Origin of the sequence: Sphingomonas sp. GC_Shp_6, from assembly GCF_026540835.1 — a bacterium.
In the GTDB taxonomy this organism is placed as follows: Bacteria; Pseudomonadota; Alphaproteobacteria; order Sphingomonadales; family Sphingomonadaceae; genus Sphingomonas.
Window position 1 is genome coordinate 1 of sequence record NZ_JALNUO010000012.1, and the last position, 57,671, is coordinate 57,671.

The 57,671-nt window shown below is 68.4% G+C and carries 46 protein-coding genes and 1 pseudogene (1 of these 47 running past the window's edge); 24 read left to right on the plus strand and 23 right to left on the minus strand.

Going from position 1 to position 57,671, the window contains the following annotated elements:
* A pseudogene (locus tag OXQ95_RS13460) lies at positions 1-695 on the plus strand (hypothetical protein); the annotation flags it as partial.
* 25 nt (positions 696-720) lie between these two features.
* On the opposite strand, the gene OXQ95_RS13465 reads toward OXQ95_RS13460, so the two are convergent.
* A complete protein-coding gene (locus OXQ95_RS13465; protein WP_267381967.1) occupies positions 721-1,029 on the minus strand; it encodes a hypothetical protein in 309 nt (102 codons plus the stop codon).
* A gap of 15 nt (positions 1,030-1,044) precedes the next feature.
* On the opposite strand from OXQ95_RS13465, the gene OXQ95_RS13470 reads away from it, so the two are divergent.
* On the plus strand, positions 1,045-1,248 hold the full coding sequence (locus OXQ95_RS13470) for a DDE-type integrase/transposase/recombinase (RefSeq protein WP_267381968.1): 204 nt from the start codon (positions 1,045-1,047) through the stop codon (positions 1,246-1,248).
* A gap of 313 nt (positions 1,249-1,561) precedes the next feature.
* Here the strand turns inward: OXQ95_RS13470 and OXQ95_RS13475 are convergent, their stop codons facing one another.
* Entirely contained in the window at positions 1,562-2,488 is a 927-nt protein-coding gene (locus OXQ95_RS13475; RefSeq protein WP_267381969.1) for a tetratricopeptide repeat protein, read from the minus strand.
* Positions 2,489-2,596: 108 nt separating this feature from the next.
* Here OXQ95_RS13475 and OXQ95_RS13480 point away from each other — a divergent pair, with 108 nt between their 5' ends.
* The 3 genes from OXQ95_RS13480 to OXQ95_RS13490 are packed head-to-tail and all read left to right on the plus strand — an operon-like array spanning position 2,597 to position 7,753.
* Positions 2,597-5,077 (plus strand): cyclic nucleotide-binding domain-containing protein, encoded by a 2,481-nt coding sequence (locus OXQ95_RS13480; protein WP_267382034.1) that lies wholly within the window; start codon positions 2,597-2,599, stop codon positions 5,075-5,077.
* Positions 5,077-5,934, plus strand: a complete 858-nt coding sequence (locus tag OXQ95_RS13485) for a hypothetical protein (protein ID WP_267381970.1) — start codon at positions 5,077-5,079, stop codon at positions 5,932-5,934. Before OXQ95_RS13480 ends, OXQ95_RS13485 begins: the two co-directional genes overlap by 1 nt.
* A gap of 7 nt (positions 5,935-5,941) precedes the next feature.
* Positions 5,942-7,753 carry a cytochrome c3 family protein gene (locus OXQ95_RS13490; RefSeq protein ID WP_267381971.1) on the plus strand — a complete coding sequence of 604 codons (1,812 nt, stop codon included), beginning with the start codon at positions 5,942-5,944 and terminating at the stop codon, positions 7,751-7,753.
* 54 nt (positions 7,754-7,807) lie between these two features.
* Here OXQ95_RS13490 and OXQ95_RS13495 read toward each other — a convergent pair whose 3' ends face one another.
* From OXQ95_RS13495 to OXQ95_RS13510, 4 genes are read right to left on the minus strand one after another with little or no spacing between them, the layout of a single operon-like run.
* Positions 7,808-11,794: a multiheme c-type cytochrome gene (locus OXQ95_RS13495; RefSeq protein WP_267381972.1), complete on the minus strand. Its 3,987-nt coding sequence runs from the start codon at positions 11,792-11,794 to the stop codon at positions 7,808-7,810.
* Positions 11,794-13,800, minus strand: a complete 2,007-nt coding sequence (locus OXQ95_RS13500) for a hypothetical protein (RefSeq protein ID WP_267381973.1) — start codon at positions 13,798-13,800, stop codon at positions 11,794-11,796. Before OXQ95_RS13500 ends, OXQ95_RS13495 begins: the two co-directional genes overlap by 1 nt.
* On the minus strand, positions 13,781-15,736 hold the full coding sequence (locus OXQ95_RS13505; protein WP_267381974.1) for a heme-binding protein: 1,956 nt from the start codon (positions 15,734-15,736) through the stop codon (positions 13,781-13,783). Before OXQ95_RS13505 ends, OXQ95_RS13500 begins: the two co-directional genes overlap by 20 nt.
* Positions 15,733-17,100 carry a multiheme c-type cytochrome gene (locus OXQ95_RS13510; RefSeq protein ID WP_267381975.1) on the minus strand — a complete coding sequence of 456 codons (1,368 nt, stop codon included), beginning with the start codon at positions 17,098-17,100 and terminating at the stop codon, positions 15,733-15,735. The genes OXQ95_RS13505 and OXQ95_RS13510 overlap by 4 nt, the downstream gene beginning before the upstream one ends.
* A gap of 316 nt (positions 17,101-17,416) precedes the next feature.
* Here OXQ95_RS13510 and OXQ95_RS13515 point away from each other — a divergent pair, with 316 nt between their 5' ends.
* Both OXQ95_RS13515 and OXQ95_RS13520 read left to right on the plus strand, forming a co-directional pair.
* Entirely contained in the window at positions 17,417-18,139 is a 723-nt protein-coding gene (locus OXQ95_RS13515; RefSeq protein WP_267381976.1) for an IS6 family transposase, read from the plus strand.
* Positions 18,140-18,206: 67 nt separating this feature from the next.
* Positions 18,207-18,584, plus strand: coding sequence for a TolC family protein (locus OXQ95_RS13520; RefSeq protein WP_267381977.1), 378 nt, complete (start codon positions 18,207-18,209; stop codon positions 18,582-18,584).
* Positions 18,585-18,768: 184 nt separating this feature from the next.
* Here the strand turns inward: OXQ95_RS13520 and OXQ95_RS13525 are convergent, their stop codons facing one another.
* Positions 18,769-20,031, minus strand: a complete 1,263-nt coding sequence (locus tag OXQ95_RS13525; RefSeq protein ID WP_242098838.1) for an ROK family transcriptional regulator — start codon at positions 20,029-20,031, stop codon at positions 18,769-18,771.
* A gap of 138 nt (positions 20,032-20,169) precedes the next feature.
* Here OXQ95_RS13525 and OXQ95_RS13530 point away from each other — a divergent pair, with 138 nt between their 5' ends.
* Positions 20,170-21,531: a sugar porter family MFS transporter gene (locus OXQ95_RS13530; protein WP_267381978.1), complete on the plus strand. Its 1,362-nt coding sequence runs from the start codon at positions 20,170-20,172 to the stop codon at positions 21,529-21,531.
* A 9-nt stretch (positions 21,532-21,540) separates the two neighbouring features.
* Here OXQ95_RS13530 and OXQ95_RS13535 read toward each other — a convergent pair whose 3' ends face one another.
* The 5 genes from OXQ95_RS13535 to OXQ95_RS13555 form a co-directional block, all read right to left on the minus strand.
* The gene (locus OXQ95_RS13535) at positions 21,541-22,842 is read right to left on the minus strand and encodes a sugar MFS transporter (RefSeq protein ID WP_267381979.1); all 1,302 of its coding nucleotides are present in this window, start codon (positions 22,840-22,842) and stop codon (positions 21,541-21,543) included.
* A 70-nt stretch (positions 22,843-22,912) separates the two neighbouring features.
* Positions 22,913-25,171, minus strand: coding sequence for a glycoside hydrolase family 3 C-terminal domain-containing protein (locus tag OXQ95_RS13540; RefSeq protein WP_267381980.1), 2,259 nt, complete (start codon positions 25,169-25,171; stop codon positions 22,913-22,915).
* A gap of 313 nt (positions 25,172-25,484) precedes the next feature.
* On the minus strand, positions 25,485-26,951 hold the full coding sequence (locus tag OXQ95_RS13545) for a carboxylesterase family protein (protein WP_267381981.1): 1,467 nt from the start codon (positions 26,949-26,951) through the stop codon (positions 25,485-25,487).
* A complete protein-coding gene (locus tag OXQ95_RS13550) occupies positions 26,951-27,694 on the minus strand; it encodes an SGNH/GDSL hydrolase family protein (protein WP_267381982.1) in 744 nt (247 codons plus the stop codon). The genes OXQ95_RS13545 and OXQ95_RS13550 overlap by 1 nt, the downstream gene beginning before the upstream one ends.
* 47 nt (positions 27,695-27,741) lie before the next feature.
* Positions 27,742-31,137, minus strand: coding sequence for a sugar-binding domain-containing protein (locus OXQ95_RS13555; RefSeq protein ID WP_267381983.1), 3,396 nt, complete (start codon positions 31,135-31,137; stop codon positions 27,742-27,744).
* Between the two features lie 265 nt (positions 31,138-31,402).
* Here OXQ95_RS13555 and OXQ95_RS13560 point away from each other — a divergent pair, with 265 nt between their 5' ends.
* The 4 genes from OXQ95_RS13560 (at position 31,403) to OXQ95_RS13575 (ending at position 34,030) form a co-directional block, all read left to right on the plus strand.
* The gene (locus OXQ95_RS13560) at positions 31,403-31,711 is read left to right on the plus strand and encodes a hypothetical protein (protein WP_242097889.1); all 309 of its coding nucleotides are present in this window, start codon (positions 31,403-31,405) and stop codon (positions 31,709-31,711) included.
* 38 nt (positions 31,712-31,749) lie between these two features.
* Positions 31,750-32,814 carry a spore photoproduct lyase family protein gene (locus OXQ95_RS13565; protein WP_267381984.1) on the plus strand — a complete coding sequence of 355 codons (1,065 nt, stop codon included), beginning with the start codon at positions 31,750-31,752 and terminating at the stop codon, positions 32,812-32,814.
* Between the two features lie 65 nt (positions 32,815-32,879).
* Positions 32,880-33,209, plus strand: coding sequence for a hypothetical protein (locus OXQ95_RS13570; RefSeq protein WP_267381985.1), 330 nt, complete (start codon positions 32,880-32,882; stop codon positions 33,207-33,209).
* The gene (locus OXQ95_RS13575) at positions 33,206-34,030 is read left to right on the plus strand and encodes a D-alanyl-D-alanine carboxypeptidase family protein (protein ID WP_267381986.1); all 825 of its coding nucleotides are present in this window, start codon (positions 33,206-33,208) and stop codon (positions 34,028-34,030) included. Before OXQ95_RS13570 ends, OXQ95_RS13575 begins: the two co-directional genes overlap by 4 nt.
* A 2-nt stretch (positions 34,031-34,032) precedes the next feature.
* On the opposite strand, the gene OXQ95_RS13580 is transcribed toward OXQ95_RS13575, so the two are convergent.
* The 3 genes from OXQ95_RS13580 to OXQ95_RS13590 all read right to left on the minus strand — a co-directional run bounded on the left by OXQ95_RS13580 (position 34,033) and on the right by OXQ95_RS13590 (position 37,369).
* Positions 34,033-35,166 (minus strand): Gfo/Idh/MocA family oxidoreductase, encoded by a 1,134-nt coding sequence (locus OXQ95_RS13580; RefSeq protein WP_267381987.1) that lies wholly within the window; start codon positions 35,164-35,166, stop codon positions 34,033-34,035.
* A 61-nt stretch (positions 35,167-35,227) separates the two neighbouring features.
* Positions 35,228-37,060 carry a DUF885 family protein gene (locus OXQ95_RS13585; protein ID WP_267381988.1) on the minus strand — a complete coding sequence of 611 codons (1,833 nt, stop codon included), beginning with the start codon at positions 37,058-37,060 and terminating at the stop codon, positions 35,228-35,230.
* 126 nt (positions 37,061-37,186) lie between these two features.
* Positions 37,187-37,369, minus strand: a complete 183-nt coding sequence (locus tag OXQ95_RS13590; protein ID WP_267381989.1) for a CsbD family protein — start codon at positions 37,367-37,369, stop codon at positions 37,187-37,189.
* Between the two features lie 125 nt (positions 37,370-37,494).
* On the opposite strand from OXQ95_RS13590, the gene OXQ95_RS13595 reads away from it, so the two are divergent.
* Positions 37,495-39,162, plus strand: coding sequence for a formate--tetrahydrofolate ligase (locus tag OXQ95_RS13595; RefSeq protein ID WP_267381990.1), 1,668 nt, complete (start codon positions 37,495-37,497; stop codon positions 39,160-39,162).
* A gap of 19 nt (positions 39,163-39,181) precedes the next feature.
* On the opposite strand, the gene OXQ95_RS13600 is transcribed toward OXQ95_RS13595, so the two are convergent.
* Complete coding sequence (locus OXQ95_RS13600) at positions 39,182-40,810, minus strand: OFA family MFS transporter (protein WP_267381991.1); 1,629 nt, start codon at positions 40,808-40,810, stop codon at positions 39,182-39,184.
* 118 nt (positions 40,811-40,928) lie between these two features.
* On the opposite strand from OXQ95_RS13600, the gene OXQ95_RS13605 reads away from it, so the two are divergent.
* Complete coding sequence (locus OXQ95_RS13605) at positions 40,929-41,360, plus strand: DUF1810 domain-containing protein (protein ID WP_267381992.1); 432 nt, start codon at positions 40,929-40,931, stop codon at positions 41,358-41,360.
* 302 nt (positions 41,361-41,662) lie between these two features.
* A complete protein-coding gene (locus OXQ95_RS13610; RefSeq protein WP_242097879.1) occupies positions 41,663-42,043 on the plus strand; it encodes a hypothetical protein in 381 nt (126 codons plus the stop codon).
* Between the two features lie 47 nt (positions 42,044-42,090).
* On the opposite strand, the gene OXQ95_RS13615 is transcribed toward OXQ95_RS13610, so the two are convergent.
* Together OXQ95_RS13615 and OXQ95_RS13620 are read right to left on the minus strand one after the other, a co-directional pair.
* Positions 42,091-42,606 carry a MucR family transcriptional regulator gene (locus tag OXQ95_RS13615; RefSeq protein ID WP_242097878.1) on the minus strand — a complete coding sequence of 172 codons (516 nt, stop codon included), beginning with the start codon at positions 42,604-42,606 and terminating at the stop codon, positions 42,091-42,093.
* A 169-nt stretch (positions 42,607-42,775) separates the two neighbouring features.
* Positions 42,776-45,160, minus strand: a complete 2,385-nt coding sequence (locus OXQ95_RS13620; protein WP_267381993.1) for a DUF3772 domain-containing protein — start codon at positions 45,158-45,160, stop codon at positions 42,776-42,778.
* Between the two features lie 168 nt (positions 45,161-45,328).
* Between OXQ95_RS13620 and OXQ95_RS13625 the strand changes: the two genes are divergently transcribed.
* Positions 45,329-45,877 (plus strand): fasciclin domain-containing protein, encoded by a 549-nt coding sequence (locus OXQ95_RS13625; RefSeq protein WP_242097876.1) that lies wholly within the window; start codon positions 45,329-45,331, stop codon positions 45,875-45,877.
* A 43-nt stretch (positions 45,878-45,920) separates the two neighbouring features.
* Here OXQ95_RS13625 and OXQ95_RS13630 read toward each other — a convergent pair whose 3' ends face one another.
* Both OXQ95_RS13630 and OXQ95_RS13635 read right to left on the minus strand, forming a co-directional pair.
* A complete protein-coding gene (locus tag OXQ95_RS13630) occupies positions 45,921-46,685 on the minus strand; it encodes a MerR family transcriptional regulator (protein ID WP_267381994.1) in 765 nt (254 codons plus the stop codon).
* 49 nt (positions 46,686-46,734) lie between these two features.
* The gene (locus tag OXQ95_RS13635; protein ID WP_267381995.1) at positions 46,735-48,003 is read right to left on the minus strand and encodes a NupC/NupG family nucleoside CNT transporter; all 1,269 of its coding nucleotides are present in this window, start codon (positions 48,001-48,003) and stop codon (positions 46,735-46,737) included.
* Between the two features lie 163 nt (positions 48,004-48,166).
* Here OXQ95_RS13635 and OXQ95_RS13640 point away from each other — a divergent pair, with 163 nt between their 5' ends.
* The 6 genes from OXQ95_RS13640 to OXQ95_RS13665 all read left to right on the plus strand — a co-directional run bounded on the left by OXQ95_RS13640 (position 48,167) and on the right by OXQ95_RS13665 (position 52,286).
* Positions 48,167-48,841: a queuosine precursor transporter gene (locus OXQ95_RS13640; protein WP_267381996.1), complete on the plus strand. Its 675-nt coding sequence runs from the start codon at positions 48,167-48,169 to the stop codon at positions 48,839-48,841.
* A gap of 60 nt (positions 48,842-48,901) precedes the next feature.
* Positions 48,902-49,801 carry an acetylglutamate kinase gene (argB, locus tag OXQ95_RS13645; protein ID WP_242097872.1) on the plus strand — a complete coding sequence of 300 codons (900 nt, stop codon included), beginning with the start codon at positions 48,902-48,904 and terminating at the stop codon, positions 49,799-49,801.
* 377 nt (positions 49,802-50,178) lie between these two features.
* A complete protein-coding gene (locus tag OXQ95_RS13650; RefSeq protein WP_242097871.1) occupies positions 50,179-50,490 on the plus strand; it encodes a YggT family protein in 312 nt (103 codons plus the stop codon).
* A 4-nt stretch (positions 50,491-50,494) separates the two neighbouring features.
* Positions 50,495-50,797 (plus strand): DUF167 family protein, encoded by a 303-nt coding sequence (locus tag OXQ95_RS13655; protein WP_267381997.1) that lies wholly within the window; start codon positions 50,495-50,497, stop codon positions 50,795-50,797.
* Positions 50,794-51,669, plus strand: coding sequence for a bifunctional methylenetetrahydrofolate dehydrogenase/methenyltetrahydrofolate cyclohydrolase FolD (folD, locus tag OXQ95_RS13660; protein WP_267381998.1), 876 nt, complete (start codon positions 50,794-50,796; stop codon positions 51,667-51,669). The genes OXQ95_RS13655 and folD overlap by 4 nt, the downstream gene beginning before the upstream one ends.
* On the plus strand, positions 51,666-52,286 hold the full coding sequence (locus OXQ95_RS13665) for a MarC family protein (protein WP_242097868.1): 621 nt from the start codon (positions 51,666-51,668) through the stop codon (positions 52,284-52,286). Before folD ends, OXQ95_RS13665 begins: the two co-directional genes overlap by 4 nt.
* On the opposite strand, the gene OXQ95_RS13670 is transcribed toward OXQ95_RS13665, so the two are convergent.
* The gene (locus tag OXQ95_RS13670) at positions 52,283-54,031 is read right to left on the minus strand and encodes an AcrB/AcrD/AcrF family protein (protein WP_267382035.1); all 1,749 of its coding nucleotides are present in this window, start codon (positions 54,029-54,031) and stop codon (positions 52,283-52,285) included. The two genes, OXQ95_RS13665 and OXQ95_RS13670, sit on opposite strands and share 4 nt — an antisense overlap.
* A 117-nt stretch (positions 54,032-54,148) precedes the next feature.
* On the opposite strand from OXQ95_RS13670, the gene OXQ95_RS13675 reads away from it, so the two are divergent.
* Both OXQ95_RS13675 and OXQ95_RS13680 read left to right on the plus strand, forming a co-directional pair.
* Complete coding sequence (locus OXQ95_RS13675; RefSeq protein ID WP_242097866.1) at positions 54,149-54,598, plus strand: GtrA family protein; 450 nt, start codon at positions 54,149-54,151, stop codon at positions 54,596-54,598.
* A gap of 1 nt (position 54,599) precedes the next feature.
* Entirely contained in the window at positions 54,600-55,328 is a 729-nt protein-coding gene (locus tag OXQ95_RS13680) for a class I SAM-dependent methyltransferase (protein WP_242097865.1), read from the plus strand.
* Positions 55,329-55,363: 35 nt separating this feature from the next.
* Here the strand turns inward: OXQ95_RS13680 and OXQ95_RS13685 are convergent, their stop codons facing one another.
* Positions 55,364-56,392, minus strand: a complete 1,029-nt coding sequence (locus tag OXQ95_RS13685) for a glycosyltransferase family 2 protein (protein WP_267381999.1) — start codon at positions 56,390-56,392, stop codon at positions 55,364-55,366.
* Between the two features lie 249 nt (positions 56,393-56,641).
* Positions 56,642-57,671, minus strand: the 3' end of a protein-coding gene (locus OXQ95_RS13690) for a bifunctional (p)ppGpp synthetase/guanosine-3',5'-bis(diphosphate) 3'-pyrophosphohydrolase (RefSeq protein WP_242097863.1). Its footprint extends 1,100 nt past the window's final position; only the last 1,030 of its 2,130 coding nucleotides appear in the window; the start codon falls outside the window, past its right edge; it ends in the stop codon at positions 56,642-56,644.

Sequence of the window (57,671 nt, forward strand, 5' to 3'; positions counted from 1 at the left end):
AAACGACGCTCCGCCGCGCTGGCGGAGTGGCAGGTCTTCGCAAGCTAGGCAGATGCGTACAAAGCGTGACGTGCATCGTGTGGAGACGGGTTCGCGTTAGACTGACAGCACCGTTCCGCTACCCCTATCTGGAGACTGGTCAGACGCGGGCCAGCCACGACCGGGTCGTAAATTGGCTTGCGGTGCATCATTACCGCGTTGCGCCGGTGACGATGGAGAACAGCGACTGGCAGTTCTCGGCACCCTATGACGACGCCGTCGCACGCGGCGCCGCTGCTGAGGCGACCCACATACGCGAACAGTACCTGGCCTTCACGCGGGCGATCGTTGCCTGGTATGTCCGCACCGGTACGACGCTGTTCGGACGCGAACCGGCTTTCGTCTTCCTGCTCCACGCCAGCCGCCTGAATGCGGCGAGCATCGATGGGCTTGCCACGATCCTGCGCCGAGCGAGGCTGCAGGTGGTGCCGCTACGCGTCGCGATGCGTGACCCGGCCTACCGCACGGCTGATCGCTACATTGGCCCTGACGGCAACGAGTGGCTCGAACGCTGGGCATCGACGCTGCATCGCGACTTGCCGTTCGATGCCATGCCGACGGTGCCGCCTGAAATCGTGCAGAGCGATGCTCGTCTCGAAGCCGCTGCTGATTTGCATGACGCAGGGCCTGCCCCCAAAAGGCCTGAGGCGAATTAATGTCATACTCTACGCTACGGCTTTGTCAGACCAAGGTGGCAGTCAGGGCAGGGGGCTGGTAGCGGCGGCTGATGCCCCGCCGTTCACGTGTTCTCCCGCCATCGCCGTTTCGCCACTTCAACTCGTCACCCGAGGTGATCCGCCTTGTGGTGCTGATATACGTGCGGTTTCCTCTGAGCTTGAGGAACGTCAAGACCTGCTGTTTGAGCGCGGGATCGATGTCTGCCACGAGACGGTGCGGATGTGGTGAAAAAGGTTCGGGCCCCTGTTTGCAGGCGACATTCGCCGTCAGCGGGTGAACCACATGCGCGGCTTTCGCCAGTGGCGGTGGCATCTGGACGAGATGTACGTGAAGCTGAACGGCGAGATGGTGTACCTCTGGCGAGCAGTCGATGAAGAGGGCGAGATCCTCGAGAGCTACGTCACGAAGACGAGGGACAAGGACGCAGCGCTAACCTTCATGAAGAAAGCGCTGAAGCGCCACGGCACAAATCGAGTGGCAATCTTCATGTCGTCTCTCCTTCGAAGGGACGTCATAGGGCGGGGAGGCTGAACGCGCCGGGAACGCGGCTTGCAGCATCGGTTCACGCATCGGGCGTCTTTGCGCTTACGGCGTCCACCATGTTTGATGCTGGTCGGACCGCGGGGGGCGGAGGGGCCGGTCGCCAAGCGGTCGAGCGCCGCTTCCGCTTCGCTTCCTGACCACCGGGAGCAGGATGGTCGCAGCGATCCACGAACCTTCTCCAGCGACCGTCCAGATAGTAGCCATGGCTGTGTGTCCGCGAAGAAACGAAGCCCGATACGTAGATCGATGGAATGAACCATTGGTTATGCCGGCTTTGACACTCCATTCACCATACATGGGCTCAGCCGGGTTCCAAACCGAGTGTGTGTGCCGCGATGTCGATCTGCTTTAAGATCCCGGATCTGCCCGCGAATACGGCCTTTGCGCGTTCCAGCGTCTGCTTGGCGCCCGCTGCATCGCCATAGGTGGAGCGTGCGCGCATCAGGCGGATCCATCCGGCGGCATCGTCCGGGTTCGTGTCCAGGCGGGCTGCAAGCCGCTCGATCATGCCGCGCACGAGCCTGTCCTGATCGCTCGGCGTCAAGCGCGCGGCGGCGGTGATCTGCTGATCGTCCGGCCCCGGAATGGCGGCCGCGGCCACGGCCTGACCGTCGAATGGTGCTGCGGCATGCGCGGCTTCGCTCACCGGATGCAGCCGTTCGGCGACATCGATCCTGTAGCGTGCGGCGACCTGCCTGACGAGCGCGCGGACGGAGTCGACCCAGGGCGCGTCGGGCGGGGAGTCGTTCAGGACGTCGATCCATGCCGCCACCGCGCCACGGTGATCGCCCGACAGATCCTGTCGCACGCCGAGAAAATAGCGCGCGCGCGCATCATGCGGATCGGCGTCCAGCGCGCGACGAAAGGCATGGGCCGCATCGTCGGTCACCGCCTTGTTCGCCAGGACCATCGCCTCGCCAAGCGCCGACCAGTCCGCCGCGTCTCCCGGATCGATCGCCGTCGCGTGGGCATAGGCCTGCGTCGCATCGGTGTAGCGCGACGCCGCGAAATATCGCCGCCCCAACGCCACCCATGCCGGCGCATCCCGAGGTTGCGCGGCGACCTTCGCCTCGAGAGTCGCGACGCTGTCCTGCGATCCGCCGTTCGCGCTCTCGGTAGAAGGCGCGTTCGGCAGATGGCCGGTCGGACGATACTGAACCACGAGAATGGCGACGAGCAGCACAGTTGCCCCGGCTAGCGTGTACCGCCCGAACCGTTCCAACTCCATCGTCGCTCCACCGTTGTGCCACCTATCCCGCGCGGCACTTAGCAGCTAGGAAGATTTGCGACCACCTGTCAGACGGTCAGCTATACGCAAGCAAGCAGGAGCTTCGAAATCCGGCACCGGATCATCATCATCGGATCGGGTCCCGCTGGTTTGAGCGCCGCAGCGCATGCGGCAGCGCTGGGGCTCGACCATGTTCTGCTCGAAAAGACGGATCATCTGTCGGACACCATCTATCGGTACCAGAAAGGCAAGCACGTCATGGCGACGCCTGGCCAACTGGTCTTGCGCGCGGATTTGCCCTTCGATGCGGGCGAGCGCGAGGCGGTGCTCGACGCGTGGACGACGGGCGCCGCGGTCTGCGGAATCAACGTCCTGTACAAGGCCAACGTCACGGCCGTGACCGGCTCGCAAGGCGCGTTCGTCGTTGCGCTGGCGGACGGTGGCAAGATCGAGGGCGACACGGTGATCCTGGCGATTGGGACGCAGGGCAACCCCAATGTCGTGCGCTGCGGCGTGGAGGCCGACGCGGTCGTGCAGTACACACTCGACGACCCTGCCGATTGCATCGACGAACATATCACCGTGATCGGCGGCGGGGATGCGGGGATCGAGAACGCCCTGGGTCTCGCCGCCGACCCCGAACAGCGTAACACGGTCACCCTGGTCAATCGCGGCCCCGAATTCGTGACAGCGAAAAGCGCGAACGTGAAGGCGCTGCTGGAGGCCGAAGCCGAAGGCCGCATCATGGTGATGCGCGAAACGACGCCGGCGGCGATCGATCGCGGCACGATCCGCCTCGATACGCGCGATGGCGAGGTGACGAACCGGTGCGACCGGGTGATCGCGCGGCTGGGATCCGCGCCGCCGCGGGCGTTCGTGGAATCCTGCTGCGCCACGTTCCAGGATCGCGACGGACGACGCAGCATCGTGGCCGGCACCGGCGTGGCCTTTACGAGCGCGGATCGGAGTGCGTATCCGGGGCTGACGCCGACGTTCGAATCGTCGGTGCCGGGCCTCTACGTTATCGGCGCCCTGGCCGGCTATCCGCTCATCAAGCATTGCATGAACCAGGGCCATGATGTCGTGGAGTTCATCGCGGGCAACCGGACGCTGAAACCGGCGGACGAAGCGTTGCTGGAGGCACGGTTTGCGGATCTTCCGCAGCGTCGATCGGTCGACGAGTGGCTCGATCTGCTCCGCGGCGGCATCTCGATCCTGAACGAGGTGTCGCTGCTGCAGATGCGCGAGTTCATGCTAGATTCCAAAGTGCGTGCCTATCCGGCGAACGCGATCGTGTTCGAACGCAACGCGCCGGGATCGTCGCTGTTCGCGATCGCCGAAGGCGGCGTCGTGGTCGATGTGGGCGGCGATCGGACGGTGCCGATCGGCCAGGGATCGATCGTCGGCGAAGTCGGGCTGATCTCCGGCCGCCCGCGTGGTGCGACGGTGCGCACCACGACCGAGTCGATCCTGATCGAGATCCCGCGCACCGCCGCGTTGAAGCTGATGGCCTCGGTGCCGACCGCGGCCCGCGCGGTCACGCGCATCTCCATCGAGCGCCAATTGCTTCAGATCTTCGGTTCCGGCCTGACGCCGGCCGATCTGGTCGGCGTGCTCGAAACCGCCGAAGTCCGGTCGATCAAGGCCGGCGAGACGGTGGTGGCGGAAGGCGACGAGGGGCGCGACATCTTCGTGGTGCGCACCGGATCGATGGTCGTCGAGAAGAAGGTGGGGGGCAAGCCGGTGTTCCTCTCCTATCTTCCCGCGGGATCGTATTTCGGTGAGATGGCGCTGATCGACGGCAGCAAGCGGACCGCGAGCGTGCGCGCCGCGATCCGCTCCGAGGTGATCCGCATCGACGGCGACATGTTCGCCCGGCTGCTCGCCCACAAGCCGCAACTCGCCGAACGCGCGCGCGTCGACATGGCCGCGCGGCGCGACGTGAACGCGTTCGTGGAAGCGAAGAAGGAAAGCTTCTCGGGCGTCGTGGACATGTATTCCAGCGTCGCCGGCTTCCTGATCGAAAGCGGGCTGGGCGAGGCGACCGACGTGTTGCTGATCGACGAGAAACTGTGCGTCGGATGCGACAATTGCGAGAAGGCGTGTGCCGACAGTCACGACGGATTGTCCCGGCTCGACCGCGAAGCGGGGCGAACCTACGCGCATCTCCACGTCCCCACCTCGTGCCGTCACTGCGAGCATCCGCATTGCATGGCGGATTGCCCGCCCAACGCCATTCATCGCGGACCGGACGGCGAGGTGTTCATCGATGACACCTGTATCGGATGCGGCAATTGCCAGCGCAATTGCCCGTACGGCGTGATCCGCATGGACAAGGTGCCGCCCAAGAAGCCCGGCTTGTTCGGTTGGATGCTGTTCGATCGCGGCCCGGGGCCCGGCGAACCCGGCAAGGGCTGGGTCACGCGCCGGAGCAAGGGCATTGAGGCGGCCAAGAAGGCGATCAAGTGCGACATGTGCACCGGGATCAAGGGTGGCCCGGCCTGCGTGCGCGCCTGCCCCACGGGCGCCGCGATCCGCGTCGCGCCCGAAGCCTTGCTGTCGGTCTCGCGCCTGGGTGGCAAGCGCTGATGGCGTCGCGCGCCGAGGGTCGGCGGGCGCACGGCGCGGCGTTGCGGCACGAGGGGTTTCTGCGCCACCGGCATTTCCGCTGGGCGAAGATCGCTGCGGGCGGATCGGCGTTCGCCGTCATCGTCTATGCACTGCACGATCCGTCGCCGCGGCCGGGCGGCGGGACGTGGTACGGCTATACGCTCGGAACGATCGGTGCGCTGCTGATCCTGTGGCTTGCCGCGCTCGGCATCCGCAAACGGCGGATGACGCCGGGTGCATGGTCGCTGAAGGCCTGGACGTCGGCGCATGTCTATCTGGGATTGTCGCTGCTGATGATCGGCACGCTGCACACCGGGTTTCAGTTCGGGTACAATGTCCACACGCTGGCCTATGCGTTGATGATCCTGGTGATCGTGTCGGGGCTGTTCGGCGTGCTCGCCTATGCCACGCTGCCGCGCGCGCTGTCCGAGAATCGGGGCGAACTAACCGAAGCGCAGATGCTGGACAATCTCGGCGCGATCGACCGGCAGCTCCATGATGCCGCCCAGCCGCTCGATCAGATCCATGCGAGGCTGATCGATGCGGCACTGCGGGAGGACGCGTTCGCGGGCGGCCTACGCGCGCGGCTCACCGGCCGCGACCGCATCGGCCCGACGCGAAGGGCGCGCGACCGGCTGGGGCAGGCGCATGGCGATGCCGCGGTCGACAAGGTCGAGGCGCTGCTGGACCGCAAGCTGATGATCCTGGATCAGATTCAGCGTCATCTTCGCATCAGGGCGCTGCTCGAGATCTGGCTGTACGTCCATGTGCCGGTGACGATCGCGCTGATCGCGGCGCTTGCCGCGCATATCGTTTCCGTCTTCTTCTACTGGTGACGCGCATATGGCGTTCGTCATCCGCACCGTCTCCCGCTCGGCCGCCGGCCGCGACATCGCGCGCGAACGCCGCATCGAACGCGATGCGATCACTGTGGGACGCGACACCGGCAGCGACATCCATCTGCCCGATCTGGCGATCACGCGGCACCATGCGGTCATCCGCCTCGCGGCCACCGGGCGCGTCCTGGTCGAGGCCGGGGACAATCTGCCGGTCGATGTCGATGGTCTGTTCACGCAGCATGCCACCATCGATCTGGCGCGCGGGGGCGAGATCGTCCTGGGTGCGTTCCGGCTGCTGATCGGCGCCGGCGACACGCCGGGCGACGTCACGATCCTGGTCGAGCGTATGCCGGCGCATGCCACCGAACGACGCGACGGACGCAACCGCTTTTCGCTGGCGGGCGTCGCGCCGGGCAAGCGGCGGATTGCGTGGCTGCTGGCGGTCGCGATCCTTGCGGCTTTTCTCGTCTGGCCGATCTGGTCGTTCTACGGCTCCGCCCATGCGCGGCTGAGCCCTCAGCAGATTGCCGGCGCCTCTGCCGACCCGCATGCGGATGCGGCTTGGTCGCCCGGCAAATTGTCGCGCGCGCATGCCGGGCTGGGAGGCCATTGCGTCGCCTGCCACCGCAAAGCCTTTGTCGCGGTGACGGACGATACGTGCCGATCCTGTCACGCCACGGTTCACGACCATGCGGATTCGGCCCGTCTGGCGGCGGCACGCTCGCCTCCCGATGCCGGCGCGCGCCTGCGCCTGACGATCGCCCGGGTGTTCGGCCGGCCCGACGGACGATGCGCGGATTGCCACCAGGAGCATCTGGGTGCAGTCGCGATGGCGCCGACGCCGCAGCGTTTCTGCAGCGACTGCCACGCCGATCTGAAGGCGAGGCTGCCGGACACGCGGCTAGAAAATGCGGCCGATTTCGGCACCGCGCATCCCGAATTCCGCCCCACGCTTCTGCTGCGGCCAGGCGCCGATGCGCTGCACGCGCGCGTCTCACTCGCCGTCAATCCGAAGCAGGACACCGGGCTGAAATTCACCCATGCGCAGCATCTCGCCACCGGCAACGGCGTCGCGCGGATGGCGCAGACGCTGGGGCAGGCGCCGAAGGGCAGGGGGCTGCAATGCGCGAGCTGCCATGTCCTCGATGCCGAGGGCGGCTTCCGCGCCGTCAGCATGGAAGCCAATTGCCAGTCTTGCCATTCGCTGGCGTTCGGGCGCGCCGACGGCATGGTCCGTCGGTTGCCCCATGGCAATCCGGAGCAGGCGGTCGGTGCCTTGCAGGATTTCTATGCCGCCCATGGCGTCGCCCGGCCAGCCGCCGTGAATGTGGCCAGCCGTCGCATTCCGGGCGACTTCGCGGCAGCGAGCGCGCGTGCGCTCTATGGCGAGGCGGTGGCGGATCGGGGCGGCGCGACCGACCGGGCCGTGCGGGCGCTGTTCGCACCGGGGGGCGCCTGTGCGGATTGCCATCGGATCATCCCGCCGCCCCGTGCCCGAAGCCTGGCCTTCGGGATCGCACCGGTCACGATCCCGATCCGTTACCTCGCGCGCAGCGTCTTCGATCATCGTACCCATGCCGCCGAAAGCTGCGCTAGCTGCCACGCCGCGGCGAGGTCGAACGACGCGCGCGACGTCATCCTGCCGCGCATCGCCGAGTGCCGGGGCTGCCATGCCGGCGAGAAAACCGCGCATCGCGGGCAGGTGCCGTCGTCTTGCGCCTTGTGTCACGGCTTCCACCAAAGCGCACCCGGCCCCGACGACGCGCCGATCCGGCGGCGGAGCGCTGCCATCATCCGCAAACCACGCGACGGTTAGCGCAGGGGTGACGTCGGTGCGCTCGTGCCGAGCACGTGCTGCGTCGTTCGGCCCTTACCGCGCGGGCACCCAATCGGCGATGTCCGCCTTGTCGACCACCTTCCACGGTGCGCCGCCTTTGGTGAGGAAGAACCGTTCCATCTCCGCCCGCGTGAACGGCCGCGAGCCCAGCCGCCCGAACACCGCGATCTGCCCGCCCGTCTCGTCCACCGCGCGGTCGCGGTCGAGCCCGCGCGAAAGCGCCAGCGCGCGCCTGGGCGTGCGCGCCCATGCGATCAGCTCGGGCATCGGCGGTGGCGAGAAGCCGTAGAAATTGGGTTGGCTGGCGGGCGATATCAACTGGACTACCTTCAGCCCTGCCGCGCCGTCCGCGACATAGGCGAACAGCGATGCGTTGGTGGATCCCACCACGACATCGGACGCATCGGTCATCCTGCCGCCGAACGTCTCGCGTTTGTAGACCTTGGGGGCTTCGGGATTGACGACATCGACGATCACGAGGCCGTCGCGACCGGCCGCGACATAGGCATAGGTCCGCGCGACATAGATGCGCCGCGCATCGCCCAGCGGTACGATCGCCGGCAACAGGCGCGGCTGCATCAGATGCGTGACATCGAGGACGCGCAACCCCTCGGCCGTCGTGACCCAGAGATAGCGGAACTGGATCGCCGACGCGCGCGCATCGTGCAGCGCCACGGTCGCCGTCAGCCGGGGGTGGAGCGGATCGGCCAAATCGACGACGACCAACCCCTTCGCCGTGGTGACATAGGCGACATGCCCCGCCAGGATGATGTGGCGTGCCCCGTCCAGCACCCCGTTCGGGTTCCACGTGACCGCGCGCTTCAGGAAGTTGTTGCGCGGTTCGCCGTCCGCCATCGTGTCCACGTTGACGAGGATAAGGCCCTCGACGGAGTCGGTGACGGCGGCATAATGGTAGATCGGATCAAACGCCTGTTCCTGGTTCGCCTGCCGCATCGCCGGCGTGTTGCGCAGGGGGCTGATCGGCTGGTTGGTCGGCAGCGCCATGCACGTCGCGTTGGTGGTGGCGACCGCGGTGCGCTGCCCGAGCGGCGATACCGGCGCGCTGACGATTCGTTCGGAGAACCCCTTGTTGGCGATGGACGCGACGTCATAGGCGCGGAAACCACCTTTTCCTTCCGCCACATACAGATGTTCGCCGCGGAGCTGCACGCAATTGGCCTCGCCGCCGGTCGCATGGGTGATGTTGCGGATCGCCTCGATCGGATCGCGCTCGCCCGACAGCTTGCGGTCGATCGTTCGACCACGGTTCCAGTCGATCAGCGCGCGGCCGTTCCGTTCGACATGCATGCGGTAGTAATCGGGATAGGCGTAGCGCTGAAGATAGGAGCCGAACACAGCCTGCGGCTCCTGCCATTCGGTCACCCGCACCGCCTCGACGCCGCCCGACAGCCCGACCCAGGAGTTCAGCCCGACGAAATTGACGCTGCCGGTGCCGAGCAGCATCAACTGCGTCATGATCGCATTGTTGTCGTTCGCCGCAGACAGATGGCAATCCGAACAGGTCTTGGTCTCCGTGGTGCGAACGGTGTGCGGGAAATGCGGCGCGAACGCCTGGCTGGAAAAGCCGATGGCGGATATCGGCGGTTGCTGCACGTAGATCCGCTCGCGGTTCACGTTCGTGGACGATAATATCAGCGCCGATGTCGATCGCACCGGTGCGATCTCGTTGCCCTTCGTCGTCATGTGGATGCCGAGCTGGAACATGTCGTCGCGCGCCACCTGCGGGTTGTAGGTCGCGAAGTTGCGCGTCTCCTCGCCATTATATTTATGGCTCGTCGTCTTCCAATTGGCTTCGATCGGCAGATGGCAGCCGCCGCACGATGTCGTCCAAGACAGGTGGCAGGTGAAACATGCCATCTTGCCCGGATCATGCGCGCGGTCGCCCATCGCCACGCCCGGGCCGAAGCCAAAATGCCCCGTCTCCGCGCCGGTGCGAGCCATCAGCTTGGCACGCGCCGCCTTGATGTTGAAGTCGGGGCTCGTGCGATCGACCGAGTTCTTGACGAGCGACACCGGCCAGCTCAGCGCGGGATCGACGATCGATCGTTGCCGCAGCGTCCGGTGACCGGTGGCATCGGTGCCCCATTCGAACCGCGGCTGCCCATCGGGGTTGCGCAGCAACGACAGGTCGGTTCCGCCGGGGCGCGCCGCAGGGCCGGAGGTGCGCAGCGTCGGATAGGCGTCGGCGGTGCCGTGGCAATCCTTGCACCCGATCTCGACGGCGTTCGCCACCTCGCCGTAGATCAGGCCGTTGCCATGGCTGTCCTGCGCGAAATGGCAGTCGGCGCACTGCATGCCCTTTTCGGCGTGGATGTCCATCAGATGGACCGCCTTGCCTTTCTGCTCCCCCACGGGGGCGAAGGCGGACATGCCCTTCTTGGCGAATTTATCGGCATCGTCGTTGCGGACGATATGGCCGTCCGCGTCGAGCAGATTGCCTTCCCGATCGCGTTTGTAGACCGCGCGGAAATTCCAGCCATGACCATGATAGTCGGCGAACTGCGTATCCTTGGCCTTGGAGTTCACGTCGTCGGACACGCGGCGGAGGAAATCGACGTCGCTCCACCGGCCCCGTGCTGCGGCCGCCTCGGGATTGCGGTCGTTGACTGCGCGGACTTCCGCTGCGGTCGGGTATTTCTGCTTGCCCGGCCACATCAGCGGCGCGTCGGATTCATAATCCCACATCGTGTAGCCAAGATAGCTGTTCAGGAAGATGTTCGGCTGGTGCATGTGGCACGTCATGCACTGTGCGGTGGGGATTGCGCGGGTGAAGGCGTGCTCCACGGGATGGCCGCTTTCCTTGCCGGGCAGCACGGGATGGCCCGCCGGGATCGGCTTGTCGCTGCCGCTATGGAGGTCGTCCGCGGCACGCTCCATCAGGCCCGCGATGGTGGGATCTGCGGTCGCGGTCTGCCCGTCGCGACCGAACCGCGCCCAGGTCAGGCTGTGCTTCGGATCGCGGTCATTGGCGTACACGACGTGGCAACTGGCGCAGCCGGACTGCCGGTAATCGCCGGGCTGGTCGTTCGTGCCCATCATCGTCGTGAACGGATCGTTGAGCCGGGTCTTGTGGATGTTGAGCACGGGGATCGCGACGCGCAGGCCGGTGCCCGGACCGCGGTTCGACTGTTTCAGGTCGGGCCTGCCGGGCTCCTCCAGTCGCTGGATGCTGCCGCTGGGGTTGGGCAATCCGATTTCGGCGAACTGCGTCCCGATCGTGCGGCCACCCCGTTCGAACACGCGGAAATTGTCGGCCGGCGGTACGACTTGCCAGGTGGGCAGCGGATAGAGTTGCGGTAGCGCACCGCGCGCAGCCTGAGCGGCGGTGACGGTGCCGACCGGGTGGCCAGGCGATTTGAGCAGCGCCGGCTGGCCGTCATGCGTGAACGCCTCCCCGAACTTGTAGGTCTTGTAAGGTGCGACGCCGTTATTGTACGCGGCCCCGCCCCACAGCATCGCGCCCGTCGCCATCAGCGACCGTTCCGCCGCCTCGATGATCTCGACATGGCAGGCCCCGCAACTGGCGCGCGCCACGCGGTAATCGGATGGATTGACGAACCGGATATATTCCGGCGCCTCCTTGTTGAGCAGCGTGTAGCTGCGCTTGGGATTGGCCGATACGGGCCAGTTCCAGCGTTCGGGATATAGGGGCAGGACATGGGCGCGGTCGCGCACCGCGACATAGGCCGTGTCGCTGGGCTTCAGCCCCGCCGCGACCGTGGCTTTGGGGTCGCCGCCATGGCAGTCGGTACAGCCCAGCACCACCGCCTTGCTCTTGTGCATCGACATCGCGTCCGATGCGGTATGGCAGCCGAGGCACCCGGCGCTCTTGCCCTCCGCTTCGGCCCGCGTTTCGCCCGCCGGGGCAGGCGGCGTGACCGCATAGACGCGCGCATGCGGCTTGTCCGCTCCGGCGGCCAGCAGCGAGGAGGCGAGCAGCGCGATGCCGAGCACCGCGACGAGCGCGCACAGCAGGGATCGGAAAGACGCCGTCGCCATCAAAAGCTTCCGATCGCGTTGGCGAGGACAGAATAATAATGCCCGCTGCCGCCTGACTGGGCGAACAGCGCGGTAAAGCCGCCGCCGGGAACGAGCATCGCGGCGGACAGGCGCAGGACGATGTTCTGGGTCATCCGTGGCCGCCAGGTCGCCGCCGCCGACAGGTCCCAGCCGATGTCGCGCGCGACGTTCGCCTGCGAGCGCAGCGCCTGCAGGATCTCGGTCGTCGCGAACCAGAGATGGTTGACGTTGGTCGCCAACCGGACCGTCGTCGTCAGGTCGAAATCGGCACCCGCGCCGGCCAATACCGTGCCGGGATTGTTGAAGTTCGACTGCCCCTCGTCCTTCGACGAGCGCAAATCCGCCAGCACGCCGTTGCGCCCGTTGATCCCGATCGCGCGACCGCCGCCCGCAAACGGGATGGACTGGCGGATCCAGTAGCTCGTGTCCGCTCCGGCGAAGACCGGGTTCTCAAGGATCGCGTCGAACCCCGTCTCGCGATTGTCGTAAGGGTGGCTGTCGCCGCTCGCGTAAAGGCTCGAAACGCGCACGCGCACCCAGTCGATGTCGTAGGATGCCTCGGCGGCCAGAAAGAACGCACGGATCTCGGCCGGGCGGCTCGTGAAGACGCTGTTCCGGTCCTGTCCCAGCGCGAGGTAGCTCGATGCGGTCAGGTTGATCCGTCCGAAATGGCCGTCGCCATTGTAACCCAGATAGGTGACGTCATAGTCGCGCCCGCGCAGATCGCCCAGCAGCGCGGGCCGCACCGGAAAACCGTTGAAGTCGATATGGACGCTGCCCGCCTCGCGGTTGCGGTTGTACGCGACGATCAACTGGCTCGTGAAACCGGGCACGGGAAGATCCTGCCGGTACAGATTGCCGATGACGACATAGTCCCTGCGCGGGCTCTGGGTCACGTCGTTCAGGCCGGAATTGGTGTCCTTTTCCAGGCGCCCGAACAGCGCGAGATTGTACTGGAACCGATTGTCGTCGCGATTGCCGAACAGGCGGATGCCGGGTTCATCGTCGTTGAAGAGAAACCCGCGGAAATCGGCCTGAAACCCCTGAATGCCGAACCGCACCGCGTCGAAATCATAGCGGTCCGACACGTTGCGCAGGTGATAGTCCACGAACGCTTCCTGCACGCCCAGGAACGCGTCGGTCCGCGTCGTTCCCGCGGATGGCAGCACCGACAGAATGCGGCGTTCGTTGACCTGGGCATAGTTGACGTTGAACGCCAGCGTCAGGCGATATTCGATCTCGGGCGGCTTAAACGCGGTCGACCCTTTGATGAGCGCGGCCGACGCGGTGAAGGTCTGCGCCAGGAAAAGGCTGGAGGCGCGCCCGAACACGTCCAGGCTGCCGGGCCGCTCGGTGGTCTGGACGCCGACCGGTGTCGGGAAGGACCGCGGCTCGATCACGGTGTCGCTGATGGCCGACGCGACGAAGAACCAGTCGTCGCCATGGATCGGCAACCACGGCACCTTGGCGCGATCGATCGGCCGATCGCCCTTCAGCACATTCTGATGATAGGGATCGAACGGCGAATGGCAGACCGCCTGCACCGCGACATAGGTCTTGTCGGGGCATAGCGCGCTGACGAGCCGCCAGCGATCGGGAACCGGGAACTCCGCGGTCGGGAAGGCATCGGCCGAGGGCGGACGGATCGCTCCGGGATTGTCCTGCACGGTGCGCGTCGGCAGGACGGGCTGGGCGACGCCGGGGCGGCGCCGGCCAGCGAGCAGCGCTTCGTCGAGCGGGTCGGGCGGTTCGGCCGGTGCCGCCTGCGGAACCAGTGCCGCGTGATCCGCGGGAGAAAGCGGCGGCGCCGGTGCCAGTTGCGCGGACGGATCGGGGTTGGCGACGTCCGATCCCTTCGGCAGCGGTGCGGCCGTCGACACCGCATCGCGCGCGGCGGGCGTCACCTGGGCATTCGCGTGGACGGCGGTGCCGCACAGCGCGGCCGCCGCGATCCAGCGCCCCGTCTTACTTGCCCGAACAGGCATCTTGCACGCTGCTGTCGAGAAATGGAGCGAAGGGGCAGCCGACGAAGCGTAGCCGAACGCCATCGGGGCCGCCGGCGACGATCCGGTCCGATCGGATCGTCGACGGCGCTTCGCCGATGCCGCTCGCGCGCTGGCCTGCATTGTAGAGACCTAGGAACGCGATCATGTCGTCCTGATCGATCCCGTCGCCCGATACGCCGATCGCGCCGACCAGCGTCGCGCCACGGTAGATCGGCACCGAACCGGGAAAGATCTGGATTCCGTTCGCCACCCGGGCCTGCCCCGCCGCGGTAAGAGGCTGGCCGGTGCAGCGGCGTGGCGTGTCCGGCGTTTCGTTCGTGACATAGCCGATATGTTGCGCGAGATTGCCGATAATCAGCGCGGATTGCAGCCCGGTGGAGAAGGGGCTGAACTGCGCGATCGGCCGGGACAGGGGGCCGTTCGCCGTGCCGATCTGGCCATCGGGAAAATAGGGACGGGAGAGATTGCCGATCGCCCGCGCGGTGAACGCGGTCGCGCCGCCGAGCGCCGCGGGATCGGACAGGAAGCCGCGCGTCGCGCCGACGAAGCCGCGCACGTCGCTGCTCGGATCGGCGAGCAGAACGCTCGCCGCACGCCCGCTCGACAGAAAGGCGGCGGTGCGCGCCTTCTGCAACGCGACGTCGATCCCGAAGAGCGGGGCGTCCGCACCGAGCACGAACCCGAGCGATACGCCGCGCGTGTCGACCACGGTGATCGAGACCTGCGCCGCGCTGTTCAAGGGACGGCGGATCTGGCCGCGGGCGCGGCCCATGATCGTGAACGCCTCCTCCAGGGTGGCGCGGACCTCGGCTGCGGTGAGCGGTTGCGCGATCTCCCCGCCGTCGGTGGCGGCGATGATCGGATAGCGGTTGTTGCCGCGCCCGTCGCTCAGCACATAGGCGGTGGCGTCGGAGAATTCGGCCGCGGTCGCCGGACGAATGCCCGACGCTTCGTTGCCGAACGGCTGGCCGGCGGTCAGCGCGGGCGTTCCCGTGTCGGCGAAATAGCCGCGCACCGGCAACAACCGCCCGGCGCTGCCGTTGATCGCGTCGAACCCGGCAGCGGCGCCGGGCACGCTTTTCAGCGTAGCGGCGGTCGCGTCGCTGTAGCGAAGCGACGTGCCGTCGATGGTGATCTTGTCCGCGGTGATTGCGGGCGGCGCCTCGAACCCCGTGACGCCTGCGACCGCGATCGCTTCCTCGGGATCGTCGTCGACGTCGAGGATGTTGGGATCGAAGCCGTAGACTCCATCGCCCATCACCCCGATGCCGCCGACCAGCACGCCGTTCTTGTAGAGCGGCATGCCGCCAGCATCCGCCGCCAATCCCAGCGGCGCGCGTTTGGGGCCGATCGTCGCGCCCGCGCTCCCGCTCGCGTCATAGCGAGCCATCAGGTCCGAACAGGGCAACTGGCTGAACTGCACGCCGAACAGCGGTCCGCTTTCCAGCCCCAGCGTCGATGGTGCGGGCGGGAACCGCTCTTGCACGATCTCGGATGCGGTGCGGGTGGTGAACGCGTTCCCGCCGCTCGACAGATAGGCGCCCGTCAACGCCTTCGAGATCGCACCCAGCGCGGCCGGGAAGGCGACGCCCTGCGCATCCAGGCCGACGCCGTTCGCCGGAAGCGGGATCGTCGCGGTGGTGCGCGCACCCGTCATCTCGAAGACGCCGAGCACGTTGCCCACCCGGTCCGTCACCGCGATCACCGATGGCAGCCCGCGGGCCCGTGCCTCGCCGGCCGCCTGCGCGATGATGCGGCCGACATCGGCGGTGGTCAGGGTCGTCGGCGCCGACGCGGCGACATCGGTCGCGATCGCGGCCGACGTCGTCTCCGGCGTTCCGCCGCCCCCGCAGGACGTCAGCAGCAGCGCGGCACCCGCCAGCGCAAGCTGTACCATCCGGATCGCGCGGATCATGCGATCCCCCGCACGGCGTCGGCGGCATGAGACAAGGCCGCACGGAAATCGAGCGCATGATAGTCGTTGGGATCGTGCACGGCGCGGTACGCGTGGTCGATATCGGCGCGGATCGCCGCTGCCTGCCGCACTTGGATCGCACCCTGTTTCACGAGTGCGGACAGCAATGTGTCGATCGCCATCACCGCCTGCACGCTCGCCTGGTAATCGGTATAACGGGCAGCTGCGCCCACCGCGACCGCATGGAGGATCGCCAGCGTCTCGCCGCGATCGAAGCGGTGCTGCGCGAAGCCGGCGGCCAGCGCCGCAGCCGATGTGCGCAGGCGCGCCGCCGCGCCGATCGCCTGCGGCCGCCCTTGCCCTAGGGCCGCGTGGAACGCGCGCGCATCGCCGTCGAACCGCGCGGCCTGTTCGGGCGCAAGCACCCTGGCCGCCGCCGACAGCATGATGATATTCTCGTCCTGGAACGCGGGCATGCCGATCGCGATGGGCCGGCCGGGATTGGCGAGGGCCGACGGGCGGAAGCCCGCCTCGTCGCCGATCCGACGATGGCAGGTGTGACAATCGAAGAACGCGAATTCGGGGAAGGCGCCTTCGCTGCCGCGCGGCCCGGAATAGACCGTCAGGGCCCGGACCAGCGCATCCGCCTGGCCGATTGCCCAGAAACGCACCGGCGATGGCCGACCCTTGCGCGCGACATAATCGGCATCCTCGTTCCAATGCTGCTCCAGCGTGGAGAACAGGTCGAGTTCGAACGAGAGCCGCGGATGCCCGGCCGCCATGATCCGGTGATCGACGAACTGCCCGGGTGCGTCGCTTCCGAGGTGGCAATCGAGGCAGACGGCGGCGCGCGCCTGTGGATCGTCGAGCGGCACCATCCCGGCGGCCACATTGCGGGCGTGGGTCGCGCTCGTCGCGGCGTGGCTGGCGATCCAGCGCGCGCCGCCGCCATGGCATGCCTCGCAGCCGACCCCATCGGCGATCCGGAAGCCGGCGGCGTGCACCGGTGCGGGATCGGCATGACAGCTAAGGCATTGCGCGGATCGCTGCGGATCGCCGATCCCAAGTCGCTCGGCGATCGCCTGCGCGCGCGCTTGCCCCAGCACGCGCCAGGCGCGGCTGTGTGCGCCCGCCGCGCTCGTCTCGTCCTGCCACCGGGCGACCTCGTCCTGCCGGACGATGGCGCCTGTCGGTTCCTGCCGGCCATGGCACGTCGAGGAGGCGCACGACGCCACACCCAGATGCTCGCCGCGCAGGTCCTCCTCCACGCGCGATGCCGGGGCAGGATGCATCGCGGCATGGCCGTTGCGCGCCGAGAGCGCACACAGGAATGCCAGGATGGCGAGGGCCAGGGCACTGGACACGAACGCCTGGAACGACACGCGCCTTCGTCTGCCGAATACCCCCATGCCGCCCCCCGCCGACATCTTGTCGGCCAACAGTCGCGGAGATACGTGAGCCAAATCAACAACGCACGCGGTTTTTCTAGGTGTGATCCTGCATCTGCGGCCCTTCCCCGTACGCGGGGCTCATACGAGATTGACCGCGGCGTCGATGCTTTGCATCCTGCACGAAGGGAGAGCGCTTCACGGTCGCAATGGCGTTCGTTCTTTCGATGGCGGCGGCTGGCGCTGTCAGACCAACGTGGCAGGCGGGGCAGGGGGCTGGTAGTGGCGGCTGATGCCCCGCCGTTCACGTGCCCTGCCGCCATCGCCGTTCCGGCGCTTCAACTCGGCACCTGAGGTGATCCGCCTGGTTGTCATGATGTATGTGCGCTTTCCGCTATCGCTGCGGAACGTCGCAGACCTGTTGTTCGAGCGCGGGATCGATGTCTGCCACGAAACGGTGCGGATGTGGTGGAACAGGTTTGGACCGATGTTTGCAGGCGACATGCGCCGGCAGCGGGTGAACCACATGCGCGGCTTTCGTCACTGGCGGTGGCACTTGGACGAGATGTACGTGAAGCTGAACGGCGAGATGGTGTACCTCTGGCGAGCGGTCGATCACGAGGGCGAGATCCTCGAGAGCTACGTCACGAAGACGAGAGACAAGGACGCAGCGCTGACCTTCATGAAGAAGGCGCTGAAGCGCCACGGCAGCCCTGACAAGGTCACCACGGACGGGCTTCGCTCCTACGGTGCGGCGATGAGGGAGCTTGGCAACGCCGACAAGCAGGAGGTTGGCCGCTGGGCCAACAACCGGGTGGAGAACAGCCATCTGCCGTCTCGACGACGGGAGCGGGCGATGATGCGCTTCAGGCGGATGAAGACGCTACAGAAGTTCGCCTCGGTCCACGCCAACGTCCACAACCACTTCAGCCTCGAACGCCATCTCGTCGATCGCCAGACTTACAAGGAACGACGCTCCGCCGCACTGGCGGAGTGGCAGGTCCTCGCAAGCTAGGCAGATGCGTACCAAGCGCGACGTGCATCGTGTGGAGACCGGTTCGCGTTAGACTGACAGCACCGCCATGCAGTCGCAGGACGGCACTGTAGCTACCTCCCGCGTCCGTCAGGCGGAGGCGACTTACCGCGCCGATCGCTTCGGGATCGACGCTGCCGAGCGCGATGCGACACGGTTGGCGGAAACGGCATGGGCCAATTTGGCGGCAGCACAATCGCGCGTGCAAGCCAATGCGCGCCGGGTCGAAGCCGCGGAACTGGCGTTGATAGGGATTCGTGCCGAATATGCCTTTTTGCTCAGAACGACGTTGGACATCCTGATCGCTGACGAAAGCCTGCGCGCGACACAGCTGACGCTTGCGCGTAGTCGCAGCGACGCGCTGATCGGGCAGGCGGCATTACTAAGATCGACAGGTCGGCTCGGGCCCGACAGTTACACCAGCTAGTCATGTCGACCGGTCGATCTTTCGAACGCAGCCGCTGAAAGGGCGCGGACGCTGGATCGATCTGTCCTTAGGATCCGTTCATGCGGCGCTTGTCGAAGCCCGCTCCCCACCGTTGGGTATTCGGCTGCGGCACAGGCCCTTCGACACGCTCCAGGCGAACGGCGCAAGATAGCGCCATCAAGTTCTAGTCGCGGCGGCCCGCCTGAATCAGGATCGCGTCGGAGGGTAGAACATGGTCCAGAAAGGGCAGCATCGCGGCGCCGATGACCGCGCCGTCCTGTGCGGCCAGCGCCGCGAGAATGGGCGCGCGCGACGGTAGCGCAAAGGCGTCGAGCGCGGTCTCGAGTGCTGCCGCCAGCCGCGCGATCAGCGGCAGCGGCAGCCGCCCGCCGATCAGGATCGCGGCAGGATTGATGAGGCAGTTCACCGCGACGAGCGGCGAGGCGAGGCTTTGCGCCGCATCATGCACCCAGGCATCGACGATCGCGCGGCACGACGGATCGTCCGAGACGAGGTTGGCGAGATCGTCCGCCTTGCCTGCGGCCTCGAACCGCGCACGAAGCGCCGACAGCGACACCGTATCCTGAACCACGGCATTCGGCCGCGCGGAGGAGGGATCAGGCATCAGCCCGATCTCGCCGCTGCGCAGCGCGGCACCGCGGGCATAATTGCCCTCGATCACCGGGCCTCCGCCCAGTCCGGCGCTGATGAGCAGATAGAAGAAGTTTTGCGCGTCCTGGCCGGGGCGCTGCTGGGCCTCGCCCAACGCGGCGGCGGCGGCATCGTTGTCGACATGGATCGGCCAAGGCAGCGCCTCGTGCACTGCCGCGGCCACGTCGATGTTGTTCCACGCGTCATAGGCAGCGGGCCGGTGCGGGATGGGGATGCGCCCGAGATCGTCCGGCATCGCGACGCCGACACCCAGCACCTTGTCGCGCGACACGCCCTCGACCGTCAGCAGCTTGGTTATCCGCTTGCGTGCGAACGCCACCACATCCTCGGGCAAGGCGAACGCGATCTCCTGCCCCACCAGGCGCCGCACCCTGCCCGCGAGATCGACCAGCGCGAGGCTGATATGGTCGCGATCGATGTTGAGCCCGATCGCGAAAGCGCCGTCGGGGTCGATCGAGAGGCGGAGTGCCGGCTGTCCACGCGCGCCTTGCCGCCGCCCGACCAGCTTGATGAGGCCGAGTTCGGTCAAGCGCTTGGTGATGTTGGCGATCGTCGGCGCGGTCAGGCCGGTGAGCGTGGCGAGTTCGACGCGCGACGTCTCGCCCACCAGGCGAATGGCCTGCAGCACCGTGCGCTGGTTATAGTCGCCCGCGCGGACCAGGTTCGTCCCCGACATCGAAGCCGACAGCCGGGCGGAGCGCGCGTTCGCCGAATGGACCACGCGATCCCGGTGCGAATGTCCCCGGTCCCTCTGCGCCGTCATCCGGTTCGTCACCCATTTTCCATGTGCCCGAGACGGTGATTAGAGTGGATTGAAGCATTACGCCAACCACAAGCCGGCCGCCGGTGTCCGGCGGCGGCTCTCGGGCAGGCGGTGCTTGCCTGGCGAGGCTTTGTCTTCCAACATTCGCCGATGACCCTCATGCCCGCTTCCGCCGATCCGGCGAAAGATACCGTCGTCACCCCCGCCATCATCGTCAGCGCGCTCGGCGCGGCGCTCGGGGGATTGTTGTTCGGCCTCGACACCGCGGTGATCTCGGGCGCGACCGGTGCGCTCCAGACGCATTTCGCGCTGTCGGATCAGGCCCTGGGATTTACCGTCGCGTCGGCGTTGATCGGGACGGTGATCGGGTCGCTCGGCGCCGGTGCGCCGGCCGACCGGTTCGGCCGCCGGCCCGTGCTGCTCGCAATCGCAGCGCTCTACATCCTGTCCGCGCTCGGCACCGCGCTTGCCGCCGGCTGGTGGATGCTGCTCGGCTTCCGGCTGCTCGGCGGCGTGGCGATCGGTGCCGCCTCCGTGGTCACGCCCGTCTATATCGCGGAAGTCTCGCCCGCACGGTTTCGCGGGCGTCTGGTGGCGCTCAACCAGCTCAACATCGTCGGCGGCATCCTGCTCGCATTTCTCTGCGACTATCTGATCGCGCGAGCGCTGCCCCCGGAGACCGCGTGGCGCGTGATGCTGGGGATCGTCGCGGTGCCGTCGCTGCTGTTCCTGCTCATCGGTATCGCGCTGCCGGAGAGCCCGCGCTGGCTGGCGGGGCAGGGGCGGCTTCCGCTCGCGCTTCACGTGCTGCGGCGGCTCGGTTCGCACGATCCGGATGCCGATCTGGCCCGGATCGCGGCGCCGGCGAACGGAGATGCCGAGGGCGGACGCGCGCGGCTGCTCCAGCGGCGCTATGCCTTTCCGGCATCCTGCGCGGTGGCGATCGCGCTGTTCAACCAGCTCTCCGGGATCAACGCGCTGCTCTATTACGCGCCGCGCATCTTCGCGCTCGGCGGCGCCGGCCAGGACAGCGCGTTGCTGCAATCGGTGGCGGTCGGCGGCACCAACTTTCTGTGCACCGTGCTCGCGCTGTTCCTGATCGACCGGTTCGGCCGGCGCCCGCTGCTGATCTTCGGCTCGGTCGCCTGTGCGGCGGCGCTGCTCGTGGTTGGCTGGCAATTGCAGAGCGCCCGGCCCGACGGCACGCTGATCCTCGCCGGATTTCTGGGCTTCATCGCGGCCTTCGCGGTCAGCCAGGGCGCGGTCATCTGGGTCTTCATCTCGGAGGTCTTTCCGAGCGCGGTGCGCGGCAAGGGGCAGGCGCTCGGCGCCACCACCCACTGGGTGATGGCGGCGGCGATCACCTGGGCCTTTCCGGTGGTGGCGGGGGCGACCGGCGGATGGGTGTTCGTCGCCTTCGCGTTCGCGATGCTGGTCCAGCTCGTCTGGGTGCTGCGCATCATGCCGGAGACGCGGGGCGTCCCGCTGGAGGCGATGGGCAGCCTCGGCTGACGCGCCGGATCAGTGTACCAGGGTGGGTGCCTCTGTAGCATCGCGCCCGGCGAGCGGTGCACGGCGCGCCGCCAGCGCGAATCCGGCGATCAGCAGATAGCAGACGAGCGGCACCACGAACGCGGCCGAACGGCTGCTCGCATCCGCGACGTGTGCGAAGACGAGCGGCACCACCGCGCCCCCGACGACCGCGGTGCAGAGCAGCCCGACCGTCGCCGGCGTCGAGGCGGTCGACCGTTCGAGCGTCAGCGTGAAGATGACGGGAAACATGATCGCGTTGGACAGGCCGATCGCCAGCGCGACGACCCCCGCCGCCGGGCCGCTGATCCCGACGACGACGAGGCAGGCGAGCGCGGCGGCGAGCGCCGCACCGGCGAGCAGCATCCCGGCGGGCAGGCGGGTCAACGCCGCGCTGCCGACGAACCGGCCGACCAGCGCGCCGAGCCAGTAAAGGCTCACCAGGCTGCCCGCCACGACGGGGGCCACGCCCATGATGTCGGGCTGTTCAAGGAAATTGGTCATCGCGCTGCCGATCGCGACTTCGGCGCCGACATACAGGAAGATCGCCGCCGCGCCGAGCAGCGCCCAGCGTGAGCCGAACGCCGACAGCGTGCCGCCCGCCAGACGCGTATCCGCGGACGCCGAGGCGTCGAGCAGGCGCCGCACACGGAACAGCAGCACCGCCAGCGCCAGCACGATCACGGCAATCACTTCGTAGGCGATATCGATCCGATGCAGCGAATCGGCGATCTTGTCGGGCGTGGGCGTTCCTCCCGCGAACAGGCCGCCCTGAAGCAGCGTGTGTGCGGCCAGGAACGGCCCGACGACGGTGCCGACGGAGTTGAACGCCTGGCTGAACACCAGCCGGAAATGCGTGCGGGATTTGGGGCCGAGCGCGGCGGACAGCGGGTTGGCGGAGACCTGGAGTAGCGTGATCCCGCTCGCGATGACGAACAGCGCGATCAGCACGATCGGATAGGCGCGCAGCGTGGTCGCGAGCGGCATCAGCAGGCAGCCGAGGATCATCACCCCGAGCGCGGTGACGATCGCCCGTGCGGAGCCCAGCCGCCCGGCCAGCGCCGCGGCGGGCAGCGACACCACGCCATAGGCCAGGAAGAAGGCGAATTGCGTGAGGAACGCTTCGGTGTCGGAGAGCGCGAACACCGATTTGACCGCCGGGATCATCACGTCGTTCACCGACGTGACCGCACCCCAGATGAAGAACAGCGTGGTGACGAAGCCGAACGCCAGCCGGGTCTGCGGATCGGCCGCGGCCGACGTCCCGCTCGGAGGAAGCTGGGCCGGGGTCATGCGGCGACGGACGGAGCGGCGGGGACGGCATTCGGCATCTTCGGGCTTTCGAAGTTCGTGGACGGGGGGCTCAGCGGCTGGCGAGCGTCGCGCCGCGGCCCGCCGGCAGCCAGCGCTCGGGAAGCGCGACCGTCACGCTGCTGCCGGTATCGACCGCGGATGCCGCGAGCGTTACGCGGTAACGGCCGGCGGCGACATGCCAGCCATGGCGCCCCTCGTCCCAGGTGGCGAGCAGGCGTGGATCGATCGTGAGCGCCACCGTCTGCGCGGCGCCCGGCGCCAGCATCACCTTGCGATAGCCGCCGAGCCGCTTGGGCGCTTCCCATCCGCCGGCGGCGGGCGCCACATAGATCTGGCCCACATCGGCGCCGGCCATGGATCCGCTGTTGCGGAGGCGGAAGCTCACCTGCAACGCGTCGCCATCGACGCGCGCGGCGAGCGCATCGCGCTGGAACCGCGTATAGCTGAGGCCGTGCCCGAACGCGAACAGCGGCGCGGCGCCCGTCTTGTCGAGCCACTTGTAGCCGACGGCGGCGCCCTCCGTATAGCGCACGGTGAAGGGCTGGCCTTCGGGCAGGCCGAGGCCGGGGATGACGGGGCGCGGATATTGGTCCGCCGAGCGCGGGAAGCTGATCGGCAGATGGCCCGACGGATTCACCTTGCCCGCCAGCACACGGCCGATTGCGGCGCCGCCCCGCGTTCCGGGATACCAGGCCTCGACGATGCCCTTGACCTTGCCGGCCCAGGGCATGGTCACCGCCGCGCCGGTTTCCAGCACCACGACGGTGTTGGGGTTGGCGGCCGCGACCGCCTGCACCAGCGCATCCTGGCCGTTCGGCAGCGTGAGCGGGAAATCCTGCGACTCGGCGGTCCACTGCGTCACGAAGACGATCGCGACATCGGCATGCGCCGCGAGCCGGGCGGCGGCGGCGCGATCGTCGCCATCGGCATAATCGATCGTGGCGCCGGGCAGTTCGCCCTTGAGCGCTTCGACCGGAGACGATTTGTAATACACCACGGGATGGGGGAAGCCCTTGGCGGCGTCGGGATCGGGCACCGCGGTGCCGCCCGGCGAATAGACCTGCGCGGATCCGCCGCCCGACAGCACACCCTTGTCGGCATGGCCGCCGAACACCGCGATGCGTCGCGCCTTGGCCGCCAGCGGCAGCACGCCGCCTTCGTTCTTCAGCAGCACGATGCCCTGTTCGGCGGCATGCTGACTGGCCGCGGCATGCGCGGCATAGTCGATCGTGCCGGGCGCGACGGGGTCGTCCACTGCACCGGTCGCGATCAGTGCGCGCGCGATCCGCCGCACCTTGTCGTCCAGCACCGCCATCGGCACCTGGCCCGAGGCGATCGCCGCCTTCAGCTTGTCGAGCCAGACATGATAATCGACATTGCTCAGCCCGACGCCGGTTTCCTGATCGAGGCCGCCGAGCGCATCGGCGATGGCGTCATGCTGCGCGCCCCAATCCGACATGACGAAGCCCTTGAAGCCCCAATCCTTCTTCAGCACCTGGTTGAGCAGCCAATCATTCTGGCAACTATGCGCGCCGTTGACGAGATTGTACGAGCACATCACCGATCCGGCATCGCTCTGCTCGATCGCGATTTGGAACGCGAGCAGGTCCGACATGCGCGCCGCGGCCTTGTCGATCGCGATATTGACGAAGTTGCGCCCGGTTTCCTGATCGTTGAACGCGTAATGCTTCACCGTCGAGACGATCCGGTTCGACTGGATGCCCTTGACGAAGGCGCCGACCATCGTGCCGGCGAGCCAGGGATCCTCGCCGCCATATTCGAAATTGCGGCCATTGCCGGGGTCGCGGTCGAGATCGACGCCGCCGGCGAGTTGCTCGTTGAAGCCCGAGGCGCGCGATTCCGCACCCACGACCGCGCCCGCCGCCATCGCCGCCGCCGGATCCCAGCTCGCCGCCGACAGGATGCCCGAGGGAAGCGCGGTGCGCTCCAGCGCGGGCGGGGCTGCGCCCTGGGTCGCAACGCCGCTTCCCGCATCCGACTGCCATTGCGGCGTGAAGCCGAGCCGCGGGATGCCCGGCACATAGCCGGCCGATTGCGGCCGCGCCTCGGCTCGGCGATAGGCGGGCTGGCCGGTGCTCGCACCGAACAATCCGGTCACCACGGTCAGCTTCTCGTCCTCGGTCATTGCCTTAACGAGCAGATCGGCGCGCGCGTCCGCCGACAGGGCGCGGTTCTGCCAGGCGGTGGGCGCGATCTGCGCCGACGCCGCGCCGCAGGCGGTTGCGAGCAGGGCGGCGACGATGCGGCCGAGACGGGAGCGGGCGAACGGACGCGCGGGCATGGGCATCGGGGCTTTCCTGATGAGGAGGGACGGATCGGATGAGGCGCCGGCGATCGGGTGCGACGGGCTGGCCATGGTGCGTGCGTTGCCGCGCGGTCCGCGGCGAGGCCGCCGTCTCGAAAGCGTCGCCTGTTTCACCCGGTGCCTCCCCTTGGCGGCGTCGTGGTCGACACCGGCTCGGGCGAATCCATCCGCCAGCCATCCGCTTAAAGCAATTGATTTTTGATCGCTCCCGCGGCGTTGATGGCACGGTCGAAGCGGGTTACGCCGGATGCCCATCGCCCGGTGCCGCGTCACCCGCCGGACGGCGAATGGCGCATCACATGACGCTGCGCCAACCACATAGCGGCTGGCGCAAGGCCGCTTTCGCGACCGTCGCATCCTGGCCGATCGACAGATAGGCGCGAGTCGTCACCGCATAACGCGGCCAACGCGGAAGACCGCCGGCGTTCGGATCGGCTGCTTTTACGAACGCGGTCCAATAGGTCTGAACGGGCGGATCGTCCGATCGGGGCGTGCCGAAGACATAGCTGAGTTCGCTGCCATGCGTGACGTCCGCTCCGGCGCGCGCATGATCGAATTGATATTGCCACACGGGCAGCCCGGCCCGTGCGAACGCATCGGAGACGGCGATCGTCGGGCAGCGAAAGGTGAGATCGTCCGCCAATTGCTGGGTCACGTCACCCAGCCGCGGATCATGGACCGGCGTTGCGCCCGGCTCCAGACCGTAGAAGGCGAGCGCCCGTGCCGCATGCGTGCCGAATTCGCGCCGCACGATCGACGGCGCAGCGGCGAGCCCATCGTGGAGCGGCAGTTCGCGCGCGTTCATCCCGATCAGCAACGCCGCGTGATTGATGCGGCCTGCGGCGAGCGCCGCGGCCGGCGTCTCGCGCAGGAACCGGCCGTCCACCACGGCCTGAAGCCAGATGAAGCTGTCGTCGTCGAGATCGGGCACGTCGACCGCTTCCTGCGCGGCGAGGATCGCGCCGACCGGCGCGGCGCGGAGCGCGGCGGCGGAGGCGGTCGCGGGCAGCCCCGCCTTCGCCGCGATCATCGCGCCCAGGTGCTCGTTCTGCGCCAGGGTGCGCGGCGGCACGCCGAAGCCGGGGGTGCCGCTCTCCTCGATGGCGGCGCGGAACAGGCCCGCGGAGCCCGGCGCGAGGAGTTGCAGCCCCACGTCCTGCGCGCCGGCTGAGCCACCCGCGATCGTCACCCTGGCCGGATCGCCCCCGAACCGCGCGATATTGGCGTGCACCCAGCGCAGCGCCGCCTGCTGGTCCATGAGGCCGTAATTGCCCGATGCGCCGCCCTGTTCGGCCGAAAGCCTGGGGTGCGACAGGAACCCCAGCGCGCCCAGCCGATATTGCACGCTGACGAGCAGGATGCCGCTATCGGTGATGGGCGACTCGACCGGGCCGCCGCCTTCACCTCCGCGATTGCCGCCGCCATGGATCCAGACGAGAACGGGTAGCCGCGCCGCCGGATCGAGCCGCGGCGTGCGGATATCGAGGAACAGGCAATCCTCGCTTCCCCCGTTCGCGGCCGCCCGGTTCCAATCGCCATAAGCGGGTTGCGGACAGGCGGCATGCGCGGCGGTCGCATCCGCCACCGCTGCGTGGGGCCGGCGCGGCACGGGCGGGCGCCAGCGCAGCGCGCCGACCGGCGGTTCGGCGAAACGGATACCGCGAAACACCGCGCCGCCATCGCCGATCGCCTGGCCGCGCACCGGTCCTTGTTCGGTGACGATCACGGGCGCGGCGAGCAGCGCGAGTGCGAGCGCGATCATCAGGGGCGGTGTCCGACGGGGCCGGCAAGCGCGGCGCGGATGGCGGCATCGGCGACGGGCGCCATCACCGCATAGCCCCCCTTGTTCGGGTGCACCCCGTCATAGGTCAGCGCCGCGCGCAGCGCCGCGCCGTCGTGCAGCGCGCTCCAGTAATCGGCATAGGTCGCGCCCGTCCGCGCCGCATAATTCTTCAACCACGCGTTCATCGCCGCGATCTTGTTCGCGGTTTCGAGGCCAGGCCGCCAAGGGAAGCGCGCCGCCGGCGGGATCGAGGCGAGGATCACGCGAATCCCGTTCGCGCGCGCCAGATCGGCCATCGACATGATGTTGGCCTTGGTCTGTTCGGGCGTCATCGGGCCGGTATTGCCCGCGATGTCGTTCGTTCCGCCCATGATCTGGACCGCGGCCGGGTGCAGATCGACCACGTCTTGGCGGAAGCGTAGCAACATCTGCGGCGTGGTCTGACCCCCGATCCCGCGGCCGAGCCGCCCGGCCACGAAAAAGGCCGGCATCATGTCGTACCAACCCTGGGTGATCGAATCGCCGATGAACACGACCGACACCGGCCCGCGCACCGCGGCGTCGGCATCGCGATACCGGCCAAGCCACGCCCAATCGGTGTGCAGCCGTTCCTCCGCCTCGCGCTCTGCCTGCGCCTTGCGTTGGGCATCGGTGGCGGTCTGGGCGAGCGCAGGGGCGGGGGTGAGAGCGGCCAGCAACAGCGCGACGATCGTCTTTTTCATGAGGCTTCCTGTCGATGGACGGGGTGATCGCGGCGGCGCGGACCGCGTCACCGCGGCGCGATGTGCGCCGCGGTGACGTTCCAGCCGCGTACCGTCACCGCACCGTCATGCGCCTGCGCGGTCGGATAGCGGATCTCCACGGTCCGCGTGTCGCCCGGCAGCAGCGAAACATAATTGTCGGTGAAATAGGCCGGCAGGATCTGGGTCCCGTCGGCGTTCATCATCGTCAGCTTCGTTTCGATCGCCGGCGTCGCGCTGCGGTTCGCGAGCGTCACCGTCGTCACCGTTTCCGCGCCGTCGATCCGGCTCGACGCCTGTGTGGCGAGCGTGACGGGGGCGAGCGCGTTCATCGCGCGGAACGCGGCATCGTCCCTGGCCTGCCAGTAGAAATTGGTCGAGAGCAGCGCGCCGTCGGCGCCGTGTGCCTCCAGCCGGACCAGCGCGACGCCGTTCGCGGTGAGCGCGGGCAGGTCGAGCGTCAGCGCCTCGGTCGCGGCTTCGTGGAGGCCGACGATCACCGCCTTGCGGTCGGCGATCGGCTGGCCTGCGAGGCCGACCACCTTGGCGGTGACGGTCACGCCGCGCAGATCGGCCAGGCCGTTGTTGACCAGCACCACCTTGCCGTCGGGCAGGTTCATCTGGACATGAACTAGCTCCGCCGCCTTCTTCACGCCGTAGAAGGACGCCTGGGTGTCGTAATCATGGCTGAAGATGCTCCATGCAGACGACGGCCATGCGGGCTGGGTCATCCACAGCATGCGGCCGGAATTCACCGTCCACAGCCCGGCATTCATCCCCTCGAAGATCGCGCGGTAGGATTCATACTGCATCATCTGCGCCTTGCGCTCGAAATCCTCGAGGCTGGTGCCCGCGCCGAACCGCGCCTCCAGCGCATCGGTATAGGTCTTCACCGCGCCGTTCCCGGTCTGATGCCAGTCGTGATAGGCCCAGGCATCGCTGATCGGCCATTGGTCCGCAGGCGCCATGGCGCGCTTCCACGCCTCCAGCGTCGGCAGCGAGGGCGTGCCGCTTTCCACCGAGAAGCCGCGGGCATGTTCGGTGAAATATTCCACCGGCGGCTTCCAGTTGTACGGCCCGGAATTCTGCAGGTTCACCCGGTTGGACGAGCCCATGTAGAGCCGCGTGCCGTCCTCGGCATGGATCAGCGCCTCCAGCCCTTCGTTCACGATCGGCTGCGGCACGCCCTCGTTGCGGCCGAACCAGACGACGATCGACGGGTGGTTGCGATAGCGCTTCACCACATCGGCGGCGTTGGCGAGAAACAGCGCGGGGTCCTGAGTCTCGATATTATAGTCCTGGGTGGATTCCCAGAAATCGCTCAACACCATCAGGCCATATTCGTCGGCCAGGTCGAAGAAATTGTCCTCGGTGTTCTGCCCCACCCAATTGCGCACGATGTTGAGGTGCGCATCCTTGTGCAGCCGGAAATAGGGTTCGAGATGCGCGCGGTCGACGCGCTTCATGAAGTCGTCCATGCCGATATTGCCACCGCGCGCGGCAATCTTCACCCCGTTCACGCGGATGACGAGATAGGGCGTGAGGCCCGGCGCATCGGTGACGGGCGTGACGGCGGGCGATCGTTCCGCACCGGGCACGAGGCCCGCCGCCCAGCCGTTCGCCGTCTTGCGGATCGCGTCATGGCGTTCGTCGACGATCCGCTCGCCGCGCTGGCGCGCGCGGGAGAGATCGATGCCGACGCGCTTCAGATCGCCATGCGCGTCCATCAGCGAGATGTCGTACGTCACCTGCCGCATGCCGAAGCGCAGCCGCTTGGTGTCGCTCGGCTGGCCGTCGATGCTGGCGGTGAGCGTCAGGTCGTGGAGCGCCGCCTCGCCATAGCCGTTCGGCCACCACAGCTTGGGATGCACCACGCGGAGTTGCGCGAAGTCGGCTGGCCGCATCACCACGTCCGCGCTCTGTCCAGGCGCCAGCGTGACGGCTTTCTCGACCGTCACGCCATCGAACGCCGCGCGCACGGTGGCGGTCACGGTCCGTGCGGATGCGTTGGTGACGGGCGCGGTGATCTCCACCTCGGCCACCGAATTGTCGGCGCGCGGCAGCGTGGTGACGACATGCGCGTCGCCCAGCGTCGCGTCGCCCGTCTCCGCCAGCGCCACGCCCTGCCACATGCCGGTGTTGCGGTCGCGCACGCTCGGGATCCAGTCCCAGCCCTCGGACGCCACGAAGGTCGGCCCGTCGAGCATCATCATGCCGCCATTCTCGCCCACACCCGACGTGAGCGACTCCTCCTGCGCGAGGCCGGGGTGCGGCGGCGGCGACACCTTGACCGCCACCGCATTGCGGCCGGGGACGAGCGCATCGGTCACGTCGAAACGGCCGCGGATGAACGCGCCCTTCATGCTGCCCAGGTTGCGGCCGTTCACCCAGATCTCGGCGGCATAGTTGACGCCTTTGAAGATCAGATAGCGGCGCTTGCCCGGTGCGGCGGCCGTGTCGAATTCGGTGCGATACCAATAATCCTGATGCGCGAGCGTTTCGGGAATGGCCATGTTGTTGAGGCCGTAGGCCGGGTCCGGATAGACGCCGCGATCGACCAGCGTCGTCAGCACGGTGCCGGGCACGGTCGCGGCATACCAGGCACGCGCATCATAGCCGGCGCGGCTGATCGTGGGGCCCGCATCGGCCACCTTCGGCGCCTCGGCCAGCCGCCAGCCGCCGATCGTACGGCCGCCGTCCGGATCGGGCGCGCCGGCGTCGGTCGCCACCGGTTTCGCCACGGGCGCCGGGATCGGCGCGCGCGAACGGGGCAGGGTCCAGGCGTCCTGCGGCGCGACCTGACCGTACATCTGGTGCACCTGGACCGGCCAGTGCGGGCTGCCCGTCTGGAACGCGATCATGGCGGGATCGGGCCGCGCAGCGGCGCGCGCGCGCAAGGTCGCGGGGGCGACCGCGCCGGTCTCGAGCTGGAAATCCATGATCCGCCCGGCAAACGGCGTACCGCTCCCACGCGGCGCGAGCGTCGCGACCGGCAGCACCGCCGCCGCTGCGATCCGGCACTGCGCCACCGCGCGGCCGTCCACGAACAGGTGCGCGGTGCCGCCCTCATAGCTGACCGCCACCGCGTGCCAGCCGACGGCGAGACGCGCCGGGCCCGTCACCGATCCGGCATCGCTGACGAAGGCCGGTCGGCCATGATCGAGCGCGAGGAAACGGCGGGCTCCCGGCGGATCGCCGAAGCCCGCGACGAGCGCAGTGGTGTCCGCGGCGCGCACATCGATCCAGGCGGACAGCGTCCAGTCGGCCCCCGCGATCGCCGCGGCACCATCGCCGCCGATCGCGGTGCGATAGCTGTCGCCGCCCGCAGGCAGATCGGCGTTCACCGGGCCATAGACCTGGGCCGTGGCGGGCATCGCCCAGGCCAAAGTCAGAATCGAAATCGCCGTCGTCCAGCGCTTGGCCATGTCCCGCATCCTCCGTGCCACACCGTCGGGGCGGCGCGTGCGAGCGGCATCAAGCACAGGTGGGCGAGAAAGCCAAATTGATTTGGGAATTTCGCGAGCGATCCGGCTGGCTCGTCGGAAGCGCATCGCGCGATCATTTCCGCGCGGGGCGTGCGGTGCGTTGGCATCACGCCGATCGCGGCGCGGGTTCGCCGTTCCCGGAACTCCGGGCTCGCCAAGCGTTATGGTACGCATGCGCAGGCCGTCGCCTGCCGGGAGACGGACGATGGCCACCACCTTGACTGCCACATTCGATAGCCGACGCGAGGCCGAGCTGACGGTGGAGCGGCTCGTTCAGGAACACGGGATCGATCGCGCCGCCATCTCCATCGCAGCCGATGGCGACGAGAATAGCGCAGGGACCGAAAAGAGCGGCTCGGACCTGCCGGACGGATCGCAGGATTCATCGTCACGGGACGATGCGGCGTTGACCGGAATGGTCATGGTGGTGGTCGATCTCGACGACGATGCGCAGGCCGAGCAAGTGAAGGATGCCTTTGTCGAATTCAATTCGGCAGGCGTCGTCGAAAACTGAACGTCACGGCACGGACGGAGCGCGAGGAGGGCGGGGCCGTGGTCGCAACGCGGCCCTGGCGGCCCGTACGCGTGCTCGTCACGCGATCGGCCCGGCAATGGGACCATGGGCGCGCGATCGGCGAGCGTGCCGAGGCTTCGGGCATCGCCACCGAGTGGCTAGCGTCGGACCGGCTGAACCTCGCATCCTCGGCCGATGATCGACAGGCCTATGCGCTGGCCAAGCGGACGCTGGCGGTGGTGGTCGCTCCTCCATCTCGGCGGCGGCTGCAACCGATAGCGCCATCGGCCGACTGGCGCGTCGATCTGGCGGAGGGGTGCCCGGCCCATTGCAGCTATTGCTATCTGGCGGGTTCGCTGAAGGGGCTGCCGATCACGCGCGTCTATGCCAATCTGCCCGAGATCCTGGCCGAAATGCCCCCGCATCTGGGCACGGGCATGGTCACCTCGCATTCGTCCGATCGCAGCCATGAGGGCACCACGTTCGAGGCGAGCTGCTACACCGATCCGCTCGCGATCGAGCCGCTGACCGGCTCGCTGTCCGCGCTGATCGCGTGGTTCGGCCGATGGGAGGCGGACGTGCAGCTGCGCTTCACCACCAAGTTCGATGCGGTCGAGCCGCTTCTCGGGCTGGCGCATCATGGCCGTACGCGGATGCGCGCATCGGTCAACCCGGCCGCCTATGCACGGCATGAAGGCGGAACGAGCCCCGTCGCCGCGCGTCTGGTCGCACTCGCACGCATGAGCGAAGCGGGCTATCCGGTCGGCCTCACCATCGCGCCGATCATCGCCGCGGCCGGATGGCAGCAAGCCTATGCCACGCTGATCGCCGACGTCGCCGCCACCTTCGCCGACCGCCCACCGCCCGACCTGACGATCGAACTCATCACGCATCGCTATACGCCCGGATCGAAGCGCGTGCTCGAAAGCTGGTATCCCGGCTCGAACCTCGACATGAGCGAGGTCGGGCGCAGCGAGAAGCGCACGAAGTTCGGCTCGGTCAAGCACGTCTATGATGCCGCCACGATGCGGATGCTTCGGGATTTCTTCACCGCCGAGATCGCGCGGATGCTGCCCTATGCGCGCATCCTATACTGGACGTAACCGGGTCCGCTCATCAATCGTTAACCATCGATCGGGCATCCCAAAGCTCCTGCCCGGAGAGCCATGTGACCATCGAAACGTCGAACACACCGTCCGTTTTCAATGGCTTGGCCTTGTCCGCCGCGCTGTTCACCGCCGGGGGCAAGCGCGCGGCGCTGATCGAGGCGCTGGACGCCACTTCGGCGCGGGTGGCGGGAGGGGGCGGTTGCCGGGACGGGTCGGTCGCGATCCTGGTGCGCCACGGCATCCGCGTCTTCGGGACGCTGCACCGCACCGACGACGAAGGGGCACGGCTGGATTTCGACGATCCGCTGGACGGGTGGCGACAGGCCCGGTTTCTCGACGACCGGGGTGCGCTTCGGCCGGTCCATGTTGCGGGGTTTGCAACGGCATGACCGTCGGTTCGGTCGGCCGGCGATGGACCGTGGCGCGGCGGCTGGTGGCGATCGCGGCGCTTGCTTCGATAGGGTTCGCCGGCGCGGCGTCGGCGGCGCCGGTGTCGGCGCTGGTGGTCGACGCCAATGACGGGGAAACGCTCTATTCCCGGAACGCCGATCTCGTCCGGCCGCCCGCATCGCTCGCCAAGATGATGACGCTGTTCCTGGTGTTCGACGCGCTCGATGCGCGCACGTTGCGGCTGGACGACAGGATCACGATGTCGCGCCACGCCGCCGCGCAGGCGCCATCGAAGCTGGGCGTGCCCGCAGGCGGTGAAATCCGGGTGAGGGATGCGATCCGGGCCGTGGCCGTGCAGTCCGCCAACGACGTCGCAGTGGCATTGGCCGAGCGGCTGGCGGGCAGCGAACCGGCCTTTGCACGGGCGATGACCGCCAGGGCGCGCCAGCTCGGTATGCGCCACACCCGCTTCGGCAACGCGACCGGCCTGACCAGCGACGCCAACCGCACGTCGGCCGCCGATATCGCCACGCTGTCGCTCGCGATGCTGCGCACGCACAGGCGCGACTATCGCTATTTTTCCACGCGCGCGATCGATTGGGGCCATCGCCGGCTGGTCAACCACAACCATCTGCTGGGCCGCGTGCCCGGGGTCGACGGGATCAAGACCGGCTACACCGTGGATGCCGGCTACAATCTAGCGGCCTCCGCGACGCGCCGGGGGCGGCGGCTGATCGCGGTCGTGATGGGCGAACGCAGCATCGCGGCGCGCGACCTGCGCGTGTCCAACCTGCTGGAGGTGGGCTTCTCGCAGCCCTGACGCTACCCGTCGATGGTCGGCGGGGCGGCGTTGACGTCGTCGGGGGCGTGCGTGTTGCGCAGTGTTTCCTCCTGCGCATCGGTGTCGATCCGGCGATGGCGTGCAAACGGCGCAAGCGGCTGAGGCTCGCCGGTTTCGAGCGCCCGAACGATCCCTTCGATCACGCGCAGATCGGCCAGGCCCTCCTCCGCATCGGGCTCGGGATCGGTGCCGTTCAGGATGCAATCGGAGAAGTAGCGCATCTCGCCGCCGAACTGGTCGGTCGGCTTGAACGTTTCGCAATGCTGTTTTTCGCCGATCAGCAGCGTGCGCTCGCGCGGCGCATTGAAGCCATAGGCGGGCATCATGTGGATGCTGCCCTTGGTGCCGGCCACGATCAGGCTGTCGATCCCGTTGGTGAAATAGGAGACGGTGAACTGCGCGAGCCGATCGCCCGGCATCCGGAGCGTGACCGCCACGACATCGTCGAAATCGCCGAAACCCGCTTCCGCATGGCGCGATCCGACGGCGGAAACGACCGCGACCGGCTCCTCGCCGAACAGATAGCGGATCGCGTTGATCGGATAGGGCGCCATGTCGAAGATCGGTCCTGCCTCCACGCCATGCTTGGCGCGGTGGTTGGCGGGATCGAGCATCTGGCCGAAGCAGGAGGTGAACATCACCAGGTCCCCCAGCTCGCCGCTGCGGATCCGCGCGATCGCATCGAGCGTGCTCGGCTCGAAATGCAGCCGATACGCCACCATCAGCTTGGCCGACGACGCACGCTGCGCGTCGCGGATCGCTTCGGCGCGCGCCACGGAGATTTCGAGCGGCTTTTCGCACAGCACATGGATGCCCGCCGCCAGCGCGGGGATGGCGAATTCGGCATGCCGGAAATTGGGCGTCGCGATATAGATCGCATCGACATCGCCCGAAGCCAGCATCGCGTCGAACGCGTCATAGCCATAGGTCTTGTCGACGCCGTAGCGTTTGCCGAGCGCCTGCGCCTTTTCGGGATCGTCCGTGACGATCGCGACCAGTTCGGAATTACCGGTGGCATCGATGCCGGGCATCATCGCCCGTTGCGCGATGTCGCCGGCGCCCACCACGGCGTAGCGGATCTTTTTGCCGAAACCGAAGGCCGATGCGATGCTCATGATATCCGTCCCTGCGTGGCGCTTGCGCGCTCAACGCGCGGTGCGGCGCTTCGGTCCGGGGTCAGGCGGTCCGGGCGATATAGCGATCGACCACACGCTCCAGCAGCGTGAGCGGCACGTTCCCGGTCTGCACCACCACATCGTCGAACGCCTTGAGATCGTAGCGAGCCCCGAGTGCCCCCTGTGCCTTGGTGCGCAGGCGGTTGATCTCGTTATGCCCCATCTTGTAGCCGCACGCCTGGCCCGGCATCGCGCAATAACGCTGCAGCTCGGCGGTGAGCTGGCCGACCGGCATGCCGGTGTTCGCCTGGAACCAGCGCAGCGCCTGATCGAAGGTCCAGCGCTTGGCATGGATACCGGTATCGACCACCAGCCGGCACGCGCGGAAGTTAATCGACTGGAGATAGCCGATCCGCCCGAGCGGATCGCCGTCATAGGCGCCGAGTTCGTCGCCGAGTTGCTCTGCGTAAAGCGCCCAGCCCTCCGAATAGGCGTTGAACGCCAGCAGCGAACGGATCAGCGGCAGGCGATAGCTATATTCCCCCTGCCAGATGTGGCCGGGCAGCCCCTCGTGATAGCAGAGAGTCGGCAGCGCATAACGCGGCCAGATCGCGGTGCTTTTCAGGTTGATGTAATAGATGCCGGGTTGCGACCCGTCCATCGATCCCGGCCCGGCATAGCCGTTGGGCGCGCCGTTCTGGATCGCGGGCGGCACGCGCTTGATGATGAGGCGCCCGGGCACCAGCGTGCCGAAGGCGCGGGGCAGGCGGGTGCGGATATCGGCGATCCGGCCGTTCAGATAGGCCAGCAGCTCGGCACGTCCCGGGTCGGTGTCGGCGAACAGCAGGTCCGGCCGCTTGCTGAGCGCGGTCATGCGCTCGCCCACGCTGCCGTCGCGAAGCCCCTGCGCTTTCAGCAGCGTGTCGATCTGTGCCGTCAGTGCGCGGTTCTGCTCGAGCCCCAGCGCGTGGAGCTCGTCCGGCGAGCGATCGGTCGTGGTGCCGGCTTTCACCAGCCAGCGATACCAATCGTCCCCGCCGGGACGCGCCCAGAGGCCTGGCGTATCGGTGGCCCGAGGCCGGAGCGTGGCGAAGGCCGCGATCTGGCGGCGCAGCGCGGGCGTGATCCGCGCGTCCGCCAGAGCGGCGGCGCGCGCGGCGTAAGTGGCGGGCAGCCCGGCCTTGGCGCATTTCTGCGCGAAGCTCTGGACGATGCCCCATTGCGCGACCGGCTGCCCGACGATCCCGTTCAACTGCCCCGACGTGATGTCGATCAGGAACGTCGGCAGGATCGCGCCGCGCGCACCGTCGGCGATGATCCGCGCCGTCTCGCCATCGGCGGCAGCGGCATAGGCTTCGAGCCGGGCGAGATAGGCATCGGCGTCGCTGTGATCGGCGACGTCGTGCTTGTTCTCCAGCAGATCGGGCAGGTCGGAATAGGCGCCACCCAGTTGGGAGACGAGATAGGGCGTGTTGCGGAAACTCTGGTTGGCGTTGAGGACGGCCACGTCGCCCACCGGCATCGTCCGCGCACCCTCGACGGCCAGCGCATAGGCCGCCTCGGTGGTGTCGAGATCGAGGGCGACGTCTGCGGAGAGCGCGGCGCGGTCGACCGCGCGCAATTGCCCCAGCCGCGCACCGGCCCTTGCCTTGCGCCGATCGTCCGCCACGCGGGTGCGATCGGCGAACCGCGACCGCAGCGCGATCCGTTTGCCATGATCGATGCCCAGCCCCAGCGCCGTCTCGGGATAATCGGTGAGCAGTTCCTCGGCGATGCCGGCGAGGAGCGCATGGGCCGCCTCGTCGCCGCTCGCGGCGGATGCGATGCGCGGCAGCGTGCCGATCAATCCGGCGCCCGCGGCGCCAGCCATCAATTCACGTCGGCTGGTATGCATCGCGTCGCCTTGCCCCGGGAAGAAGAGGCGAGGTTAGGACCAAGTCCCGCATCGGTGCAACCGCCACGAAAAAGGCCGCCCGCGAACCTGTCGCGGGCGGCCCTGATTTTCGCGTGTGCGCGAAGCTCAGACGTTGTCGCCGAGCGCGCCCTTGACGCTGCCCTTCACGTCCTGACCGGTGCCCTTCAGCTCCTGCGTCTTGCCTTCCGCGACCAGCTTGTCGTTGTCGGTCGCCTTGCCGATCGCTTCCTTGATGTTGCCCGCGATCTTGTTGCCGGCGGCGTCGAGCTTGTCGGTGAATTCACCCATGGCGATATCCTCGTGCGACGGGCTCGATCGGCGAGACCCTCCATGTCGTCGGTCGCTTAACCAGCATCATGACGGCTGGTTCCCGATCCGCTTGATGTCCCCGCGCACGCTGCTACGGGCGCGGCATGAAGAGCGATATCGAGATCTCCCGCGCCGCCACGCTGCTGCCGATCGGGCAGGTGGCCGATCGCATCGGCATCCCCGCCGATGCGATCGAGCCCTATGGCCGTTACAAGGCCAAGCTGGATCTCGCCCGGATCGCGCCGCGAGCCGGGCATCGCGGGCGACTGATCCTCGTCACCGCGATCAACCCGACGCCGGCGGGGGAGGGCAAGACGACCACCTCGGTGGGGCTGGCCGATGCGCTGAACCGCACCGGGCGCCGCGCGGTGCTGGCGCTGCGCGAACCCTCGCTCGGTCCCTGTTTCGGCACCAAGGGCGGCGCGACGGGAGGCGGCCATGCGCAGGTGGTGCCGATGGAGGACATCAACCTTCATTTCACCGGCGACTTTCACGCGATCACCACCGCGCACAACCTGCTCGCCGCCATGCTCGACAACCATGTCCATTGGGGCAACGCGCTTGGCATCGACGTGCGCCGCGTGGTGTGGCGCCGGGTGCTCGATACCAATGACCGGGCGCTGCGCGACATCGTCCAGTCGATCGGCGGCGTCGCCAACGGGTTCCCCCGCGAGTCGGGCTTCGACATCACCGTCGCCTCCGAGGTGATGGCGATCCTGTGCCTGGCGAACGACCTGGCCGATCTGGAGGCGCGGCTGGGGCGGATCATCGTCGCCTATACGCGCGACCGCCGCGCGGTCACCGCGCGCGACCTGAAGGCGGACGGCGCGATGGCGGTGCTGCTGAAGGAGGCGATCAAGCCCAATCTCGTGCAGACGCTGGAGGGCAATCCCGCGCTGATCCATGGCGGCCCGTTCGCCAATATCGCGCATGGCTGCAATTCGGTGATCGCGACGCGCACCGCGCTGGCGCTGGGCGACTATGTGGTGACCGAGGCTGGGTTCGGCGCCGATCTGGGCGCCGAGAAGTTCTTCGACATCAAGTGCCGTCAGGCGGGGTTGCAGCCGAGCGCGACGGTGCTGGTGGCGACCGTCCGCGCGCTCAAGATGAACGGCGGCGTGGCGAAGGCGGATCTGGCGCGCGAGGATGTCGACGCGGTGCGGCGCGGCGTCGTCAACCTCGTCCGGCATCTGGAGAATATCCGCCAGTTCGGCGTGCCCGCCGTCGTGGCGATCAACCATTTCGCGGGCGACAGCGAGGAGGAGATCGCTGTGGTGCGCGAGGCCGCCGCGGCGCATGGTGCGCGCGCGATCCTGTGCCGCCACTGGGCCGATGGCGGGGCGGGTGCGGTCGAGCTCGCAGACGCGGTGGCGGCGCTGGCCGACGCCGATAGCGCGCGGCTCGCGCCGATCTATGACGACGCGCTGCCGCTGGCGGCCAAGATCGAGACGGTGTCGCGGCGCATCTATCACGCGGACGGCGTGGTGATGGAAGCCAAGATCCTGGCGCAGCTCGAGCGGTGGGAAGCCGAGGGCTTCGGCCATCTGCCCGTGTGCATGGCCAAGACGCAGTACAGCTTCTCGGCGGATCCCAGCCTGCTCGGCGCGCCCACCGGGCACCGGATCCCGGTGCGCGAGGTGCGGCTGGCCGCGGGCGCGGGGTTCGTCGTGGCGATCTGCGGCGACCTGATGACGATGCCGGGCCTGCCGCGCGTGCCCGCGGCCGAGCATATCCGGATCGGCGCGGACGGCGAGATCGTCGGGCTCAGCTAGGCGGCGCTGACGCCGCCCGTCAGCGCACGAAGAGCGCGACCGCCTTGGTGGCCGTCATCCACACGCCCCAGGCGAGCGGCACGCACACCACCGCCCAGGCGAGCAGCACGCGCGGCTCCCACCCGTCATGGCCGATCGTGCCCGTGCCGGTCGCGGCGGCGGCCTCGGTCCCGACGGGTCGCGTGGCGGCGAGTTCGTCGGCGGTCATGTGGAAGCGTTCGGCGACCGGGCGCACGAACAGGTTGGCGATGAACCCTGCCACCAGCAACGCGGCGAGCACCCAGTAGATCGGCGGATAGATCGCCGCGCGCGGGGTGCCCGCCGCGATCGCCGAATCGCGCATCCGCGTGACGATCAGCGGCCCGAGCACGCCCGCGGTCGACCAAGCGGTGAGCAGCCGCCCGTGGATCGCGCCGACGAACTGCGTGCCGAACACGTCCGCCAGATAGGCCGGCACGGTCGCGAAGCCGCCGCCATAAAGCGAGGTGGTCACGGCGAAGGTGAGCGCGAACACGAGCAGCGCGCCCGCCGTCGCCGACCAGGGCGCGACCAGACCGTAGAGCAGCGCGCCGAGCGCCAGCATCACCGCATAGGTGGTCTTGCGCCCCAGCCGATCCGAGATCGACGCCCAGAAGAACCGGCCGCCGATGTTGAACAGGCTGATGAAGCCCACAAAGCCGGCGCCGACCGCCGCGGCGGCGGCCTTTTGCGCGGTATCGAAATCGAGGAACGCGACCTGCGGCTGGTGGAACAGCCGGCCGGCGAAGATCTCCTGGATCATCGGCGAGGCCACGCCGATGATCCCGATCGAGGCCGAGACGTTCAGCAGCAGCACCAGCCAGATCAGCCAGAATTGCGGCGTGCGGTGCGCGTTCTTCAGATGCACGTTCCACGGCGAGACGAGCCCGCTGCCCTTGGGCGCGGTCCAGCCCGCGGGCTTCCAGTCGACCGGCGGCACGCGGTAGCCGAGCGCGCCGGCCATCATGAATACGAAATAGAGCGCGGCGAGCGTGAGGAAAGTCTGCCACACGCCCACGCCTCCGGCATTGGCGAAATGCTTCATCAGCAGGTCGGCGAGCGGCGAACCGATCAGCGCGCCGCCGCCGAAGCCCATGATCGCCATGCCCGTCGCCATGCCGCGGCGATCGGGAAACCATTTGATGAGCGTGGAGACGGGCGAGATGTAACCGAGCCCCAGCCCGACCCCGCCGATCACCCCGGTGCCGAGCCACAGCAGCCAGAGCTGGTGGACCGACACGCCGATCGCGCCGATCGCGATGCCGCCCGCCCAGCAGCAGGCGGCGACCACGCCCGCCTTGCGCGGCCCTGCGCGCTCCAGCCAGCCGCCCCACAGGGCGGCGGCGGCGCCGAGCACCACGAAGAACAGGCTGTACGTCCAGGTGAGATCGCTGACCCGCCAATCGCAGGTGGTGGTGGTCAGCGCCTGCAGCAGCGTCATGTCCTTGCAGACGATCGGATCGACGATCCCGATCGCATGGCCGAGCGGCAGCCAGAACACGCTGAAGCCATAGGCCATGCCGATGCACAGATGGATCGCCAGCGCGCAGGGCGGCAGCAGCCACCGGTTATAGCCGGGCGTCGCGACCGTGCGCTCGCGCGCCAGCCAGTCGCCATCGGGTGCCGCCATCGCATCTCTCCTGCCGTGGCGCACGTCCGTCGCATGCCGTGCGGCGCAGGATAGCGAGGACCCGCGGAAGTTCAATGCGTTGTGCGGAGCGCATCGCGCGCTCGTGCATTGCAGCGGGATGACCGACCCGCATGATCTCGATCGCTTCGTCGCCGCCCAGGCGGACGATTACGCCACCGCGCTCGCCGAGATCCGGCGCGGTGCCAAACGCAGCCACTGGATGTGGTATGTCTTTCCGCAGATCGCGGGGCTGGGTTCGAGCGCCATGGCGACGCATTATGCGATCCGCTCGCGCGACGAGGCGGTGGCCTATCTCGATCATCCCGTGCTCGGCGCCCGGCTGCGCGAATGCGTGGCGGCGTTGATGGCCCTGCCCGAGACGACGCCCGCGACGACGGCGGAGCGCGTGTTCGGCCCGGTCGATGCGATGAAGCTGCGATCCTCGCTCACCCTGTTCCGCGAGGCGAGCGGCGAGCCGATCTTCGGCGCGGCGATCGACCGTTGGTTCGGGGGCACCGCCGATGCGGCGACGCTGCGCCGTCTAGGCTAGGGTCGGATCCACCTAAGCCCGTTCGTGCTGAGCTTGTCGAAGCACGGGCTCCGCGCGCCTGGCGTCGCATTCGGTACGGTCACTTCGACGAGCTCAGGGCGAACGGAGAGAAGTAACGTCATCAGACGCTGGGTCCGCCTCGCGCGGATCGCGCTCCCATCATCCCGGTCCCGCCCCCGTCGGGCCGATGATTGCCTTATGTTGCTCTTTGCGCAGATGAATTCCGGGCGGACGCGACCGGGCGGCGCCTGCTGCGTTCGGCGCTCACCGCTGCTTCTGGCGGATATTTCGAGGGATAATCCATGGCGATCAAATTCGCAGCGACGATGAACGCGATCAACCGGGGCCTCGATGCCACCAAGCCCACGAAGGGCGCCGACATGGTGGAAGATTGGGAGACGGCGCTCGCCGATCTCGACGTGCCCGGCTCCAAGGGCATCCTTCGCGACCTGGCCTCGCTGCGCAAGCAGCTCGAAAAGGGCGAGCCGGATGCGGACCGGATCCATGCGCTGCTGCACCGGCTGGGCGAGGCGACCACCAAGATCGCCGATCGCGCCGAGACCTCGCAGGACAAGCTGAAGGCGCTGGGCGCCGCGCTCACCGAAGCCGGCGAACATTCGCCCGATGAAGAGGAAGATGCCGAAGCCGCCGCCAACCCGAAGCGCGCGCGCAAAAAAGCCTGAGCTATCGATGGCGGGCCGCCGGTGACGGCCCGCCATTTTTCTACGGATCAGCCTTCGGCGCCGAGCGCCTTCTTGGCGGCATCGAGCGCGGCCTTGCCGCCCTTGCGCACCGACTTCACCGCGGTTTCGCCGGCCTGCTCCACCTTGGTGCCCGCCTTGCGGCCGAGGCCGATCGACTTGGCCATCGCGCGGCGCGCCTCCGAATAGGTGGCGGCGACCATCGGGTAATCCGCCTTCAGGTTGAAACGCTCGCGATATTGTTCGGGCGTCATGCCGTGCGTCGACAGATGGCGGCGCAGCGTCTTGTACTTCTTGCCGTCGATCATCGAGATGATGTGGTCGGGCGAGGCCAGCGACTTGCGCGCCGAGACGGCGGGCTCGTAGCTCTGCTGCGCGGGCTCTTCGGCGCGCTCTGCGGCGTCGCCCGACAGGCGCGTCACGGCCGCGTGCATCGAGGCGAGAAAGGCGGGCACGTCGTCGGCGGACGTGCGCGTGTTGGGGTTCGCGAGCCAGGCCGCGGTGAGCTCGGCGGCGAGTTCGACGGCATTGGTGGAGTCGGTCATGGAAGATCCTCTTGCAGCACATCACGACCAATCGGTCGTAGCGGTCCTGCCATGACTATTCCGCGGATCGATGCAAGTGCTGATCGATCGCGAAGTCTCGTCCGTGCAATATTTGTTGCGATCCGCCTGCGGCGAACGGCCTCTTGACCGGTTTTGGGACCTTTGTCGGTCAAGTCGCCGTGCCGGGGACGGCGGTGTCGGCGCCATCGGTGGCGGTGACTACGCCGCCCACGAGGTGTAGCTGTTGCGGCGCGGTGCCCAGATCGATCCCGGCCGCGGGTAATTCGGCGAGCAGGCGGAAGAACAATTCGCTGCGCGTGGGATAGACGTCGCGAGGACTGGCCACATAGGCGAAGCTGTTGATGTTCACGCGGCCGTCCGCGATGGAATCGACAAACACGCGGGGATCGGGCTGGTCGAGCACGGCCGACGAATCGGCATACATCGCCAGCAGCATCGCGCGCACCTTGGCGATGTCCGCCTCGATCCCGACCGAGAATTGGAGCTGCACGCGCCCGATCGGATCGGCGAGCGTCATGTTGCGCACCGTTTTGGTGATGAGTTCGGAATTGGGCACGATCAATGTCGAACGGTCGGCGATCTGGATCTCGGTGGCGCGCACGCTGATGCGCTTCACGTCGCCCTCCTGGTCGCCGATGCGGATCAGGTCGCCGATCTTCACCGGCCGTTCGAACAGCAGGATCAGCCCCGAGACGAAATTCTGCGTGATCGCCTGGAGGCCGAAGCCGATCCCGACCGACAGGGCGGAGAGCAGCAGCGCGATCCGCTGCACGCCGATGCCGAGCGAGGCGAGCGCCCATAGCCCGGCGAGGATCAGCCCCAGATAGCGCGCGACCGTCGCGATCGAGTTGCGCGCGCCGGCATCCAGATCGGTGGCGGGCAGATAGCGCTCGGTCAGCCAATGCTGCACCAGCCGCACCACGAACAGCCCGGCGACCAGCACCGCCGCCGCGCGCAGCACCGCGCCCGGCGACAGCGTGAGCGAGCCGATCGTCACGCCGTCGGCCAGCCGCGAGAACTGGTCGAGCAGCGTGTCGACATTGGAGCCGAACGGCCCGGTGACCACCGTCAGCCCCAGCAGTACCAGCGCGAGGCGCAGCGCGGCCGACAGCGCGATGCCCGCCTGGTCGATCAGGCTCGGCCGCACGCCGAAGCCGCGGTGGAGGCCGAGGCCGAGGCGACTCTTGTGCGAGACGAGCCCGGTCGCCAGATCGTCGGCGAGGACGAGCGCGATCCAGAAGGTGGCGATCATCAGCGGCACCCAGAGGAGCAGCGCGCCGAGCAGTGCCGCGAGCGCCACATAGCCGATGAGCAGCGCGACCGCGGCGGCGAGCGTGCCGGTCCATGCGACGAGCGAGGCGAGCGCGGTGCCGGTCTCGCCCGCGCCGTCGTCGACCGCATCGCCGCGCGCGATCGCGCGCAGCCGGACGCGTCCGATCCAGGCGAGCAGACTGGCCACGAGCACGATATGCGCCAGCGCGATCACCGCGCTGATCGCCATGCGCGAGGCGGCGCCGGGCGCGGCGACCGTCCGCCCGGCATCGAGCAGCACGACCGCGAACACCACGGAGGCGGCGATCCAGCTCCACGGCCGCAGCGCCTGCGCGGTATCGTCGGCGATGGGCAGCAGCCGCCATTGCGGCTGGCGGCGCATTAGCAGCGCCGAGCCGAGGCCGCAGATCAGCCCCGCGACCGTCGACGCGCGGGTGAGCGCGTCGCCGAGCGGCACCCAGGCGGGCGCGACCAGCCCCGCGGCGCGCAGCCCCGTCATCGCGCAGGCCGCGGCGATGCCGGGCAGCAGCGCGCCGCTCGCCACGATCCAGGCGGCCTGCCCCGATTTGCGCAGCCGGTTGGAGGGCGCGTGATCGAGCATGATCCGGCGCCCGACTCCGCGCAGCCACAGCCGCAGCGGAAACAGGATCAGCAGCGCCGCCGCCAGCCCCAGCACCGCCGCCCATAGGTCGCCCGGCCGCGCGCCGCCGATCGCATCGCCTTCGACATTGCCGAGCAGCATCAGCCGCTGCGCGTCGCGCGGCCATTCGGCGGCGATCGCGCGCCAGAAATCGGGCGAGAGCGGCGAATGGGTGCGCGTCGAGATCTGCTCGACCAGCCGGTCGGTGGGGCTGGCAGCGGTCTCGGCGAGCAGGCGCGCGGTGTCGGCGTACAGCTTGCGGCCGCGCTCGACGCCCTGGTCGAGCGGCACGCGCTGCTTCTCCAGCCGCGCCCGGTCCACCCGCGCGCGCGGCGTCGCCGCTGCGGGCGCCTTCGCGGGGCCGAGCTGCGCGAGTTCGGTCTGGACCGTGGCGAGCTGCGCCTGGAGGTCGGCGGTGCGCGCGGCGGCGACCTGCGCGACGGCGGCGGCCTCGGCATGGAGCGTGCGCCGGTCGGCGAGGCTGGTGCGTGCGGTGAGCGCGACGTCGATCGCGCGATATTCGCGCGCCGCCGCATCGATCGCCTGCGCGTCGCGGTCGGCGGCCGTCTGCTGGCGGGCGGCGGCAGGCGCGCAGAGCGCCATGAGGAGAAGGGCGAGCATCGGGATCCGCATCGCCGTGCTTTGCGCGCGGCGCCGGCCGGGCTCAAGCGCTTTGCGGGAGGAGCGGGCGGCGGGGGGCGGGACGGGATCGTTTCGGCGCTGCATCCACCCGCCACCTCGCGCCGTATCTCCCGCCGCACCGTGCCGGTGCCAACAGGAGAGACGCTCATGAACCCCATCCGCACTTCGATCGCCGCCATCGCGATCCTGGCCAGCGCCGGCGCGATCGCCGCCCCCAAGGACCCGATGGTCGGCGGTGCCGCCATGTATCCGACCAAGACGATCGTCGAGAACGCCGTCAATTCGAAGGACCACACCACGCTCGTCGCCGCGGTGAAGGCCGCCGGGCTGGTCGACACGCTGTCGGGCCCCGGCCCCTTCACCGTGTTCGCCCCCACCAACGCCGCGTTCGCGAAGCTGCCGGCCGGCACCGTCGACACGCTGGTGAAGCCCGAGAACAAGGCGCAGCTCACCAGCATCCTGACCTATCACGTCGTCCCCGGCCGCATCACCGCCGCCGACATCGCCGCCAAGGCCAAGGCCAACGGCGGCACCGCGACCTACACCACCGTTCAGGGCGAGCCGCTGATGTTCAAAAAGGCGATGGGCCATTGGACGATCATGGACGGCAAGGGCGACACGGGGACGATCACCATCCCCAATGTCTACCAGTCGAACGGCGTGATCCACGTCATCGACACGGTGATGATGCCCTGATCCGCCATCCCTTCCCGGCGCGACCGCCGGGAAGGGGCTCCGGTCACCCGGCCTTGCGCGCCGCACCGACCGAGCGGATGAACTGCCAGACCTCCGACGGGAAGGGCGGCGCCTGTTCGCCCTTCCAGCTGTCGATGCCGTCGTACATCCGCGTGACGCTGCCCGTCATCGCGGGCGTCGCGATCGCGGTAAAGGGGGCAAGAAGCGCCTGCCATTCATCGTAGAGCGCACCCGCCTCCGCCGAGCGCGGATCGAGCGGCAGCGCTGCGGCCATCTTGTCGCTCAGCGCGGCCCATTGCGCCGAATAAGCGGCCTGGTCGAAATCGGCGGGCATCGCCTTTTCCGCTTCGGCGAAGTCGGCCCGCGCCGCGTCGGTCATGTAGCGGTCGGTGACCGCCTTCCAGTTGTTCTCTTCCATCGTGTCGTTTCCCGTTCGGATCAGCGAGCAGAGGGTCGCGACATCGATCGGCTCGCCGCGATCGATGCGGGACTTGACGGTGCGAAGGAGCGTGCCCGCTTCGGCGATCACGGCGGCGCGCGCGTCGATCTCGGCGAGCCGGGCGTCGACGAGGCGGCCGATGTCGACCGTCTTGCCTGCCAGCATCCGCGCGATCTCGGCGAGCGAGAAGCCCGCCAGCTTGAGCGCGACCGCCGCGTTGAGCCGCGCCAGCTCGCCGCGGCCATAGACGCGCCGGCCGGCCGCGGTGCGCAGCGGCGCCACCAGCCCGCGCCCCTCGTAGAAGCGCAGCGCGCGCAGGGTGAGGCCGGTCAGCCGCGCCACCTCGCCGATATCGAGCATCTCCTCCATGGCGAATCGTCTACGCGATGACGCTGCGTCAGGAGCAAGCGCGAAACGCTCAGCCGATCAGCAATCCGGCAAGCGCCGCGCTCATCAGGTTGGCGAGGCTGCCCGCGGCCAGTGCGCGCAGGCCGAGCCTGGCGATCGTCGGGCGCTGATTGGGGGCGAGGCTGCCCGTCACCGCCATCTGGATCGCGATCGACGAGAAATTGGCGAAGCCGCACAGCGCGAAGGTGACCACCGCGATCGTACGCGGCGACAGATGGCCTTGTTGGGTGCCGAGCGAGATATAGGCGACGAACTCGTTCAGCACGATCTTCTGCCCGAACAGCCCGCCCGCGATCCCCGCTTCGGACCAGGGCACGTTCAGGAGGAACATGACGGGCGCGAAGACATAGCCGAGCAGCGCCTGGAAGCTGAGCCCCGGCAACCCCACGAGATTGCCGATCCCGCCGAGCAAGCCGTTGGCCAGCGCCACCAGCGCCACGAAGGCCAGCACCATCGCGCCGACCGCGACCGCCAGCTTTACGCCGGTCTGCGCGCCCTGCGCCGCCGCCATGATGAGGTTGGCGGGCTTTTCCTCGTCATGGCTGGCCTGCGGCAGCGGCTCGCCCGCGATCGCCTCGCCGGGAATGTCGCCCAGCGGCAGTTCGCCCGGCGGCGGGGTGACGCCGTCGGGCATGATGATCTTGGCCATCAGGATTCCGCCGGGCGCCGCCATGAAGCTGGCGGCGAGCAGATATTCGATACGGATGCCCATCGAGGCATAGGCGGCGAGGATCGTGCCTGCCACGCCCGCCATCCCGCTCGTCATGACGGTGAAGAGCTGCGCGGGGGTGAGTGCGGCCAGATAGGGGCGGATCACCAAAGGCGATTCGCTCTGCCCGACGAAGATGTTCGCCGCCGCGCACAGCGATTCCACCTTCGACACGCCGATCAGTTTCTCGATGCCGCCGCCGATCCAGCGCACGACCAGCTGCATGATGCCCAGATGATAGAGGATCGAGACGAGGCTGGCGAAGAAGATGATGACGGGCAGCGCCGCGATCGCGAAGCTGTGGCCGCCGATCGCGGGCGAGGCGAGGGGGCCGAACAGGAAATCGGTGCCGGCCTTGGCATAGCCGAGCAGGTCCGCCACGCCGCCCGACAGGAACGACAGCACCGCCTGGCCGCCGCGGCTGTAGAGCACCAGCACCGCGATCCCCGCCTGGAGCGCGAAGGCGCTGCCGACGACGCGCAGCCGGATCGCGCGGCGGTCGGTCGAGAGCAGGACGGCGATACCGAGGATCACCGCGATGCCGGCCAGGCCGATCAGGATGCGATTCACGCGCGGGCGATCCCGTGGACGATGGTGGTGTTGACGCGCATGAGCCCCTTTCCCCGGACGCGCGGGTACGGCCCGCGACATCCCCTGGCGCCGGGTATGGCGCCAAATCCGTTGAGAGGACAGCCGATTGTGCGTGAGCGCCCGGCGCGCTAGCACCGCAGCGATGGACAGACCCGCCCCCGCCATCCCGCGTTCGCTCTTCGCGCTCTCGATCTTCTATGGCGGCATGGTGTGCATCGCCGGCGTGCTGGGCAACAAGCAGGTGGCGCTGGGGCCGCTCTCGGCGCTCGGCCCCATGCTCGGCTTGGGGCCGCTGGCGATCGAGGCGGGGATCTTCGCCTTTCTGCTGCTCGTCGCGGTGTCGAGCGCGGTGGCCGAGTTGCACGGGCGTACAGTCGCGAACCGGCTGGTGCGTTTCGGCTTCGTGCCGTTGATCGTGTCGATCCTGCTCTCGCTGATCGTCCTCGCGCTGCCGGCGTCGGGCGACATGATGCCGGCACGGCGCGACGCGTTCGCGCTGATGATGGGCGGCACGCCGCGGATCTGGGTCGGCGGCATCATTTCCTACGGCATTTCGCAGACGCTGAACGTCTCGGTCTTCTCCTGGCTGAAGGGGCGCGAGGGCGCGCCGCTCCTGTGGCTGCGCGCGGCGATCGCGGGGGTGCTGAGCCAGGTGGTCGACACGCTGCTGTTCGTCAGCATCGCGTTCCTGGGCGTGTTTCCGATCCGCGAGCTGCTGATCGGGCAGATGATCGTGAAGGTGATCCTGTCCGCGGTCATCGTGCCGCTGTTGATCTATCTGTTCGTCACGATCGGGCGGCGGCTGGATCGCGCCTGAGCCGCGCGGCCGGGGCCGGGCGTCTTTCACTCCCCCGGCGCAGCCGCTAAGGCCCCGCGCATGACCGACTATACCCCGAATGCGGACCTGCTCGCCAAGGCGCATACGCTGACCGAGGCGCTGCCCTATCTCCAGCGTTATGCCGGCGAGACGTTCGTCATCAAATATGGCGGCCATGCGATGGGCTCGCCCGCGCTGCAGCGCAGCTTCGCCAACGACATGGTGCTGCTGAAGGCGGTGGGGATCAACCCCGTCGTGGTGCATGGCGGCGGCCCGCAGATCGGATCGATGCTGAAGCGGCTGGGCGTCGAATCGCGCTTCGTCGACGGGCTGCGCGTCACCGATGCCGAGACCGCGCATATCGCCGAAATGGTGCTGGCCGGATCGATCAACAAGGAAATCGTCGGCTGGATCGGCCAGGCGGGCGGTCGTGCGGTCGGCATCTCGGGCAAGGATGCCAGCTTCGTGCGCGCCCGCAAGGTGGGCCGCGACAGCCCCGACGAACGCCAGGGGATCGAGCGCCATGTCGATCTGGGCTTCGTCGGCGAGCCCGTCGCGGTCGACCGGCGGATCATCGACACGCTGTGCGACGCCGGGATCATCCCCGTCGTGGCGCCGATCGCGATCGGCGACGACGGCCATACCTACAACATCAACGCCGATACCATGGCGGGTGCGATCGCGGCGCATCTGGGCGCACGCCGGTTCTTCCTGCTGACCGACGTGGCCGGCGTGCTCGACAAGCAGGGCGAGTTGCTGACCGACCTGAAGCCCGCCGACGTGGTGCGGCTGCGCGGCGACGGCACGATCACCGGCGGCATGATCCCCAAGCTGGAGACGTGCGTCGCCGCGGTGCAGGCGGGCGTGCGCGCCGCGGTGATCCTCGACGGGCGCGTGCCGCATGCCGTGCTGCTCGAGATCTTCACCTCGGCGGGCGCGGGCACGCTGGTGCGGTGCTAGGCTGAGCGTGGCGTAGCGAAGATCGGTTCACGCGAGGCCCGGAGGCGCGGAGAAGAAGAGTTTCGCGCTAAGCCGCGAAGACGCGAAGATGTTTCGTGCGCGGCAGCGCACCGGTATCCTGGCATGGGGATGAAGGGCCGCTGGCGCGGCCGGCCCTTCTTCTCCGCGCCTCCGCGCCTCCGCGTGAACCCATTTGCGCGAAGGCTGCAGGCGCCGCCGGGCGCGCCCTCTTCCCGTCTTGGCGTCTTCGCGCGAACGATCTTCTGCCCCTTCGAAGCCTGGTCCGTCGGTGCGGACGTCGATCGAGCCATTGACCTCTGGCACGCCATGGCTTCATCGCCTATCTGCACCCCGTCCGCTGCTGGGAGGCTTTCGCGTTGATCCTGTTGCTTCAGATCGTTCAAATCCTGCTCGATGTCGTGTGGTGGATCATCATCGTGCAGGCGATCCTGTCGTGGCTGATCGCGTTCAACGTCATCAACACCTCCAACGATTTCGTCCGTTCGGTGTGGACCGCGCTCCAGCGGATGACCGAGCCGCTCTATCGCCCGATCCGGCGCATCCTGCCCGATTTCGGCGCGCTCGACCTGTCGCCGATGGTGGTGCTGATCGCGATCATCATTCTCGACAAGATCGTCCAGGCGGCGATCGTGCAGCAGATGTACGGCGGCGCGGTGGTGGCGGGCTGACCGCATGCCGGCTTGGGCGGAAACGCCGGCCGGGCTGACGATCGCGGTACGGGTGACGCCGCGCGGCGGGCGCGATGCGCTGACGCCCGGCACGGCGGAGCATTTTGCCGCGCGGCTGGCCGCGGCGCCGGTGGAGGGCGCGGCCAATGCCGCGCTGCTCGCGCTGGTCGCCCGGGTGTTCGGCGTGGCGAAGCGCGACGTGACGCTGATCGGCGGGCAAACCGCGCGGCTGAAGCGGATCGCCATCGCCGGCGACGCGGCGCTGCTGGCGCGAATCGCCGCCGGCCTCTATGCCGCCACCCCATGAACGCCACGATCATCGATGGAAAAGCCTTTGCCGCTGGCTTCCGCTCGCGCGTCGCGGAGCAGGTCGCGGTCTTCGCCGAACGGGCGGGGCGCAGGCCCGGCCTCGCGGTCGTGCTAGTGGGCGAGGACGCCGCGTCCGCGGTCTATGTGCGCGCCAAGGGCAAGGCGACCGAAGCGGCGGGGATGACGGGCATCGAGCATCGCCTGCCTGCCGACACGACCGAGGCCGCGCTGCTCGCGCTGGTCGCCACGCTCAACGCCGATCCGGCGGTGGACGGCATCCTCGTCCAGTTGCCGCTGCCCGCCCATATCGACGAGACCGCGGTGATCCTCGCGATCGATCCCGACAAGGATGTCGACGGCTTCCATCCGGTCAACGCCGGGCGGCTGGCGACCGGGTTGCCGGGCTTCGTGCCGTGCACGCCGCTCGGCTGCCTGATGCTGCTGCGCGACGCGCTGGGCGATCTGGCCGGCAAGGACGCGGTGGTGATCGGCCGGTCGAACATCGTCGGCAAGCCGATGGCCGCGCTGCTGACCGCGGCGAGCTGCACCGTGACGCTGGCGCACAGCCGCACGCGCGATCTGCCCGCGGTGGTCGGCCGCGCGGATATCGTGGTGGCGGCGGTGGGCCGCGCGGCGATGGTGTTGGGCGACTGGCTGAAACCGGGCGCGACCGTGATCGACGTAGGCATCAATCGCACCGCCGACGGGCTGGTGGGCGACGTGGATTTCGCCGGCGCCTTGTCGGTGGCGGGCGCGATCACGCCGGTGCCGGGGGGCGTCGGGCCGATGACGATCGCGGTGCTGCTGCGCAACACGCTCGTCTCCGCCGGCCGGCGCGAAGGCGTGGCGATCGACGAGGGCGCGCTGTGATCGAGCTGTTCGTCTCGTCCTTCATCACCTTCTTCGTGGTGATCGATCCGCCCGGCTGCGCGCCGATCTATGCCGGGCTGTCGGCGGCGGCCGGCCCCGCGCAGAAACGCGCGATGGCGATCCGCGCGGTGGGCGTGGCGGCGGCGATCCTGTTCGTCTTCGCGCTGTTCGGCGAGGCGCTGCTGAAGGGGCTGGGGATCAGCCTGGCGAGCTTCCGCATCGCGGGCGGCATCATGCTGTTCCTCATCGCGCTCGAGATGGTGTTCGAAAAGCGCACCCAGCGCCGCGAGGATCGCGCCGCCAAGGTGGCGCACGATCCCGAGGCGGACGATGTCTCGATCTTTCCGATGGCGATGCCGATGATCGCCGGGCCGGGTTCGATCGCGAGCGTGATGCTGCTGATGTCCCGCAACGACGGGCTGGAGCGCAGCCTGGTCGTGTTGGGCGCGATGGCGTCTATCCTGCTGCTGACGCTGATCGCGCTGCTGGCGGCGGGCCCGATCATGCGGATTCTGGGTGCGAAGATCGAGGCGGTCATCACCCGCCTGCTCGGCGTGCTGCTGGCCGCGCTTGCCGTCCAGTTCGTGCTGGACGGGCTGTCGGTGGTGCTGCGCTAGTCGATCCGGAACAGCCGTAGCGGATCGCCGCGCGGCAGCGGCAGCGGGGTGAGCCAGGCGAAGCGCTTGCCGTGCGCCATCTGGTCGTAGAAGCGGCCGGGATAGCGCGCGCGGTAGATCGTCGCCTCCGCCATGTTGGGGCAGAGCAGCAGCAACGTCGCACCGTGGCGCTTCATGATCGCATGCGCCAGCGCGGGCGATCCGCCGAACGCGTGCTGCACGTCGAGGATCGCGTCGCCATTCCGGTGATAGGGGCCCGCCACCGCGTCGTGATGCGTGATCGTGATGATCCGCGGCCCCAGATCGATGAAGCTGAACACGGTCTGCGCCGGATAATGGTTGAGCGGGCGCAGCACCGTCGTGCGCACGCAATTGCCCGAGGCGTGGTTGACGCGGGCGGTATAGGCACTCGGCTTGCCGACGGGCAGATAGGGCAGCACCAGCCCGGCGAAGAAGGACGAGGCGACCACCACCACCGCGGCCGGCGCCAGCACGCGCACCGCCATCGACGTGTGATCGAGCAGCCGCGGCAGGAACGCCCAGACGAGCGCCACCGCGCCCGGCACCGCGAGCAGCTGCGCACCGGGGCCCGCGCGCGCCTGCCACAGCAGCATCAGGCAGGCAAAGCCGGTGAACAGCGCGACCGCCGCCCAGCCGATCGCATTGGCGGCGCGGCGCGCGCGCCACGCGGCGAACACCGCGCCGATCAGCCCGATCACCGGAAACACCGCGATCGCAAAGGCGAGGCGGAAGGGATGCTGGTAGATCGGCTTGGCTTCGCGGACGTTGTTCAGCCAGTTCTTCGCCAGTTCGGGCGAGACCTGTTCGGGGCGGCCGAGGCATTGCGGGAAGAAATGCGCGAAGCCCACGCCGATCAGCACCGCGCTGACCGCCGCCAGCCCCAGCCGCACGCCCGCCGAGCGCGGCGACGCGAGCGCCAGCGCAAACAGCAGCACGCCGGCCGCGATCATCACCGACAGCCACACCGGCGTCAGCGCGTCGCAGCGCATCACGCGATTGGCATAGGAGGCAAAGGCGACGAAGCCGAAGGTGCTGCCGCCGCCCAGCGCCAGCGCATAGACCATCAGCCGCGGCGCCTCCGCCCGGTCACGGATCCAGCGCAGCGCGATGATCGCGCCCGCCATCGCGGCGAAGGGCAGCATCTCCAGACCGATCGCCAGGCTGACCGCGCTCGCCAAGCCCACTGTCAGCCCGCCGCGGCGCATCGCGGGATCGCACAGCCCCGCCACCGTCAGCGACAGCATCGCTAGCTGCCAGCCATGATGGTCGATCCGTTCGGGCATGAACATCAGCATCGTCGCCGAGGTGCCGAGCAGGAAGACGAGCGCCAGCGGCCAGGCATAGGGGCTCACCAGCCGCCGCACCGTCGCCCCCACGCCCAGCATCGCGACCGACAGCGGCAGCAGCGGCGCCAGGCCGCAGGCGAGTCGCTCCGCCCAGGCGGCGCTTGTGAACAGGCGGAAGAACAGGATCAGCCCGGCGATCGGCAGATCGACGATGCGGCTCCAATGGATGTCGAACCCGCCGGGCGGGTTCATGCGGTATTGGCGCAGGTCGTACCAATCCTGCCCCGCCATCCAGGCGCGCACCTGCATCAGGCGCATATTGTCGTCGGTGTCGCCCAGCGACCACCAGCGGATCTGGTTCCAGTCGGACCACAGATACCAGGCGGTGACGGCCGCCCAGACGAGCAGCGTGAGCGCCATCCAGCGGCGATCGAGCATCCGGCGCAAGCGTGCGCCCGTATCGTCGTTCAAACGCATCATCCCATCAGGACCGTTTCCGGTTCCACTCCCGCGGAGATGGCCTTAGGGCGGTGACGGTTTTCAGGGAAGAGCGGCGTGTCGGGCTTGGCGAGGCGGTTGGATCACTGGCGGGCGAGCGGCATGCTGGCGCAGCTCGTCCGCTTCGGGATCGCGGGCGGGCTGTCGACGCTGGTGTTCGGCGTCATCTACTGGCCGCTCGCCACCTATGGCCACGAACTCGCCGATATCGGAGGACGGGCCGCCTGGCCCGTGGTGGCCAATATCCTCGGCTATATGGGGGCGATGGTCTCGGGCTATTTCCTGCACAGCCGGTGGAGCTTCCAGGGGCATGGCGAACGCGACGATTTCGCACGGACCGGCGGCCGGTTCTTCGCGGTCAGCCTGGTCAGCTTCGGCCTGAACACCGCGTTCGTCGCGATCCTCACCGGGCCGCTGCACGGGGCCACCTGGTGGCCGCTGGTGCCGATCGTGTGCGTCACCCCGCTCATCACCTTCGCCCTCAACCGTTTCTGGGTATTCGCCTGATATGGACCGTATCGTCTACGACCGCATGGCCGCGCATGATTCGACGCATTGGTGGTATCGCGCGCGCCGCGACATCCTGGCGGATTATCTGACGCGCTATGCCGCGCTGCCGGCGGAGGCGCGCATCCTGGAGATCGGGTGCGGCACCGGGCACAATCTGCCGATGCTGGGCACGTTCGGCACGGTCGACGCGATCGAGATCGATCCCGCCGCACGGGCGATCGCCAGCGAGCGGCTGGGCAAGCCGGTCGGCGACGCGCCGCTCCCGGCGCTGACCGGGGTGGAACGCGGCGCCTATGATCTGGTCGCGGTGCTCGACGTGGTGGAGCATATCGAAGACGACGTGGCCGCGCTCGCCGCGATGGCGACCTGCCTGAAGCCCGGCGGCAAGATCCTGATCGCGGTGCCCGCGCACCAGTGGATGTGGAGCGCGCACGACGTGGTGAACCACCATCACCGCCGCTATTCCCGCGCGACGCTTTCCGCCGCCATCGTGCGTGCGGGGCTGACGCCGACGCGGCTGACCTATTTCAACTCGCTGCTGTTTCCGCTCGCCGCCGCCGCGCGCATCGTGGGACGGCTGCTGCACCGCGACGACAGCGACGATTCGCCCCCGCCCAAGGCGGTGAACGCGCTGTTCGAGCGGATCTTCCGGCTCGAGCGCCATGCCGTCGGCCGGGTGCCGATGACGCCCGGCCTATCGATCGTCACGCTGGCGGTGCCGGGATAAAGGCGGATACGCTCGGGGCCACCGCCGTTCGCGATCTACGCGGCTCCGCACGGATCCGCTGCGACGTCCGTCCCGCCCGCGGCCGCGTCGACCGGCTCCGCGCGAAATCCAAGCGTGGCGCGGCCCTGCACCGGCCCCGCGACGTCCGCCACGATGTACAGCGGCCGGTGCTTCGATTCGATATAGAGCCGCCCCAGATATTCGCCGATCATGCCGAGCACGAACATCTGCACCGCGCCCAGCAGCACGACGACGAGCATCGTCGAGGTCCAGCCCTGCACCGCGCTGCCGGTGAAGAAACCGACCGCGATATAGACGAGCAGCAGCAGCGAGGCGGCGGTGAGCGCGAGGCCGGCATGGCTGGCGAAGCGGAGCGGCGCGGTCGAGAAGCCCGTCACCGCATCGAAGGCGAGGCGGATCATCTTGCCGATCGGATAGTTCGTCTCGCCCGCATGCCGTTCGGCGCGATCATAGGGGAAGGGCATCTGGCGGAACCCGACCCAGGCGACCATGCCGCGGATGAAGCGCGCCTGTTCGGGCAGCGACAGGAACGCATCGAGCGCACGCCGGCTCATCAGCCGGAAATCGCCGGTGTCGAGCGGGATCGGCGTGTCGGTCACTCGGTCCAGCACCCGGTAGAAGACCGCGGCGGTCGCCTTCTTGAACAAGGTTTCGCCCGCGCGCTTGCGACGCACCGCATAGATCACGTCGGCGCCCTGCGCGACCATCGCCGCGCGCATGTCGCCGAGCAGCTCGGGTGGATCTTGCAGATCGGCGTCGATGATGAGGATCTGCGCGCCCGAGCACAGGTCGAGCCCGGCGGTGAGCGCGAGCTGGTGGCCGTGATTGCGCGACAGGTTGATCGCCACCAGCCGCGGGTCTGCGGCGGCGAGGCGCTGCATCACCGCCCAGCTATCGTCGCGCGAGCCGTCGTTGACGAGCACGAGCTCGTAATCGTCGCCCACGCACCCCCGCGCCGCCGCGCCGACGCGCGCATGGAGCAGATCGAGGCAGGCCGCCTCGTTGTAGCAGGGGATGACGATCGAGAGCGCGGGGCGTTGCATGGCGCGGATTGGTAGCGGTGGCGCGGCGCAGCGTCACCATTTTGTTGCCATGGGGCGACGCGGCCGAACGCGGAATGGAACACGGGGAAGTCCGATGGCGATGGCGCGGAATGGTATCGCCTCGACCGGATCACGAAATCCGTTCGTGCCGAGCGTGTCGAAGCACGCTCTTCGCGCTCGCGCCATCGCATTCTGGACAGGCCCTTCGACACGCTCCGGGCGAACGGGTCGAGGTGCCGTCTTCGAATTCTAGACCCGCTCCACCGTGTTCACCACGTCGGCCGCGCGGAGCGCCGCGATCAGCCGCATGAGCTGCGTCAGGTCGTGCACCTCGACATCGATGATGTTGGTGTGCAGCCCGGTATCGCGGTTGTCGAGCCGCAGGTTGATGATGTTGGCCTTGTGCGCGCCGATGATCGTGGCGAGCACGCCCAGCGCGCCGGGCTCGTTCTTCACCTCCACCGCGATCCGCGCGGTCGCGCCCTGTGTCTTGTCGCCCCACGACACGTCGATCCAGTCGGTCTCGTCCTCGGAGCGTTCGGCGAGATCGGACAGCGTGGCGCAATCGATCGCGTGCACCTCGATCCCGGCATCGGGGCGGCGCAGCCCGACGATCCGGTCGCCCGGCACCGGATGGCAGCAGGTGGCGAGATCATAGGCCATGCCCGGCGTCAGGCCCTTGATCGAGATGGCGCTCGATTGCGGTGCGAGCGCGTGCGGCTGCACCACGTCCGCCCCCGCCGAGCCGGGCATCAGCGCCTCCATCACCGCGCTGTCGGGCAAGGTGCGCCGCGCGATCGCCGCCATCAGCGCATTCTCGTCCGACAGTTTCAGGCGTTTGAGCGCATGGCTCATCGCGTCCGCGCCGATCTGCGCCGGGAGCCGCTGGACGATGTCCTCGTACAGTTTGCGGCCGAGCTTCACCTGCTCGCCCTTGGCCTTTTGCCGCAGATGGCGACGGATCGCGGCGCGCGCCTTGCCGGTGATCGCGAAATTGAGCCAGGCCGGCTGCGGCTCCTGCGCCTTGGAGCGCAGGATCTGCACCTGGTCGCCATTCTCGATGGCGGTGCGCAGCGGAACGACGCGGCCGTTGATCTTGGCGCCCACCGCCTGATCCCCCAGATCGGTGTGCACCCCATAGGCGAAATCGATCGGCGTCGCGCCCTTGGGTAACTGGATCAGCTCGCCCTTGGGCGAGAAGGCGAAGATGCGATCGGCATACATCGCCATCTTGGTGTGTTCGAGCAGCTCCTCGGGGCTCTCGGCGGTGTCGAGGATC

Bases quoted from the DNA above. Each gene is read 5' to 3' on its own strand.
- OXQ95_RS13465 (WP_267381967.1), bottom strand. From the start codon at position 1,029: ATGCCACCGCCACTGGCGAAAGCCGCGCATGTGGTTCACCCGCTGACG.
- OXQ95_RS13475 (WP_267381969.1), bottom strand. From the start codon at position 2,488: ATGGAGTTGGAACGGTTCGGGCGGTACACGCTAGCCGGGGCAACTGTG.
- OXQ95_RS13485 (WP_267381970.1), top strand. From the start codon at position 5,077: ATGGCGTCGCGCGCCGAGGGTCGGCGGGCGCACGGCGCGGCGTTGCGG.
- OXQ95_RS13490 (WP_267381971.1), top strand. From the start codon at position 5,942: ATGGCGTTCGTCATCCGCACCGTCTCCCGCTCGGCCGCCGGCCGCGAC.
- OXQ95_RS13495 (WP_267381972.1), bottom strand. From the start codon at position 11,794: ATGGCGACGGCGTCTTTCCGATCCCTGCTGTGCGCGCTCGTCGCGGTG.
- OXQ95_RS13500 (WP_267381973.1), bottom strand. From the start codon at position 13,800: ATGCCTGTTCGGGCAAGTAAGACGGGGCGCTGGATCGCGGCGGCCGCG.
- OXQ95_RS13505 (WP_267381974.1), bottom strand. From the start codon at position 15,736: ATGATCCGCGCGATCCGGATGGTACAGCTTGCGCTGGCGGGTGCCGCG.
- OXQ95_RS13515 (WP_267381976.1), top strand. From the start codon at position 17,417: ATGCCCCGCCGTTCACGTGCCCTGCCGCCATCGCCGTTCCGGCGCTTC.
- OXQ95_RS13520 (WP_267381977.1), top strand. From the start codon at position 18,207: ATGCAGTCGCAGGACGGCACTGTAGCTACCTCCCGCGTCCGTCAGGCG.
- OXQ95_RS13530 (WP_267381978.1), top strand. From the start codon at position 20,170: ATGACCCTCATGCCCGCTTCCGCCGATCCGGCGAAAGATACCGTCGTC.
- OXQ95_RS13535 (WP_267381979.1), bottom strand. From the start codon at position 22,842: ATGACCCCGGCCCAGCTTCCTCCGAGCGGGACGTCGGCCGCGGCCGAT.
- OXQ95_RS13540 (WP_267381980.1), bottom strand. From the start codon at position 25,171: ATGCCCATGCCCGCGCGTCCGTTCGCCCGCTCCCGTCTCGGCCGCATC.
- OXQ95_RS13545 (WP_267381981.1), bottom strand. From the start codon at position 26,951: ATGATCGCGCTCGCACTCGCGCTGCTCGCCGCGCCCGTGATCGTCACC.
- OXQ95_RS13550 (WP_267381982.1), bottom strand. From the start codon at position 27,694: ATGAAAAAGACGATCGTCGCGCTGTTGCTGGCCGCTCTCACCCCCGCC.
- OXQ95_RS13555 (WP_267381983.1), bottom strand. From the start codon at position 31,137: ATGGCCAAGCGCTGGACGACGGCGATTTCGATTCTGACTTTGGCCTGG.
- OXQ95_RS13560 (WP_242097889.1), top strand. From the start codon at position 31,403: ATGGCCACCACCTTGACTGCCACATTCGATAGCCGACGCGAGGCCGAG.
- OXQ95_RS13575 (WP_267381986.1), top strand. From the start codon at position 33,206: ATGACCGTCGGTTCGGTCGGCCGGCGATGGACCGTGGCGCGGCGGCTG.
- OXQ95_RS13580 (WP_267381987.1), bottom strand. From the start codon at position 35,166: ATGAGCATCGCATCGGCCTTCGGTTTCGGCAAAAAGATCCGCTACGCC.
- OXQ95_RS13585 (WP_267381988.1), bottom strand. From the start codon at position 37,060: ATGCATACCAGCCGACGTGAATTGATGGCTGGCGCCGCGGGCGCCGGA.
- OXQ95_RS13590 (WP_267381989.1), bottom strand. From the start codon at position 37,369: ATGGGTGAATTCACCGACAAGCTCGACGCCGCCGGCAACAAGATCGCG.
- OXQ95_RS13595 (WP_267381990.1), top strand. From the start codon at position 37,495: ATGAAGAGCGATATCGAGATCTCCCGCGCCGCCACGCTGCTGCCGATC.
- OXQ95_RS13600 (WP_267381991.1), bottom strand. From the start codon at position 40,810: ATGGCGGCACCCGATGGCGACTGGCTGGCGCGCGAGCGCACGGTCGCG.
- OXQ95_RS13605 (WP_267381992.1), top strand. From the start codon at position 40,929: ATGACCGACCCGCATGATCTCGATCGCTTCGTCGCCGCCCAGGCGGAC.
- OXQ95_RS13610 (WP_242097879.1), top strand. From the start codon at position 41,663: ATGGCGATCAAATTCGCAGCGACGATGAACGCGATCAACCGGGGCCTC.
- OXQ95_RS13615 (WP_242097878.1), bottom strand. From the start codon at position 42,606: ATGACCGACTCCACCAATGCCGTCGAACTCGCCGCCGAGCTCACCGCG.
- OXQ95_RS13620 (WP_267381993.1), bottom strand. From the start codon at position 45,160: ATGCTCGCCCTTCTCCTCATGGCGCTCTGCGCGCCTGCCGCCGCCCGC.
- OXQ95_RS13625 (WP_242097876.1), top strand. From the start codon at position 45,329: ATGAACCCCATCCGCACTTCGATCGCCGCCATCGCGATCCTGGCCAGC.
- OXQ95_RS13630 (WP_267381994.1), bottom strand. From the start codon at position 46,685: ATGGAGGAGATGCTCGATATCGGCGAGGTGGCGCGGCTGACCGGCCTC.
- OXQ95_RS13640 (WP_267381996.1), top strand. From the start codon at position 48,167: ATGGACAGACCCGCCCCCGCCATCCCGCGTTCGCTCTTCGCGCTCTCG.
- argB (WP_242097872.1), top strand. From the start codon at position 48,902: ATGACCGACTATACCCCGAATGCGGACCTGCTCGCCAAGGCGCATACG.
- OXQ95_RS13655 (WP_267381997.1), top strand. From the start codon at position 50,495: ATGCCGGCTTGGGCGGAAACGCCGGCCGGGCTGACGATCGCGGTACGG.
- folD (WP_267381998.1), top strand. From the start codon at position 50,794: ATGAACGCCACGATCATCGATGGAAAAGCCTTTGCCGCTGGCTTCCGC.
- OXQ95_RS13670 (WP_267382035.1), bottom strand. From the start codon at position 54,031: ATGCTCGATCGCCGCTGGATGGCGCTCACGCTGCTCGTCTGGGCGGCC.
- OXQ95_RS13680 (WP_242097865.1), top strand. From the start codon at position 54,600: ATGGACCGTATCGTCTACGACCGCATGGCCGCGCATGATTCGACGCAT.
- OXQ95_RS13685 (WP_267381999.1), bottom strand. From the start codon at position 56,392: ATGCAACGCCCCGCGCTCTCGATCGTCATCCCCTGCTACAACGAGGCG.